Genomic DNA, 57,671 nt, shown 5'->3' with positions numbered 1-57,671 from the left:
AGAAGGTGCCAGCGTGCTCTGCGGAGGACAGCAGCTAAAGACTGAGGGATTGGAAAACGGCTGCTTCCTCAAACCAACCCTTCTTGGAAATGTCACAAACCATATGAGGGTGGCTCAGGAAGAAATCTTCGGACCTGTTGCCTGCATCCTGAAATTCCGGACAGAGGATGAAGTGGTCCAAATGGCCAATGACAGTGAATACGGCCTTGGAGGGGCTGTATGGACCAGGGATATCAACAGGGCCCTGCGGGTATCCAGGGCAATCGAGACAGGGCGTATGTGGGTAAATACCTATAATGCCATCCCGGAGGGGGCGCCCTTTGGAGGATATAAGGCATCAGGCATTGGACGCGAAACCCACAAGGTGATGCTGGAGCACTATACCCAGATGAAAAATATTATGATCAACCTCAGTGAGGCGCCCACAGGATTTTATCCTGTAAAATAAAATGCAATAGAAGTATTTTTTATGTGGATTCTTTATATAGAAGGGGAACAGTTTTGGATCGGGAAGATCCGGGGCTGTTTCTCTTTTTTCTTGCCGTTTTTTTGATTTAATTTTAACGATACATAGAGTGATATATAGGATGATCCGGTGTGAAATGATTAAAAGTCAAAAATATTTAAAATATATATTGACATAATTTTAACGAAGGTTTATAATGCAAACAGTGAGATTGTTAATTAATTATCAATAGTGAAAATTACCTAGACCTAACAGGCAGGTACAGCCTAAGTGTACCACAAACACAAGGAAAAATGGAGGAAAAGGAAATGGCAAAAAAAATCGATCAGGTTGTTCCGGAAATCATCGACAGCGTGGACGGACTGAACGCAAAAATGAACGCTATGCGTGAAGCGCAGAAAGTTTTTTCTACCTATACACAGGAGCAGGTAGATAAGATCTTCTTTGCAGCAGCAAGCGCGGCAGACAAGATGCGTCTTCCTCTGGCCAAGATGGCAGTTGCAGAGACTGGCATGGGCATTGTGGAAGACAAGGTTATTAAGAACAACTACGCGGCAGAGTACATTTACAACGCTTATAAGGATACCAAGACAGTTGGTGTGATCGAGGAAGATAAGGAGTACGGGATCAAGAAGATCGCTGAGCCGATCGGTCTGATTGCAGCAGTTATCCCCACGACCAACCCCACATCCACCGCTATTTTTAAAACCCTGATCGCTCTTAAGACACGTAACGCGATCATTATTTCCCCACATCCACGCGCAAAGGGATGCACCATTGCGGCAGCTAAGGTGGTTCTGGACGCAGCAGTCAAGGCCGGTGCGCCGGAGGGTATTATTGGATGGATCGATGTGCCTTCACTGGAACTGACCAACGAGGTTATGAGGGATGCTGACCTGATCCTGGCAACAGGAGGACCTGGAATGGTTAAGGCCGCTTACTCCTCAGGAAAACCTGCATTGGGCGTTGGCGCAGGCAATACACCAGTTATCATTGATGACACGGCTGATATCAGGATGGCGGTTAACTCCATTATCCACTCCAAGACATTTGACAATGGTATGATCTGTGCTTCCGAGCAGTCTGTAACTGTTCTGGAGTCCATCTATAATGATGTAAGAAACGAATTTGAATACAGAGGCTGCTATTTCTTAAAGCCGGGTGAGATCGAGAAGGTCCGCAAGACCATTCTTGTAAACGGCGCCCTCAATGCCAAGATCGTTGGACAGAAGGCAGCAACCATTGCCAAGCTGGCAGGAGTGGAGGTACCGGAAGATACCAAGATCCTCATCGGTGAGGTTGAGTCCGTGGATATCAGCGAGGAGTTTGCTCATGAGAAGCTGTCTCCTGTACTGGCTATGTACAAGGCAAAGACATTTGACGAGGCGCTGGATAAGGCAGAGCGTCTGGTAGCAGACGGCGGATACGGTCATACCGCTTCCCTGTACGTGAATGTGAACGAGGAAGAGAAGATCATGAAGCATGCTTCAAGGATGAAGACCTGCCGTATTGTCATCAACACTCCATCTTCCCACGGCGGCATCGGTGACCTGTACAACTTTAAGCTGGCTCCTTCCTTAACACTGGGCTGCGGCTCCTGGGGCGGAAACTCCGTATCTGAGAACGTTGGGGTAAAGCATTTACTGAATATAAAGACCGTTGCTGAAAGGAGAGAGAACATGCTGTGGTTCCGTGCGCCTGAGAAGGTATACTTTAAGAAGGGCTGTCTGCCTGTGGCATTAAATGAGCTTAAGGATGTAATGGGCAAGAAGAGGGCATTTATCGTAACAGACTCCTTCCTGTATAAGAATGGATATACGCATGTGATTACAGACCGTCTTAATGAGATGGGACTTACCTATACTGTATTCTCCGATGTACAGCCGGATCCGACCCTGGCCAATGCACAGGCCGGCGCAAAGCTTATGAGAGACTTTGAGCCTGATGTGATCATCGCAATGGGCGGCGGTTCCGCAATGGATGCTGCCAAGATCATGTGGGTTCTGTATGAGCATCCGGAAGTGGACTTCATGGACATGGCAATGCGTTTCATCGATATCAGGAAACGTGTATATACATTCCCGAAAATGGGCGAGAAAGCATATTTTATCGCTGTTCCGACTTCCTCCGGTACTGGTTCCGAGGTTACACCATTTGCCGTTATCACAGATCAGGAGACAGGTATCAAGTATCCGCTGGCAGACTATGCACTTCTGCCAAACATGGCAATTGTGGATACGGATAATATGATGAGCCAGCCAAGAGGACTGACAAGCGCATCCGGCGTGGACGTTCTGGTGCACTCACTGGAGGCATACGCTTCCGTTATGGCTACTGATTACACGGACGGCCTTGCCCTGAAAGCAATGAAGAACGTGTTTGATTACCTGCCCACTGCTTACAATGAACCAACTAATGTAGAGGCCCGTCAGAAGATGGCCGATGCCTCCTGTATGGCTGGTATGGCATTTGCCAACGCGTTCCTGGGCGTATGCCACTCCATGGCACATAAGCTGGGCGCATTCCACCACCTGCCACACGGCGTTGCAAACGCACTGCTCCTTTCCCTGGTAGTGGATTTTAACGCTGCTGAGAATCCACGCAAGATGGGTACTTTCTCACAGTACCAGTATCCACATACCCAGGCAAGATATGCAGAGTGTGCAAGATTCTGCGGAATCCAGGCCAAGGATGATGCGGAAGCAGTTAAGAAGCTGATCCTTAAGATTGAGGAACTTAAGAAGACGGTCGGGATCAAGGCCTGCATCAAAGATTACGGCATTGACGAGAAGGACTTCTTAGACAGGCTGGATGACATGGTAGAACAGGCATTTGATGACCAGTGTACCGGCGCCAACCCAAGATATCCTCTGATGAGCGAGATCAAAGAAATGTATCTGAAAGCATACTACGGTAAATAATTCGTACCCATTGTGGGTAATACCTTTATCCTTTGTGTTTGGAGCAGGCCGCCTGTCATTTGACAGGCGGCCTGTTCGCACGCATCTTGGCTCTATTTCTCTTTGGTGTTCAGGGTGATCCCCTCAAAGAATGAATCATAATTTACTTTAAATATTTCCTTCATTGCGGCAAGCTCGGATACACGGATATTATAAGTCCCACCTTCGATCTGTGAGTATATGCTGCGTGAAATGTTGATGCCCATGAGCTGCATTTTTGCAGTTACCTGCTCCTGGGTCATGTGAGATTGCAGGCGGTATTTACGGATGTTGGGTCCCAATCTTAGATCCTGCTTTAGTTTTTGTTCCATGTCACCCTCCATAGTGCAATAAATAGGTTGCATTTCCTTGATTTTACGATAAATGTCGTATATAATTGCAATGTATAGGTTGCACCGGGGAATTTGAAAATATAGATGCTGAAAAGCAGAATAGGAGTTTTTATGGAGTCAAATAAAAACCAGGGGGGGCTGTTGCCCAGACTGCAATATTTATCTGGCTGCCAGTATTTATCAGACCTGCATAATAGCTTTTACACAGAAGATATTTTATATGCACTTCGCAAAATAAATATAGCTTCCTATTCCATGGAAGAATGGGTGGAAGCATATCGATATATTACTGGAGATAAACCTGAAAGTACTTCAAAGGAAATGTTGGCGGATGAAATGGTCCGCTGGCTGAAGGCCGGGAATGAATAGGGAACGTATCATTGATCTGGACATAAAAAGCGGCAGCTGCCTGATCCGTAAGCAGCTGCCTGTTTTATCAATATTTCAGAAGCCGCATTTGTATATGGAAGCTTCTGCATGACTCTCGTCACCCAATGTATCATAAAATAGTTCATGTTGTCTTTTCACACGTCTTTGTATCTGCTGTACAAATGATCCGGGTCCCAGAACACGGACCACGGGTCCAAAGGACAGAATCTCTATGAGCAGCTCGGTTTCATCCGCCATGTCGTAATAGATGGAGCAGAGCCAGCATTTTTGTTCCTCATCATATTCCGTGTGTTTTTCATAGTTGGCAAAGTGGAGCATACACCGGTCCAAAGAGTTGCGCTCACCGCTGATCTCCAGCAGGACGGGCTCGGCAGCCTTTTGTACGGGCTTAAACCGCAGGTCCCTGGAATGATCCGGTATGGAAGATGGGGACAAGCGGCAGTCTTTTATACGACCCAGGTTTAAGAGGGTTCCTTTACAGAAATGTCCCCGGTAATGCATAAGGCAGCACAGACGGAACTTGTCGTCCTTTGAGGAGTACTGGAGCTGGTAAGGGGCCACTTCATAGGTGTGGGTGCGCATTTTTTTGCCCTCATAGGCAACCAGCAGGACCCTGTTTTCCCTGATGGCCGTGAGTATGGTATGGAAATGTTCCCTGTACTCAGGCGTGTGGTAAGGGTCCCCGTCTTTATATTGGTCGAAATAATAGAAGTCACTGTTGTCATATAAGGGAGGGACATGCTCCAGGCAGCGCTCCAGTTCCCGCTGCTGTTTGTCATCCAGAAAAAGGGAGAGACGGGGATCTGAGATCAGCGATTTCAGCCAGGATTTCTGCAGTGTTGTCAGGGGCAGGGAAGGAGGCGCTCCGTGCAGCCGGGAGGTGAAGATACCGGGGGTTTCCTCCTGGAACAGAGGCCAGGTATGATCCTCGATCCTTGGCAGAATGGCCAGGGAACTCTCCTGAAAACCGTAGGTTTTGCAGATATCCTCCATCTCCCTGCGGGTAATGGGGCGGGATGCCGCTTCCGTGAGCATATGCCTTAAAATGTTGTAGTAGCAGCCGTATACTTTATCAAACAGTTCCATGTTCTTCACCTGCCTTTGTCTCTTCTGTGCAGTACATCTCATACATCTTTTCCCAGTCATGGGTAATCTTTGCAATGGCAAACTGGCTGGTTCCCTGTATGTCCAGAATCCTTCCCGTAAATGTCTTGACCCAGGACAGCATTTCATTGGTATCAAAAAAGACGCCGGTGTAAAGGTACTGGTTTTCACGGATCCGCATGACTTCTCCCCCGCGTCCCTCCCTGTAAAGGCGGTTCAGGATGTAAGGTTCCTTTTCCTCATCAATATAAAGCTTGATGCAGATCTCTTCCAGGCGGCTTCTGCCGCTTCCAAAGGACACTCCCCAGCATTTCCCCATGTTCTGGTTCAGATCAGCCAGAACCTTATCATAAGCTTCATATGGCTCCAGGACATTTACCTTCTGGATGGAATCCAGGCGGGCACAGCTGAACCTGCGGTTTTCCGGTAAATACATGCACAGATACCTGCGGCCGGTCTGGGTGCTGACAAAGATTTTAAGGGGTATTCCGCTGTGGGTGCTGATCCCGTTGCTGCGGCTGCTTTTATTTTCATATGTAATGGAGCACTGCCTATGGATGGCATCCAGGAGCTGGGCCAGTATGCCGTCCTCCAGTGTATGGACAATAAACTGATGTTTAAATTGGAACATGCTGTTGCCCATGTCCTCCCGGTCCAGCACCGTACTGCCGATAAAGCCAAAGGGGGCAGCGCCCTGGAAAAATTCCACGGCGGTTATGAGATCGGGCCACAGCCCAGATGTAAAGCCGGGGGGCAGATCATGTGGCAGGCCATGCGGCGGATCAGCTGCCAGATTATGTGGCAGCGGCACCAGCCGGTAGACCAGGTTCCGGCCGGATTTCTCAGAGCAGAGGATGCCGAGGCTTTCGTATTCCTTCAGCTTAAGTCTCAGGGTCTGGATGTCAAAGACAACGCCGTAGTCCCGGGATATCTCATCACAGAGGGCGGAGGCAGTCATGCCCTGAGGAGCGTCAACAAGCTGGTCCAGGATAAAAAAGTGGAGCATCAGGTCATTATCCGTAAAGCTTTTGGACTTCCAGGCGGCATACAGGGGATTCTGGGAAATGGACTTGCTGTCCACATTGATATATACATGCTTTCCCTTGGATGTGTAATCGGACCGGGTATAGTCGGAGAGCCAGCTCTCAATTCGTCTGCGTTCATTGTCATAGGTCCTGGGGCTTTTGTCCTGGAAATCATTTCTCACCTTAAAGCCATAGATGTAAAATTGGCGCATATAGTCCCGGATTCTGTCAAAATTCTTTATTAGTTCCTGAAATTCAGCCATGGCACCCACCTCATAAGCAATATTAATATGATTATATATGGAAGAAATGGAAGTTCGCAACTTTTTTTAAATGATTTGCCATATAAAATACGTTATGATATGGCTGTGATCAGGAACAAACATAAAAAGTAATGGCGCTGGTCCGCCAAAGCAAAACAAATACATGGAAGGATGTGAGATATATGTTTGTGATGTATGAAAAAGAAGAGATGAGATTCCCGGTCAGGGTATGGCTGGAGGAACGCAAGGACTTGGAAAAAAGCTGTCAGGAGCAGGCATATCATCTGTCACAGCTGCCGTTTCTTCATAAATGGGTCTGCCTCATGCCGGATACACATGCGGGAATGGGAATGCCCATCGGAGGGGTCATAGCCACAGACTGCGTGATCATACCTAATGCAGTGGGAGTGGATATTGGCTGCGGCATGGCTTACACTGAGACCAATATCAAGGTGGATGATATCAGGGAGATCATGACAGGGAACGGATCCCTTATCCAGGCCATGGTAGGGGATATTATGAGGAATGTACCGGTGGGATTTGCCCATCACAAAACGGAGATGCCCTGTTATACCATGGAAAATGCCTTTAATGAACTGGAAAAATACGAGGAGGACGCAGAGCTGTTAGGGCAGCTGGAAGCAGGATTTTACCAGATCGGAACCCTGGGCGGAGGCAATCATTTTATTGAGCTTCAGGCAGATGACGAGGGATATCTGTGCGTGATGATCCACTCCGGAAGCCGCCATATCGGAAAGTCGGTGTGCGATTACTTCCATTTTAAGGCAAGGGAGTTAAACAGGAGATGGTACAGCGATGTGCCGGATGAATACCGGCTGGCATTCCTGCCCGTGGATACCGGGGAGGGAAGACAGTACCTAAACTGGATGCAGCTATCCATGGATTTTGCAAAGGAAAACAGGGAAAAGATGATGCTTGCCACAAAATCCGTGTTGGAAAAATATATAGGAAAATATACGGATCTTGAGCTTAAGTTTTCCCATGATATCAACTGCCACCACAATTATGCGGCTTTGGAGCACCACTATGACAAGGACGTATGGGTGCACAGAAAAGGCGCTGTGAGGGCCGGAAACGGGGAACTTGCAGTGATTCCCGGGGCAATGGGCTCATACAGCTACGTGGTCATGGGAAAGGGAAATCCGGAGAGCTTTTGCTCCTCCTCCCACGGAGCAGGACGCCGCTATTCCAGAAAAGGCGCCATGGCGGCATTTTCCTGTGAGGAAGTGATGGTGGATCTTCAGAAACAGGGTGTAATCCTGGGAAAGAAGGGAAAGGCGGATGTTGCGGAGGAGAGCCGGTTTGCCTATAAGGATATCCAGGAAGTAATGAATAACCAGCTGGACCTTGTTGTGCCCGTCAAACGGCTCAGGACCATCGGGGTTGTAAAAGGATAGGGATGGATGTAAGTTAACAGGCAGTCTGACTGATGGCGGAGTTTTCCTCCTGGGACTCCCCGGTGCCCCGGCCTATGGCAGGGGGTATACCGTTGTCTGCCGTGATCGATAGATAGGATGATGTGTCGTGGGTTCAAATCCCACCTGGCCAGTGCCTGCAGGCATTTGCCATGTAGCTAAGTGGTATAGCAATCATTAGAAAAACACAACCAAAGTGTTTCTTCACCAGGATGGAAAAGTAATGTCCGTGCTTTGGCCTGATCAGGACGCCATGTGCATTTTACATGGAAAGGCCTGAAAAAGGCAGTCCGTATCCGGTCAGCGCCGTACCGGATACCGCAGGGAATCTCGGGAAAACCGGGCTTATATATATATGAAAGATTTACAAGGAAGATTTACTAGAAAGATATATATATAGCTGCCAGACGTTTTGCCTGACTGCACCTGCTAAAGGGATGGCCCCCAGGATACGGATAAAGCCGGACATGGTACTTTTCCTGGCAAATGAAAGTGCATTAAGAGTATAACTCAATGTGGAATTGAGATCGTAAGAATGGAGGATTCAGGAAATGAAAAACAACTGCCTTGTTGAACAATATATTATCAAAGACCAGGAATGTGGTTACCTGTCAAAGGGCGGAAGGTTCATAAGGCTTTTGACAGCAGGGAAATACACATTTCTCAAAATGCAGGGATACCAGGTGGATGTAGTACCCATGACAGGGGAGGTAAAGACCTGCGGGATTCCGGAGGAGATCCTGATGAGGGATCAGGAATTTGCATCCAGGGTAATAAAAAACGTGCTGCCGGACGAGTGTATTGCCATCCGGTTTGTCAATAAAGCATACAGGGAGGTCATAACCAGGCCGGAGGTGCTGTTCTGGAACGTGTTTGAGAAAAATGAATTCCAGGCCATTGATATCACAAAGCCCTGGATGGAGGACAGCCTGCCAAGGCACTATATGGACCTGATGCCCGCGAAGTATTATAAGAAGATCACAATTAAAGACGGGGAGACCGGACTTTTGTATTTTGACAACCGGTATGAGAAGCGGCTGGACACAGGAACCTATTATTTCTGGAACTATGGCAGGGAGGTATCCTGCAAGATATTTAATATGAAGATCCAGCAGCTGGATATTTCGGGCCAGGAAATATTGACCGCGGACAAGGTGGCCGTGCGGCTGAACGTGATCTGTAATTACAGGATCGTGAACCCCGAACGTCTGGTGCAGCAGGTGGAGGGGGTGGCTTCCCAGCTCTATACCTATGCCCAGCTGAAGCTCAGGGAGTACGTGGGGAAATACCGGCTGGATGAATTGCTGGCCCAAAAGGAGGAGATCAGCTCCTATGTGCTGGAGAAACTGAAGGAACGCCAGGAGGAGTACTGCGTGGAGATGACCGGTGCCGGCATCAAGGACATTATCCTGCCGGGAGAGATCAGGGAGATCATGAACACGGTGCTCATTGCTGAAAAAAAGGCCCAGGCCAATGTGATCATGCGAAGGGAGGAAGTGGCGTCCACCAGGAGCCTGTTAAACACAGCCAGACTGATGGATGAGAACCAGACCCTGTTTAAACTGAAGGAAATGGAATATCTGGAGCGGATCTGCGACAAGGTAGGATCCATATCATTAAACGGAGGCAGGGGAGTTTTGGCCCAGCTGGCAGAGCTGGCGGGCATTAACGAATAAAATATGGGAATTCCTGTAAAAAAATTGAAATACAACGTTCTTGACTTTAACAAATTAACTTGTTATACTTTTTCTAAAGTGTGTGTCTTGGAGGGTGTTTGAGTAATTTTCAGACACCCTGCGGAAATGACGGCATCCCTACACTTCATACATAAACCTAGGAGGGCGAAAGAAATGTCATATGTTGATGAGATTTACGAGAGAGTGGTATCGCAGAATCCGGGAGAACCAGAATTCCATCAGGCAGTAAAGGAAGTTCTGGATTCCCTGAGACTGGTAATTGATGCCAACGAGGAAAAGTATCGCAAGGCAGGAATCCTGGAACGTTTTACAGAACCGGAACGCATTGTTTCATTCAGAGTACCGTGGGTGGATGACAGCGGCAAGGTTCAGGTAAACAAGGGATACAGAGTGCAGTTTAACAGCGCGATCGGCTCCTACAAAGGCGGCCTTCGTTTCCACCCATCTGTAAACCAGAGCATTCTTAAATTCCTTGGATTTGAGCAGACCTTAAAGAATTCCTTAACCGGCCTCCCCATGGGCGGTGGAAAAGGCGGCTCCAATTTTGATCCCAAGGGCAAGTCCGACAGGGAAGTTATGGCGTTCTGCCAGAGCTTTATGACAGAGTTGTACCGTCATATTGGAAAGGATACGGATATCCCCGCAGGCGACATCGGTGTGGGCGGCAGAGAGGTAGGATACCTGTTCGGCCAGTACAAGAGAATCACCGGTTTATACGAGGGCGTTCTCACCGGCAAGGGCCTGACCTTTGGCGGCTCTCTGGCAAGGACACAGGCAACCGGCTACGGCCTGGTGTATATACTGGATGAGATGTTAAAGCACAACGGCAAGGAACTGGCGGGAAAGACCGTACTTGTGTCCGGTTCAGGAAATGTTGCCATCTACGCAACCGAGAAGGCACAGCAGCTGGGTGCCAAGGTAGTTGCCTTAAGCGACTCCAATGGCTATATCTATGACGAGGACGGCATTAAGCTGGATATTGTTAAGGAGATCAAGGAAGTCCGCAGGGCACGCATCAAGGAGTATGTGGATGCTGTTCCAACCGCTGTTTACACAGAGGGCAAGGGAATCTGGACCATTCCATGCGATATCGCTCTTCCATGCGCTACCCAGAACGAGCTGAACCTGGAGGATGCCAGGACACTTCTGGCAAACGGCTGCTTTGCAGTGGCAGAGGGCGCTAACATGCCGTCCACCCTGGAGGCAACAGAGCTGTTTGTTGAAAAGAAGATCCTTTTCATGCCTGGAAAGGCAGCAAACGCAGGCGGCGTGGCAACCTCCGGTCTGGAGCAGAGCCAGAACGCGCTGAGAATGTCCTGGTCCTTTGAGGAAGTGGATGAGAAGCTTCATACGATCATGGTCAATATCTTTGCAAAGGCTGCTGATGCGGCTGAGAGATACGGCGTGGCCGGCAACTATGTGGCAGGCGCTAATATCGCGGGATTTGAGAAGGTAGTAGAAGCCATGCTGGGCCAGGGGATCGTGTAATATAAGGCGGTCCGGCGGATAAGAATGTAAGTATTATGGATCAGAAGGGGCAAGACCGAAATTTGGTGTTCGGTCTTGCCCCTTTTTTCTGGTTATTTCGGGGAGTATTTGGATGTTGAAAGCGCCTCCCGGATTTTTGGATTCCACAAACCTCAATTACATATTATGTCAAATATTCATGCCAAATGAGTAGAATTTTCCTGTAAATATCCCCCTCTCCTTGCTTATAGTCAAAACTACTTCTAAGTTGTCATTGAATCCCAAACTTTATCATGCTAAAATAGCGGTAGAAAATATGGTTTTCTAAGTGATTTTTCCAAATCATTTCCACAAGACAGAAAAATCTGTGTTTTTTGATTTAGAAAACAAAGTAAACATGGGTAATATACAGGAAATTTCAGCCATAAGACTTAATAAAAAAAGTTTTAAAAACCCTTTTTCGGTGAAATCATGTGGAATAAATGTGGAATTTGGGGGAAAACAAAACGTGGGAGGGCGTGGGTCATGCAGAATAAGAGACAGGGTGAGATCGTACGGTATTTGTCTGAGGTAAAGTTTTCTAAGATTGAGCAGCTGGCAGAGGTGTTCCAGGTTTCCATAGAAACCATCCGCCGGGATCTGTTGGAGCTGGAAAAGGAATCTTCCATCAAGCGGGTCAGGGGAGGCGCTGTGTACAATAACCTGAGGGCCCAGGAGATGGAGTTTGAGCGGAAGATGGAAAAGCACCAGATGGAAAAACAGGCCATAGCCAGGCTGGCTTCCGAATACATCAATGACGGGGATGCCATTGCCATGAGCAATGGGACCACCTCCCTGGCGCTGGCCAGATGTTTGGCAGAACGCAAGAACCAGCTCACTGTTATCACCAATTCACCTGATGTGGCCATTGTCTTAAATGAAAATAAGAGCAGCAGCGTATATCTGACATCAGGATACCTGCGCAAGCACAACCGGAGCCTGGTAGGCAGTATGAGCAGTGACACGCTGGGCAACTTTAGGGTGGATAAGGCCATTGTGAGCATTGACGGGATCTCCATTCAGGACGGGGTTACGGAATATAACACAGAGGAGGCGGCCGTGTTAAAGAAGATGCTGGAAATCGGACATACCCGTATGGTCCTGTGCGAGTTCAGCAAATTCAGCGAGGTGGCCTTCAATAAAGTTTGTTCCGCGGAACAGATCGATTATGTGTTTACAGACTGGAATATTTCTTCAAAGGAGGTAAAGGCCTGGGCTGACATTAATGTAAAGGTGGTGGCCGCATCCCAGGGAAGTGTGGAGAAGTCTTGGAATTGTCAGTAAAACAACAAATTTATGTTGCAAAATATGAATAATATCCACAGAAAGCTGTCGATTGGTTGAATTGACAGCTTTTGTTCATTTTGTTAAGATAATATTATCGAAAATTCAAAAAAATGTGGAGATTGCACAATGAAACATGAAAAAAAGTTGATAGTAAATGGGAACGTGGTACTCCCCGGCCATGTATCCCAGGTCTCACTGTTAGTGGAAAACGGGAAGATCAAGGCGCTGCTGGACGAGGGAATGGATGTTCCGGCAGACTGTGAGGTGATTGATGCACTGGGAAAGACCGTGATGCCGGGTATGATTGACAGCCACAATCACATGGCGGATCCGGGGCCCTATAATTTCAGGGAGGACTGGTACTGCGGATCCTGCAGCGCTGCCTCGGGCGGTATCACTACCATATGTGACATGCCCCTTCCCTCAGAACCGGCCACCATTGACCGGCCGGGGTTTGAACTGAAAAAGGGCATTGCAGAGCAGCGCTCCGTTGTGGATTTTGCCCTGTGGGGAGGATTGATCCCCTCCAGCATCAAGGATATGAAGGAAATGCATGATCTTGGCTGTATTGGATTTAAGGGGTTTATGTGCTTTGCAACAGACGCCTATCCACGTATTACGGATGGTTATCTGGTGGACGGGATGCGGACGGCTGCTTCCTTTGATGGTCTGATCGCACTTCATGCTGAGAATGCGGAGGCAGCGGATTTTGGATGCCAGCATTATTCCCGGATCCGGTGTGAGGACGAAGCCTGCTTTGATGATGCCCGCCCGTGGTGGACAGAGTATGATGCGATCCAGAGGGCGGTTCTGTTTGCAAAAATGACAGGTGCCAGATTGGAGATCTGCCATACCACCATCAGCCAGGGAGCGGAATTCCTTCGCAATGCCAAAAAGGAAGGGACGCGCGTATATGTGGAGACATGTCCCCATTATCTCATTTTTGACAGGGATGTGCTGAGAGAAAAAAAATCATTTGCTAAATGTACGCCTCCGTTCCGCAGCAGGGAGAATGTTGAGAAGATGTGGGAGTATGTGATGGACGGGACCATTGATGTAATCGGTTCGGACCATGGGCCATACACGGATGAAGAAAAGGTGAGAGCCAATGATTTCTGGAAGGAGTTCTGTGGATTCGGATGCAATGACGTGATGCTGGCAGCCATGATATCCGAGGGTGTGAACCGCAGAGGCCTGTCATGGGAAAAGCTTGCGGACCTTACATCTGCAAATGCAGCCAGGATGCTGGGACTGTATCCCAGGAAGGGAAACCTGCTGCCAGGAGCTGATGCGGACTTTATTTTTATTGATCCCAATGAGAACTGGGTTTATGACGGAAGCAAATCCTTCTCAAAGACAAAGAGTGTTAAGGGACCGTATCAGGGAATGGAGCTTAAGGGCCGGGTAACGGACACCTATGTGCGCGGCGAGCGTGTTTACGGGGATGGAAAGATCCTATGTCAGGCAGGATATGGAGCCTTTGTTAAATGCGAGGCATAAACATAAAGAATTCAAAGCGGAGGGAGGAAAAGATGAAGCTGATCGAAGGGTTTGAGGAGAGGGACCGCTGTGGGCGTTCGGTTTTCAGTCATAACGGCCTGTCATATGAGCTGATTCCGGAATACGGGAATTTCCCGGATGAATTTGAGTTTTCCATGTATTCCGGCGGCTGCTGTGACAAAGAGGACAACCTGTTTATGATGTGCCGCGACACGGAACATCCGGTGGTAATGCTGGACGCCAGGGGAAACTATGTGAAGAGCTTTGGAAAGGGGCTGTTCCAGGAGGTGCACAGCCTGTGTGTAACAGAGGAGGACACGCTTTTGTGCGTGGATACAGGACTCCATGTGGTGCGGGAACTGACAAAGGACGGTGAGTGGATCAGGGACCTGGGCAATCTGGGAGTTCCCAGTGACAGTGGTTTTGAAAAAGATGTGTGGCGCAGGATGCAGCGAAGGGGGAAGATCGTACCCACGGACGTGGCCTTTGACAAGGGATGGTCCTTTTGGGCCGGGGTGCAGACCATCAGAAGGGCGGCGCCTCCATTTAACAGGCCCACAGGCGTATGTATGGGGCCAAAGGGAGATATCTTTGTCAGTGACGGTTACGGCAATGCTGCGGTCCACCGTTTTTCCAAGGACGGTACCCTGCTAAGGACATGGGGCGGCCCGGGGGATGAGCCCGGCAGGTTCTACATACCCCACAGCCTGTGGGTAGACAGGTTCAACCGGGTCTGGGTAGGGGACCGGGAAGCCAACAGCGTACATGTATTTGATGAAAACGGCGAAGTACTGGCATATATGAGTGAAAACCTGTACCAGCCAACTGGAATCTGGGCAGATGATACCTATGTCTATATTGCTGAGCGGGGAGGCGGCCTTACCATTGCTGATATGGATATGGAGATTGTGGCCCAGCTGGGCTTTTATAATTCCCCGATCCGCGCCCATGGCATGTGCGGCAACTCAAAGGGAGAGCTGTTCCTGATGCCCCTGTCCACCTATGACCGTCACTTTTTGATGAAACTTGTGCCAGTAAAGTAAGAGTTGGTACTTAAAATATTAAAATTCATGTTTAGAAAGGAAGAGTAGAATGAAAAAAGTCGTATCCTTAGTTTTAGTATGTGCATTAACACTTGGTTTAACTGCATGTTCCGGAGGCAAGTCCCCTGCACCGTCATCCAGTGGGGACACTGCCGCCCAGACACAGGCAAGTGCAGATAAGTCCCAGGATGGAGCGGCAGCAGCACCTGCTAATACCGATGAACCGATCGTAATTGGTTTTCTGGGGTGGTCATCAGGCCCCGATTCCCTGTATGGCCTTGTCCCGCAGTACCTGTTAACTGACTATTTTAAGGAGGTTAATCTAAATGGAGGCTGGCTGGGCCGGGAGATTGATTTCCGGACCTATGATGTTTCCGGCTTAGGCGGTGATTTCTCTGAGGCTGTTAATGCCACCAATAAGCTGATACAGGCCGGCGTGGACGTCATTATTGGGCCTTCCAACTCTACGCAGAGTACGGCTGTTGCTGAAATATGCAACCGTGAAGGCGTTCTGCACATTCCGTCAGGTTCCTCAGCGATCGTAACAGTGGATGAGAAGGGAGAGACCCGTCCATGGACCTTCCGCGCAGGTCCCGAGAACAGCGATTTTCTGATCAACATTGCCAATTATACATACCATGAGCTGAATAATCCAAAGGTTGCCGTACTCTATGAGACCACTCAGATTGACTGTGTTAATATGCGTGACACATATGTAGATACCCTGGAAGGACTTGGAGGCACCTTTGTGGGAGAGGCAACTTATCAGATTGACGACCAGGAGTTCCGCGCGCAGCTGAGAAATCTGGCTGAGAAGGATCCTGACTATATCTTTATGCCTGCCATGGGTTACAAGGAAATCGGGTATGTGGCCAACCAGCTTAAGGAACTGGGATATGCGGATGAGATCAAGCTTATGACCATTTCAACAGCAGACAATGCCGATCTATTGACACTGGCCGGTCCTGCCCTGGAGGGATGCATATTTAATACCACAGCAGACATGAGCAGCGACCGCTTTACAGAGATCACCGAGCAGTATTATGAAAACCATGGCGCCAGCGGAATGTCCCTGCATGTGGACGGACTGGTTTCCTTTAATGAGGCCAAGCTGGTGGAATACGCCATTAATACGGCAGGCTCTACGGATCCTGAAGCCATGCGTAAGGCCCTTGAGGAGGCGGATTACATTGATCTGATCACATGCCCGGTACAGGGATATGATGAACACCATAATCTGGTAGGGTTTGAGTATAATGTTGTTACGGTCCAGAACGGGGAGTTCGTCAGTCTGGGCGCTTATGCCACTCCTGTAAAGTAACAAAAGATTCTTATATCTGGTGCAAACGTAGGCCGTCTGTTGTCATGGAATGGATCATGTGGCACAGGCGGCTGTGCTTATTACAAAGTGAGCGAGGTAGATGACTTATGAATATGTTTTTACAGCAGCTGGTCACTGGCATCTCGATCGGCAGTGTTTATGCGTTGTTGGCTGTAGGTTATGCGCTGGTATTCAGCGTATTTAACTTTTCCAACTTTGGTTTCGGACCTGTTATGATGTTGGGGGCCTTTGCAGCCTTTTATGCCATTCCGGCACTGAATCTTCCATTATTTCCATCCATCCTGCTGGCCATGGTGGTGGCAGGCATTGTGTCTTTTATCATGGAACTTACGGTATACCGCCCCATGCGCCAGAAAAAGACGCTGAAGCTGTATCTGATGATTGCCGGACTTGGGATCAATACGTTTGTGCCTAATGCTGCGATCCAGATTTTTGGCGGCGGGGTACACGCCTTTCCATCGGATTGGGCGCGTGTTACCATTCAGATGGGCGGTGTTGCGGTTCCAAGATCCGATATCCTTGCGGCAGTACTGTCCATACTGATGCTGGCAGGACTCTGGATGTTCCTTTACAATACCCGCATGGGGCTGGGAATCAGGGCCAGTTCCTTTGACACCAATACAGCCAGTCTGATGGGCATTAATGTTAACTTTGTGGCAATGATCGTATTCCTTTTGTCCGGTGCTGCCGCTGGCCTTGCCGGCTGTTTCTACGGCATGAAGTACTCCGTATTTCCCAGCATGGGAGCCATTGCAAATAAGGGATTTGTGGCAGCCACCATCGGTGGCCTGGGAAGTCTTACAGGCGCGGTGATCTCCGGCCTGCTGCTGGGATTTTTGGAAACCATGATAGCCGGCTATGTGTCATCCACGTACCGCGATCTGATTGCTTATGCAATGCTGGTCATTGTTTTGATCTTTATGCCCAATGGAATTCTCGGCAAGGGCATGCATGATAAAATTTAGGGGGTGAAGATGTGGGATATATAGAAGGCATTACCATTAGTACATGTATTAACATTGTGTGTGTCTGCGGTCTGGTCATCCTGACCGGCTATACCGGTCTGTTTTCCATGGGACACGCCTGTTTTATGTGCCTGGGAGCATATGCTTCCGCAATTTTGACCAAATATTACAGTGTACCATTTTTAATCGCCCTGCTTGCAGGAGGGGGTGTGGCTGCCCTGTTGAGCCTGGTAATCGGCATACCGACCCTGCGGGGAAAGATGAGTGCGGATTGCTTTGCTATAGCCACCCTGGGATTTGGGGAAGCGGTGAGAATTATTATGAGCAACATATCTCACCCCTATTTTGGCGGAGCCAGGGGAATGTCCGGCATCATGCCTTATACAACCCTGCCATGGGCGGTGGGCCTTGCATTGGTGTCCATTGTGCTGACCATTAATTATGCCCGGTCCCAGCATGGCAGGATCGCGCTGGCCATCAGGGATCATCAGGACGCATCAGAGCTGATCGGCGTTAATATTTTCCATGAAAAGATCAAATCTTTGATGTACAGTGCCTTTTTCTGCGGTGTGGGAGGCGGTATGATGGCCCACTATTATACATACATGGTGCCCAATGTATTTAATGCAACCGTGTCCAATAACCTGCTTACATCCGTTGTCCTGGGAGGAGTCAGCTCAGTTACCGGTCCGTCCCTGGGAACCGCGATCCTGACCTTCACCCCAGAGGTGCTGCGGTTTTTATCCAACTGGCGTCTGGCAATTTATGGCCTGGTGCTGGTTATTATTATGCGCGTGCGCCCTGAGGGCTTGTTGGGGTATAAGGAAATATATCAGCCGCTGGTCCGTCTCATTAAGAAGGCCGTTGGTAAAATGAAGGGAAGCCGGGCTTCCGGTTCAAAGGAGGGGTAAGTTATGGCGCAGTTGGAATTATTAAACCTGTCTGTCCACTTTGGCGGAGTCAAGGCGGTCCAGAATGTATCTATCCGGGTGGAACAGGGAGAGTTCAGGGGCCTGATCGGTCCCAATGGTGCCGGTAAGACAACGGTATTTAACGCTATCACCGGAGTGGTTCAGCCCACGGCAGGGGATGTGTATTTTGAGGGACAGAGGCTGAACGGGATCCGTGCGGATAAGATCGCCCATATGGGGATTGCACGTACATTTCAGAATATACGGATCTATCCAAAGATGACAGCGGCTGAAAATGTAGCCATAGGGCTGGACAGCTATCCATCTTACAATGCGCTTTCAGCCATGCTCCGTCTTCCCCATGTGGTAAAAAGGGACCGTGAGATTAAACGGCTCAGTCTGGAATATCTGGATAAAGTGGGAATCCTGGAATACAAAGACTATGAGGCGGGAGCTCTGCCCTACGGATTGCAGCGAAAACTGGAAATTGCCCGCGCACTGGCCACAAAGCCAAAGCTTCTGTTTTTAGACGAGCCGGCCGCTGGGATGAACACCAATGAGAGCATAGAACTGGTCTCTTTTCTAAAGGACCTGCATCAGAACAATGATGGATTGACCATTGTGCTGATTGAGCATCATCTGGAGGTGGTAATGGAGGTATGCCAGAACATCAATGTGCTTAACTTGGGCACCATGCTTGCATCCGGCACTCCTGATGAGATCCAGAAGAACCCGGATGTGATCAAGGCTTATCTGGGAGAAAGGAGGAAGAGAAATGGAAAATAAGCAGAGTATGGTAAAGGTAGAAAATCTGGAAGTTTTCTATGGAGGCATACAGGCGATCCATGGTATTTCACTGGAGATATTCCAGGGGGAGATGGTTGCCATTATTGGAGCAAATGGAGCGGGAAAGTCCACCCTGCTTAAGACCCTGGCCGGTGATAAGGATTACCGTTCAGGATCCATTGCCTTCCAAGGACAGCCGCTTCCATCCAAGTCCCATCAGTTTGTGGAAAAGGGGATCAGCCTGGTTCCGGAGGGAAGAAAGATATTTGTGAATCTGACAGTGCGTGACAATCTAATGGTAGGAGCATATGCAGTCAGGCAGCGTTCCGTGATTCCTGAGCGTCTGGAGGAGGTCTACAGTCTTTTTCCAAGACTTAAGGAAAGGGAAAAACAGATGGGAGGAACCCTATCAGGGGGAGAGCAGCAAATGCTGGCAGTGGGGCGGGCTATGATGGCGTCCCCTAAACTGATGATGCTGGACGAGCCGTCCCTTGGGCTGGCACCCATTATCATTGATGAGATGTTTGAAAAATTTATACAGATCAACAAGAAATATGGAACCACCATGATCATAGTGGAACAGAACGCCCAGTTAGCCTTGGAGACAGCCCATCGGGGTTATGTCCTGAATGTGGGAAAGATTCAAATGGAAGGGGAAGGGCAGGCGCTGTTGGATGATCCGAGAATCCAGGAAGCATATTTAGGTTTTAAGTAAACTAAGGGTACTATAATAATATAATAGGGAAAGAGGTGTGAAAATGACACTGGACTATCTGATCCACAGCGCGTATGTGGTGACCATGGAAGGTCCTGGAACAGGTGTGATTAATCACGGTGCAGTGGGGATCAAAGACAATAAGATTGCCGCAGTGGGAGAAAGCAGCGTGATACGCAGGCAGTACAGCGCCCACAGGGAGATTGATGCTTCCGGTAAAGCCGTTCTCCCGGGATTTGTAGATGTACATATGCATACGGGAGATACTATTTTCCGCGGCTGTGCACAGGACCTGCCGGGGAAAGACTGGATGTTTAAGGGAATACTGCCGCTTCTTGGTCAGGCAGGAACCGAAGATATCCGCAGAGGTTCCATGGTTAATATCGTAGAGGCTCTTAAAACAGGAACCACTACCTTTGGAGACTTTTATTACCCCATGACAGAGTTGGTGAAGAACCATATTAAACTTGGAACAAGGGCAGTGGTCAGCAGTATGATCAACCAATTGCCCCCGGATACTTCCCAGATCGATGTGACGGTTCCTTATCCTCTGGATCCGTCCATTGGGGAAAAGAAGCTGAGGGATAATATTCAGCTTATAGAGCAATATCATGAGAGCCAGAATGGACGGATCCAATGCCGGTTCGGCCCTCATGCTCCGGATATGTGCACCACGGAGATGCTGGAGGAGATCAAGGCGCTGGGCGATAAGTACGGGGTGAATTTTTTTACCCACCTTTCCCAGAGCCCCAAGGAAAACAACCAGGTTCTGATGCGATCGGGAATGAGGCCCACTGATCTGCTGGAAAAACTGGGATATTTAGATGACCGTCTCCTGGTTGCCCATATGACCTATGCCACGGACGAGGAAGTGGAGCGCGTGGCAAAGTCAGGCGCTGCCTTTGCGTTCTGCTGCAACAGCCTGTGTATTATTGACGGAGAACTGCCTAAGGGACAGAGATTTTCAGCATGTGGAGGACGCGTGGGATTTGGAACGGACCAGGCACCGGGCAATAACTGTAATATTATGTTAAATGAGATGAAGGTGGCATCTCTATTACATAAATTTAAAAATGAAGACCCAACCGTAATGCCGGCCTGGAAGGTGCTGCGCATGGCTACCATTGAAGCTGCCCAGGCGCTTTGCCTTGGAGATCAGGTAGGATCATTAAAGGAAGGAAAGCTGGCGGATCTTATAGTCATTGATTTGAGCGCACCTCAGTTAAATCCAATTATGGAAGCCCCGGTCCGAAATCTCATACCCAACCTGGTTTATGCAGCGCGGGGAAGTGAAGTGGAATCAGTTATGGTTGACGGCAGGTTAGTAGTGGAGGATCATGAACTAAAAACAGCGGATGAAAGGGAGATCATCCGTCAGGCGGCAGAATCAGCTGTGCGGATCCAAACAGAATTGGGAAAAAACACATGGGCCAATGACCTTCCACTTGCCAGATGGACACAGGAAGGCTACTATTAAGCAAAAAAACAGAACCAGGAAAGAGAGGAACAAACATGGCATTTGTAATACCGGAATACCATCATCCGGACTTCAGCCTTCCAAAGTTTATGCAGGCGCCGGATGCGGCATACCAAGCGGTGGATCAGGATGGAGTTGCGCCGGATTATTTCCACAGCACATCTATGTACCCGGAGTATTTTAAGATAAATGGAACGTGGGTGTTGGCAGAGGAGAGCCGTATGGATTCCAGCGTGGTGATCTGTGATGACGGACATCTGGAAGTGGTGGAGAACAGAAACCTGAAAAGGGGTGACAAGGTTATCCTGGGGCGCAGTGAAAATTGTGAGGAAGGAATCTACATGCACTGCAACGGCTTTGCGGCGGAAGGGGAAAAGACAAATGACCAGTTTGTATTCCGCCAGGGGAGAAGCAGGGAGACATCCTATGCAAGGGATTACGACAATTTATTTGAGCTGCTTAAGTATGAGAGGGAACACGGCAATATCCTTTGGGTTATGGGGCCGGCATTTTCCTTTGACCATGATGCACGGGCTGCCATGCAGGCATTGGTGGAACATGGTTATGCCCATGGCCTGATGGCAGGCAATGCCCTGGCTACCCATGATCTGGAAGGGGCACTGCTCCACACGGCACTTGGGCAGGATATTTATACCCAGGTATCACAGCCCAACGGACATTATAACCATCTGGATGTGATCAACAAGGTAAGGCGCAGCGGTTCCATACCGAAATTTATTGAAGACTACCACATTGACAACGGAATTATATTCAGTTGTGTAAAAAATAATGTACCTATTGTACTCACTGGATCCATCAGGGATGACGGTCCCCTTCCGGAGGTCATAGGGGACGCATATGAGGGGCAGGGAGCCATGCGGGGCCTGGTGCGCAGATCCACCTGTGTGGTATGTCTGGCTACCATGCTCCATACCATTGCCACAGGCAATATGACCCCGTCCTTCAGGGTCATGCCGGATGGGACAATACGTCCTGTTTACCTGTATACGGTGGACGCGGATGAATTCGTGGTAAATAAGCTGCTGGACAGGGGAAGTCTGTCTGCAACCACAATCGTCACCAATGTTCAGGATTTTATTTCGATTGTAGCCAAGGGTCTGGGAGTGGTATAATAGGGATAGCATCCTGAAATCATTTCATACAGGAAAAACGCATGCAGGAGGTATAAGATATGGGCAGCAGTAATGGTGACAGACTGGAGATCAGCGAGCTGTTAAAGCTGAAACGATGGAATACGCCAACGATCTACAATGGATGGGAGCAGATTACAAACCATGATATTACCAGACATTTTAACAAAGAAGCGGTGACGGACTTCATGCCTTATATGGGGCCTATGGTAGGATATGCGGTCACTCTGCAGTTTGAGCCTTCCAACAAGGACCATAAGAAGAATGAGACTGCATGGAAAGAATACAGGGAATATGTGGCCGGCATACCGGGTCCCAAGATCGTGGTGCTTCAGGACCTGGATAAGCCTGAGACTTACGGCTCCTTTTGGGGAGAAGTCAGCAGCAATGCCCACCGTGCCCTTGGATGCGTGGGAACCATTACGGACGGTGCGGTCCGGGATGTGGATGAGATGATGAACGCGGGGTTTAAGGCCATTGCCCGGCGCATGTGTGTGGGCCATGCCCACAGTATACCGGTGAGATGGAACTGTGAAGTGGAAGTATTTGGCTGCCCTGTGCTTCCGGGACAATTGATCCATGCAGATAAGCATGGATTCCTGGCCATCCCCAGGGAGGATGAAAGGCGCCTTCTGGAAGCCGCCCGTTTTATGGATGACAATGAATGCAACTATGTCATACCTGCGGGCAGGGACACCGCAGGCAGGACAAAGGAAGAGATCCTGGAAAACATGCTGGAGGCCGGCGGCAGATCCCAGCAGGAGATTGAGGGCAGGTATGGGCGGAAGGGCGAGATGCATTAACATCCCATAAAAGCCCAAGGGACGCGCCTATGCACGTCCCTTGAATTTACTCAGGAAGATGTTTCATATGCCTCAGTTCCCGCACCACGAATGTAACCGCTAATACAGCGGCCATCAGATCCGCCACAGGGGCAGAGAACATGACGCCCTCGATCCCGAAGATCATGGGAAGGGTGACGATCAGGGGCAGAAGGAAGATGATCTGTCTGGTCAGGGAGATGAAGATGCCTTTGGCCGCCTTGCCGATGGATGTAAAAAAGTTGGCTGTAATGGGCTGAAGCCCGTTTATAAATGTAAAAAACAGGAAGATACGGAAGTACTCCTCCGCAAAGTAAAAGTATTCCTCGCTTCCCGAACCAAATATGCTTATGATCTGGCGGGGGATCAGCTGGAAGCACAAAAATGCAAATACGGATATGGCTGTGGCGATGCAGACTGCCTTTAGGTAGGCTTCACGCACACGGCTGTATTTTTTTGCCCCGTAGTTAAAGCTGACAATGGGCTGAAGACCCTGGGACAGACCGATGACCAGGGAAAAGAAGATCATGTTTACTTTGGTAATAATGCCTGCACAGGCCAGGGGGATCTCGCTGCCATAATGAGACTGTGCTCCGTAATGGCGCAGGACATTGTTCATCACGATTTGTACCACCATCATGGCCATCTGGTTAAAGAAGGGGGCCATGCCCAAGGCGGCAATGGCTTTTAAATGGGATGGTATGGGCTTAAGGGAGTGCAGGGACAGGTGCACTGTCTTAAACCGGGTCAGGTAACCGATCACCATGAGACCGGATACAAACTGGCCTATGATGGTTGCCAAAGCGGCTCCGGCCATTCCCATGTTGAATCCAAATATAAACAGGGGATCCAGTATGGTGTTGATCACAGCGCCGGTCAGGGTACACATCATAGAGTACCTGGGGCTTCCGTCCGCCCGGATGAGATTGGAGCCGCCTGTGGACAGGATCAGGAAGGGAAAACCAAGGGATGTGATCCCTGTATAGGTAAGGGAATAGTCCAGCACGTCCGGTGTGGCGCCGAACAGGACCATCATGGGGCTCAGGAACAATCGGACGGCCAGACACAGGATGATACCGATGGCAAAAAGCATGAAGACCGCGTTGCCAGCATACCGCTCAGCCTCCTCCCGGTCCCCCCGCCCCATGGACAGGTTAAAATTGGCGGAGCCGCCGATCCCGCACATCAGTGATACGGCCGTGCAGGTGATGGTAAGGGGAAATGCCACATTGGTGGCTGCATTGCCCAGCATGCCCACACTGCGGCCAATAAAAAACTGGTCCACTATGTTGTAAAGCGCGCTGACCAGCATGGCTATGATGCTTGGAATGGCAAAGCGGGCTAAAAGCGGGTTAATGGGAGTGGAAGCAAGGGGATTCTCCCGGGGCGGCTGGCCGGAATCCCCCCGGAGCAGTTGGCGCGTTGATTCAGAAGCCATTTTGTTACCTCATCTTTCGTGGAAATGAAACAAAGGACTCCCTGTCAGATATCAGGTGACAGGGAGTCACTCGTATAGATAGAAGTATACTACGATTCATGAGAAGGCGTCAAGATGTTATGTTCACCCAATACCGCCAAACACGATTCCCAGAATGAACACAAGCAGGGTCAATCCGCAGAACACATACCTGGCCATAAAGCAAAACCATTTCCCCGGTTCCCGCCTGCGCCCCTTCCTTACCTCACTCTGCACAAAATCCCATCCATATACCCAGAAGAACATAATGCCTGCAAGACCGGCGCCCAGGGGGCAGATATAGATGAACACAAAATCCATCCGGTCAGCCACGATCCCCTGGATACAGATGCCAATGAGAAAAGCCAGGGCCACTATAAGGGATACGGAGATCCGGCGGCTTAAGCCAAACTGCTGTTCCATGGCGGCGATGGGCGCCTCAAACAGGTTAATCATGGAAGAGATCCCGGCAAAAAGCACGGCCACAAAAAATACTATGATCAGGATATTGCTTCCCGGCATGGCCTGGAACAGATTGGGCAGGAAAATGAAAATAAGCCCCGGTCCGCCCTGATTGGCCAGCCCCAAAAGACATTTCACCGATCACCCCGGAAAGCCCGATTACAATAACAAAAAGAAAATATGGAAAAAGAAAGGTTCCTCCTCCAGATAACGCACTGTCTGTCAATGATTTGCCAATATTTTTTATGTTATAAAATCGTAATTTTTTATCCATGTAAAAAATTCTGGGATATCTTACAGAAATTTGGCAAGGTAAAAACCCGCGGTCCAGAGATAATAATAAGGACACGTGTTGTTACGTTCATTATGAAAGGAGTGTTATTATGAATTTATGCGATTGCAGCAAACCTGCACCTGCATCCTGCGGATGCGGGGATAAGCTTCCCGCGCCGGGACCAGGGCTTCAGCTGGGTATAGCTACGGTTCCCATGCAGCCATGGGAGACACCATATGAACCAGCCAAGGCCCTGAAACAGGGAACCATATTCCCAGGCCTGGATCTTCCATTTTTTATAACAGGAGGTGGGACAAATGCCTGACCGCTGCCAGCTTCTCAAACAGATCAATGAAGTAAGTTTTGTGGTAAATGACCTGAACCTGTATCTGGATACCCATCCTCTGGATCCGGAAGCCCTGGATGCATTCAGCCAGGCCATGGCTCAGAGGAGGCAGCTTCTGGATACCTTTGCCAAGGAGTACGAGCCTCTGACATTAAACTGTGTGTGCCCTGAAACAAATAACAAAACGGAAAGCAAGACAAAATACCCAGGCCAGAAACATTTTACCTGGTCCGATGGACCACTTCCCTGGGATAATCAAGGAGGTGCCGTATAATGTGGACTTATGAAAAAAGACTTCAATTTCCTGTTAACATCACTCAGACCTGTCCCAAAACCGCTTCTTTGATCATCAGCCAGTTTGGCGGACCTGACGGAGAACTTGCAGCTTCCATGCGTTATCTTTCCCAGCGATACACCATGCCATGCAAGGAAGTGGGAGGACTTCTCACCGATATCGGAACAGAGGAGCTGGCCCACCTTGAGATGATATGCGCCATCATCTATCAGCTGACCAAGAACCTGACCGCAGAGCAGGCCAAGACAGCGGGATTTGACGCTTACTATATAGACCATACAACTGCCCTTTGGCCCACTGCAGCGGCAGGGGTACCTTTTAATGCCTGCGAATTCCAGTCCAAGGGTGATGCCATCACGGACCTCCATGAAGATTTGGCGGCTGAGCAGAAGGCCAGGACCACTTATGACAACCTGATCCGTGTGATCGAAAATCCGGAAGTACGTGAACCCCTTAAGTTTTTAAGGGCACGTGAGGTGGTCCATTTCCAGCGGTTTGGGGAGGCCCTGGAAAAGATAAAATCCAAACTGGATGAGAAGAACTTCTATTATTTTAATGCGGAGTTTGATAAACAGTTTGTAAAAGAGCAGTAGATTTCCTAAAGTCCAATGATAGGGTATTGATAGGGCATTGACAGGACATCAATAGGGCATCGGGGCAGGTATCGGGGTCTGGCATTATGATCATTGTCTGCCCTATGCTGCCCTGTCCTGATAACCCTGATACCTGTACATATTGAAGATACTTAATTTAATTAGGAGAAATGAATAAAAATATTGTTAAAATAAGGTTTTAACTTAATATAGTTAATAAAACAAATAATTCTCCAAAGTATTTCCTTTTGATGCAGAAAGTGATATGCTCCAATTATATAAATTGCCGGACCGGGGGTTCGGACGCCGGCACACAAGATAACAGGAGGAAGGTAAAGTTATGGCTACCAGGGAGGAATCGGATTCCATAGGATTGATGGAGGTGCCTCAGAAAGCATATTACGGGGTCCAGTCATTGCGGGCAAAGAATAATTTCCACATTACAGGAAGGCCGCTTCATTCGGAGTTTATTAAGAATCTGGCAAGGATCAAGAAGGCGGCTGCATTTACCAATATGACAGCCCATGTGCTGGATGAGCGCACGGGCAATGCCATTGTCCAGGCATGTGACGAGATCATAGGAGGTAAACTCCACCCGCAGTTTATCGTGGATGCCATACAGGGCGGGGCAGGTACATCCGCCAATATGAATGCCAACGAGGTGATCGCCAACCGTGCGATCGAGATCCTTGGCGGCGAGAAAGGAGATTACTCCATCGTGCATCCCAATGACCATGTGAATATGGCGCAATCCACCAATGATGTAATACCCTGTGCGGGCAAGCTCACCATCCTTGGCCTGCTGCCCGGCCTGACCGATGAACTGGATCGGCTTCAGAAAGCCCTTCACCAGAAATCCATTGAATTTGATGATGTGGTAAAGATGGGCAGGACCCAGCTTCAGGACGCGGTGCCCATCCGCCTGGGCCAGTCCTTTGAGGCGTATGCGGCTGTGATCGGAAGGGATATCAGGCGCATACGGGAGCAGATGGACGAACTGAAGTATTTAAACATTGGCGCAACCGCGGTGGGAACAGCCATCAATGTGAATCCCGTGTACCTGTTCCATATCATCCGCAACATCAACCTGGTGTGCGGTACGGACTGCGTCCAGGCGGACGACCTGTTTGACGCGACCCAGAACCTGGACTGTTTTGTACATACCTCATCTGTTCTGCGCATCTGCGCGGTGAACCTGTCCAAGATATGTAATGACCTCAGGCTGTTATCCAGCGGTCCAAGGGCGGGACTTGGGGAGATCAACCTGCCGCCCAAGCAGAACGGTTCTTCCATCATGCCCGGTAAGATCAATCCTGTTATCCCTGAGGTGGTTTCCCAGGTGGCGTTTAATGTAATTGGAAATGATGTTACGGTTACCATGGCGGCAGAGGCCGGACAGATGGAGCTGAATGCATTTGAGCCCGTGATTTTCTATAAGATATTTGAATCCATTGATACCATGAAGGGCGCGGTGGAGACACTGATCGATAACTGTATTCTTGGGATCACTGCCAATAGGGAACACTGCCGTAAGCTGGTGGAGTCCAGCGCAGCCCTTGCAACAGCGCTGTGCCCTGCGCTGGGGTATAAAAAATCAGCGGAAATAGCCAAGCGCTCCATGGAAACGGGGATTCCCGTAAGGAGACTGGTGCTGGAAGAGGGGCTGATGACAGAGGCCCAGCTGGACCAATGTCTGAACCTGAAGGACATGACCCAGCCGGGACATCAGGTGGAGTACCACAAAATGGGCGGGGCGCCCATTCAAAATCATAAAGAATCATAGAAAACAAAACAGAACGGCCAGGCACTGGGGATGCCTGGCCGTTCTTATATTGTATTGTGTATAAAGGGGGATAAAATGTGTGAAAGGGGGAGGGCCCTTTCGGTTTTTGCAACAATTTATTTGCTGTATTTCTCTTGCTTACAGGTGATATTATATGATATTTATATTGCAAAAACCATTGCCATAAGCCAAAGAAATATTGCAAATCGCGCAAAAGCTGATACAATGGAAATATGGATGCCGGAAACACAGGCAGAAACACAGATAGAAACACAGTCAGAAGCACAGGGAGGCCGAATTGTACCAGGAGGAAAGTTTTAAGACAAGCAAGGTGATCTATGCCCATACCCGCAGCAACGAGGCGGATATGGAGTATAAGATGCACTGCCACGGCAGCTATGAGATCTATTATATGATAACGGGAAATGTGGAATACATGGTGGAGGGAAGAACCTATATACCCAGGCCGGGAAGCCTTGTCATAATACCTCCGGGCTGTTTTCACGGGCTGAGGATACTGGATTGTGAGGAGTACCACCGCATACGCCTGCATTTTATGGAGGATCTTCTGGGGGACAGGGAGCGCGGGCTTTTATTAAAGCCGTTTTCCTCAGAATGGCGCTGTTATGAGGAGCAGTTTCAGATGGAGTGGTATTTTCATGCGCTGGAGGAGTGCGGGACCTATGGAAAAGAATTACAGGACATTGCAATCAGCGCACGGGTCCTGTCTGTTTTAACCAGGATTTTTGCAATATATCAGGAAGGGGAGGGAACGGCTGCGGGCCAGGAAGGGCAGGCCAGGGAGATTATACGTTATATCAATGAGCACCTGAGCGGGCCGCTGACCCTGGAAGGGCTGGCCGGAACATTTTTTATGAGTAAAAACCATCTGACGGCCGTGTTTAAGAGGGCCACAGGGACTACGGTGGCCAAATACATCCAATATAAGCGGATGGCGATGGTGCAGGGCTGGCTGGCGGCCGGGGTCCCGGCAGCTGAAGCGGCAGCCAAAGCGGGATTTGGGGATTATTCCAGCTTTTTTAGGGCTTATAAGAAGATGTTCGGATGCGCGCCATCGGACAGAGGCAAGGCTGTGCTGCCTGACATGGATAAAAGCGGGATGTTCTGACCGGGAAATTAAGAAAAAAGTTTGTGGTAACCCCAGGAAGTGATGATATAATAAAAAGCAGGAATACAGTATGGATACAAGGACAATCAATACGATTTGAGGAAAAGTGTATGAGCGACAGAGACTTCAGCAAAAGCTTTGTATTTCACAATATGGAGTGGGTGGATGATATCCTGCATATGTCGGACCTGGGACTGTGGAACATGGTAACGGACCGGGATATGCGGGACGTAAAATTTTATATTGACCAAACCATGGCAAGGCTGCTGGGGTTAAAGGAAAACCTATCCCCGGAAGCCTGTTTTGAGTTCTGGTACAAACGGATCAACAGGGGGAACCATTCCTATGTGAATGAGGCCATGGACCGGATTGCCCGCTCCGGCAAGCTTTGTGAAGTCCAGTACACCTGGAACCACCCTGAATGGGGGGATATCCCGGTACGGTGCGGGGGCAGGACCAGACAGCTTCAGGATGGACGGCTTCTGATCACAGGATATCACCAGAATATGACCAACCTGGACCAGATGAAGAGGTGGTCCCTGAATGTGAGCTGGGAAGAGGTATTTGAATATAACATGACCAGCGGCACGGCATTGACATATACAGACCATAAGATTACATATGGAACAGAAAAACAGATCCAGGATTTTCCCCAGTCCTGGGTGGATACACAGATCGTGCATCCGCAGTTTGGCAAGACATTTTTGCAGGCATTCCATGTCCTGCGAAATGGGGGGGATCATGCCCGCTGTGAGGTAAAGATCAAGAACCGGAAAGGGGAATACAGCTGGTTTGCGGTGGAAATGGAGGTCCTGGCCTACGAGGAGGGAAAACCTGAGATCGTTCTGGGGCGGTTTGAGGATATAACCAGACGTAAGGAACTGGAGAACGCCTATATCAGGCAGGCCAGGGTCAATCAGCTGATCCTTGAAGATGCTTTGGCATACGGCGAGGTGGATCTGACGGATGACAGGGTGAAGCGGCTTCACGGAATCTGGAAGTGCTTATCCGGCTGCGGGGAAGAGTGCCGCTACACCCTCCTGACGGAGCAGTTGACGAAGAAGGCTGTAAAGCCTGAGGAAAGGGAAGCTTTGCAAAGGGCCTTTTGCAGGGAGACGCTGGTGGAAGGGTTTGAAACCGGCAGGGACCGGATTTCCCTGCCTTATATGCGCATGTCTGATGGCGGCAGGATGGGGCTTGTCCGAATGGAAGGGTATTTGTACCTGAGCCCGGATAATGGGCATGTGGGCGGCCTGTTCTGCCTGTGGGATATGGATGGGGCGGGGAGTGAAGCAGCGGGGGAACCTGGGGACGCCGGGGAGAAAAGGGCGGAATCGTCCGGTGAATTTGAGCGTCTGCTGTCGTCTGAGGGAGATCCTGCCTGTCTCATTGATCCGGATACGTATGAGCTTCTTGCGGCAAACCAGGCATACTACACCATGGTCGGCAGGAACGGGGAGGAGTGCAGGAACCGCAAATGTTATGAACTGTTCTGTGGCAGCAGCAGCCCCTGCGCGTTCTGCAACGGCTTTAACTGGGCTTGGGATCACTTTTCCCTTTGGGAGAATCCGGATTCGGTGCGCGGTGTAAAGCGGCTGGTGAAGACACGCTTGGCGGAATGGAAAGGAAAGCCTGCCGTCCTGTCCATTGGGATGGAGCGGTCAGATAAGGCGGATGGCTATTTCCGGGGAATGAGTGACGGAAGCGGCGGTTCAGGGGTGGATGTGGCCAATACGGTGATCAGCTGTATTTACGCCATGGTGGAAGCCAAAACCATGGAAGAATCCCTGCGCCGCCTTATGGATGTGCTGGCGGACCACTATGAAGCAGGCCATATCCAGATATTCCTTCAAAAGGACAATGGCTTTGGCTATGAGTGTGCCTGCAGGAGAGATGAACCTGATCTGCCGCCGGCCAGCCGGGATCTGGAATGCCATCTGGAAGGATGGCTGGACCAGCACCATCAGGGCGGGGTCAGAAGCATAGAAGAGTCCCATGATATCCTGCCGGAATCCTTTGAACTTTATCAGGACATGGAGAGGGAGCAGATCGACAATATGACGGTATTCCCCGTTGTGAGCAAAAAGGGTGAGCTGGGATACATCGTGATGATGGGGTGCAGAAGCCGGCATTCCCTGGAACTGATCAATATGCTGATCTATTTTATTGCCCAGGAGATCAGCCGGAGGCAGGATGCCAGGCAGCTGGAGCACAGCATTTACTATGATTCCCTGACCGGACTTCTTAACAGGAGCAGCTATGACGGGTACCGAAGGACGTATAAGGCGGATGAGGTGGTTTCCATAGGCGTCATCATGGTGGATATCAATGACCTTAAATCCGTCAACGACACCATGGGGACCGAGGCGGGAGATGAACTGATACGGCTGACGGCCCAAATCATTGAGAAGAGATTCAAAGATTGTATCGTATTCCGGCTGAACAGCAATGAGTTTGATATTATCATGGAAAATGTATCCAGGGCCGAGTTTGAGCACAGGTTCGGGGGTCTGATAGGTGAGCTGAATGCAAGGCCGAATTTGTCTATATCCGCGGGAAGGGTGTGGGATGACAGGCAGAAGAATCTGGACTGGGCGGTTAAACAGGCAGGGGAACTGATGCGTATTGACAAGCAGCGGTATTATGAGACAAAGCCTGATCTTTCAGGAAATGGGCGGCTGGAGCTGATCAAGAAGCTGCTGCACAGCATTGACCGAGGAGAGTTTAAGGTAGTTCTTCAGCCGAAACTCTACCTTAAGACCGGCACCTGTGCAGGGGCGGAGGCCCTGGTGCGTTACTTCCACCCGGACAGGGGCATGATCATGCCATCCAGGTTTATCCAGATCCTTGAACGGCAGAATCTGATCAGCTACGTGGACCTGTTTGTGTTTGAGGAATGTTGCCGTCTGTTGGAAAACTGGAAATCTTTGGGGTACAGGGAACAGATCCTCTCCTTTAATTTTTCGCGCATGACCCTTCTCAATGCGGATATTGTATCAAGTGTAAGCTCCATTGCAAAAAAATATGATGTGGAACCGGGAATGCTGGAAGTGGAAGTGACGGAGAGCATCGGGGAGCTTGGGCGCGATATGGTTTACAGGGCCCTGGCGGAGTTAAAGAAAAGAGGATACCGTATTTCCCTGGATGATTTCGGCACTAAATACAGCAATATGGATATCCTGTCGGATGTGGAATTTGATGTCCTGAAGCTGGATAAAAGCCTGGTGGACAAGATCGACAGGGACCGGGTGAGCGGACAGATCGTAAAGCATATCATCTCCATGTGTCATGACATGAAGATACAGACCATTGCAGAGGGCATAGAGGAGGAACTGCAGGCAGCATACCTGAAGAAGTGCAAGTGTATGATCGGTCAGGGATACCTGTATGGGAAACCCATGTCGGTGGAGGAATATGAGAGACAGTTTTTAAGCAAAGGATCTGTGGATCACACAAGCGTGTAAAAGGAAATGAAAAACCGGAAACCTGGAGAAATTCAGGGGTCCGGTTTTTGCATATAGGAAAGACCGGTCCCATCCCATGTCTTCTTGTTATACCTGTTCGTTATGGCCCTTTGCCACACTTGATTGTAATCGATAACATGACCGATGCATTTGAAAAGTTAAATATTGGAAGTAATGAGCCGGTTATTTAAGAAACTGCCTGAATTTAGAGGATAAAAATCTGATATCGGCCAGATATACCAGATCCTGGCCTGGATTTTTGATTTTCTTGTTGTTATCGGTTACATAAAAAACAGGAGGGGGAGGGATTGGCTGATAAAAAAGACAAAATGACGAATAAAATGCACAAAAATAAAAAGATATATGTGTATATAGTGACAAAAATGCGAAAATACTATTGTGTTTTTGGCGAATATGTAATACAATCGCTTTATGAAATTGATTACATAAGGAGAAGGAATGAAAGAAAAGCAGAGTGTAAATGAACGGTTAAATATCCAAGAGATATCCAGATTGGCGAATGTGTCCACGGCAACGGTCTCAAGGGTTTTAAATGGAAGCTCTCATGTATCGGATCATACCAGGGAAAAGGTACTTGATGTGATGCGGAGGACAAATTATACGCCGAATGTATTTGCCCAGAGTTTGAAACGGGACTCCACAAAGACGGTTGGTATCATGTGCCCGGATACCATGGACGTCTACATAACCAGGGCAATCTTTAATGTACAAAGGGAATTGAGCCGGTATAACTATTCATCCCTGTTAAACTGTACAGGATACGAGCTGGAGGATAAGAAAAAGGGAATGAGCCTTCTGCTTCAGAAACGGGTGGACGGGATCGTGCTCATAGGTTCCAGTTTCAATGAGGTGGATGCAGATGATAACAAGTACATCATTGAAGCCGCCGGGCAGGTCCCCATTATCTGGATCAATGGAACACTGGACGCGCCCAATATATACAGTGCTTACTGTGATGACCAGGAAGCGGCTTACCGGGCGGCTAAGCGGCTGTTTAGCACCGGAATGAACGGAAAGCGCACCATTTATCTCTACAACCGGGAATCCTACAGCAACAAGTGTAAGATCAACGGATTCCTGACAGCCATGATCGAGAGCGATCAGCCTGTTTTTGAAAATTCCATTACGCTCTGTCCGCTGGACCGTGTGGACCAGGTTTTGGACAAGCTGATGAAGAATCCGGAGGATCTGTCAAAGATCGGAGCGGTCATGACCTCGGGTGACAGCCTTGCCGTCAGGGTGCTGAGGTATCTGCGGAGGCGCGGGCTCCGGGTTCCGGATCAGATTCAGGTGATTGGATACAGTAATTCGGAGTTAGGCAATTACTGTGTGCCGGAGCTGACCTCCATTGACAGCTGTGTCAACGAACTATCAGGGGAGGCGGTGAAGATGCTTCTAAAGGTGCTGGGGGGAGAGACAGTGGAGGAAAATAAAGTGCTGAAGGCCAGGATCATCCCCAGGGAATCCACCAAAGAATTATACAATGGGATCCAGGATGATACGGTCCAGTAAAGAAGAAGCATAATATGAAGATGAAAGTACAGGGAGGATGGTAATGGGCGGTCTGTGGATCATTGCCGGTTTTGTGGCAGGATTTGTGATGATTATAAAGGGCGGGGATGTCTTTGTGGATGCGGCGCTCTACATTGCACGGAAGATGAAGATACCCACGGCGATCATGGGGGCAACCATCGTCAGCCTGACCACCACATTGCCGGAACTGCTGGTATCCAGCATGGCGGCAGCCACCGGGCACAGTGAAATGGCCATTGGAAATGCCATCGGCTCCATTATCTGCAACACCGGACTGATCCTGGGCTTGTGTCTGATCCTGACAAAGACCGTACATTCGGACCTGTTTGCATTAAAAAAGAGCCTTTTGCTGCTGACCACCATTGTAGTCTACGGACTGTTGGTATGGCTGAACCATGGACTGGGAAAGGTGAGCGCCCTGGTCCTGTACGCGCTGCTGGGCGGTTTTGTGTGGCTGAACCTCATGGAACTGAACGGCGGCCAGGAGGAAGACACAGGCGGGGAGGAACCATTCCAGCTGATGCAGGTGCCAAAATTCATACTGGGAGCGGCATTGATCGTAATAGGAGCCAGGCTGCTGGTGGACAACGGCAGCGCTCTGGCGGTGCTCATGGGAGTACCGGAAAAGGTAATCTCCCTGACACTGATCGCCTTTGGGACATCCCTTCCGGAGCTGGTTACCTCCATTACGGCCATTATTAAGAAGGAGAATGCCCTTTCCCTGGGAAATATCATTGGCGCCAATGTCCTCAATATTACGCTGGTGCTGTCCACGGCCACCATGGTTTCCAGCACAGGCATGCTTCCTCTTATCAGAACGGAAACAGGGCGTTTGGCAGGACAATACCAATTATTTCTTTTGGATATACCGGTGGCCATGGCGGTTTGCATAATCCTGGCGGCCGGGGTGTGGAGGAGGAAGCTGACCAGGGTCCACGGGGTGGTCCTTATGGGAACCTACATCATATACCTGTTAATTCTTTTGTTTACTATGGGGTAATCATATGAAGAGAGAACTGTTTTCTTTGCAGGATAAGGTTGCGCTTATTGCCGGAGGGGCCGGCGATATCGGGGCGGCTTGCGCCAGGGCATATGCGCATTACGGGGCCAGGATCATTATCTTTGACCGGGATCCCGGAAAAATACGGGAACGGCTGGGCGAATGGAAAAAAGAGGGGATCCAGGCGGACAGTTACTGTGGAGACATCACAGACGAAGGGTTTCTGGAATCCATGGTAAAGGAGATTGCCGCAATCTATGGGCGGATCGATATTGCACTGAATAACATTGCGGTGACAAACCGAAAACCAATGTTGGAGTTTACCACCGCGCAGTGGCGGGATGTAATTGATATCAATCTCAATGGCGCTTATTATTTCCTACGGGAGGTGGGGCGCGTGATGTGCGGCCAGGACCATGGGAAGATCATACAGATCCTGTCAACAGGAGCATACCGGTTTGGGGCGAATTTTTCAGCCTATGGAGCCAGTAAGGCAGGGGTATCGGCCCTGGTCAAATGCCTGGCAGTGGAATGGGCTCCACATAACATCCAGGTCAACGGGATCGCTCCCACTGCCACGGAGACGGGCTTTACCAGAGACTACTACAGGGAGTATCCGGAACGGATGGAAGCCACCATTCAGAACCACCCGTACAAACGGCTGGGACAGCCTGAGGATTATGTGGGGGCCGCGGTATATCTGGCTTCGGAAGCCGCGGATTTTGTAAACGGCGAGGTTATCATCATAGATTCCGGTAAGACGGTAAAGTGAGGGGATGTACATTGGGGATGAAAAAACAAATTAAACTTGGTTTCCAAATGGACGGGAGGGATATCCGGCTGGTAAATGGTCTGCTTGGAAAGATCCTGAATCTGGGACAAATCAGCCTCAGCCTGATCTTCTCCCTGGCAATGACAGTAATCCTGGCAATCTCCATGAAGGGCAGTGAAGCAGCAGCTCCGCTTATGATATTCAGCGGACTCATATCGGTCCTGTTTTTAACATTACTGGTATACGCGGCAGCCATCAGGCCCCAATTAATACAGGGGCTTCAGTCACTGGAAGGGCAGAGGGGGTGGGTAACGTTTAGGAACAGGGATATACTGGTGAAGGTGGGGAATTGTCCTGAAGTAACGGTGGGATATAAAGCCCTGCGCGGTCAGTATTGGTGCGGGGAAGACTACATCCTGTATTTTGATGATAAAGTCTTTAAAAACCTGCTGGCCATCCGCATTGACAAGGAAAGCTTTGACGATGTCTATCTGCTGGCAAACGTTCTGCAAGAGCATAAAAAACGGTTCATACAACTGAAAGTAAAGCACAAAAGGGGGAAGGAAGATGAAGGAAAAAATATTGTCCAGAATGAATAAGATTGTGGCCCTGGCGCTCCTGCTGTTTGGAATTGCGGCTTTTTTCACATCGCGTCATGATCTGAAATTTGGTTCATTTGCAAGGCCTCAGGGCGGGTTCGCACCCACCATATTCTCGGTGGGCCTGATCATCTTCTCTGTGATCAATCTGGTGATTGAGCTGTTTAAGGAGAACAAGACGCCTGAGAAGCTGGCGGAGGTGGACTGGAAGAAGTGGCTGTACTACACCCTTCTCTGCGGTGCTTACGTATTCCTGATCAAGAAGATCGGATTTGCGGTGGACACATTCATCTGTCTGGTGATCATGCTGAAGCTGACAGGACAGAAGGGATATGTCAAACCAGTGGTGATTTCGGGAATTTTCAGTGTACTGGTGTGGGCTCTGTTTACATATGCCATGAATGTCCCGCTGCCTGGCGCAGCGTGGTTCTAAAGGGGGGACGGGTATGATTGAGACATTGGGTTTGCTGGGACATGGTTTTTTGGACTGTCTGACACTTATGAATATTTTTTGCGCGGTGATCGGCTGTCTCCTGGGATCGCTGATCGGGGTATTGCCCGGGCTTGGGATTTCCGGAACAGTGGCCATCCTCTTGCCTGTAACCTTTGGTATGCAGCCGCTCAGCGCACTGATCATGATCTCGGGAATCTATTTTGGTTCCCAGTATGGCGGCGCCATCACCTCCATACTGGTCAATATTCCCGGCGAGGCCACCAGCATTGTGACCTGCTTTGACGGGCACCCTCTGGCCAAACAGGGAAAAGGAGGGAAAGCCCTGAGCGTGGCGGCTATCAGTTCCTTTTGCGGCGGAACCATTGGCCTCATCGGCCTGACCTTTGCGGCATCGGCCCTGGCCAGGGTTGCCCTGAGTTTTGGAAAGGTAGAGTTTTTTGCGATTGTGGTGTTCGGACTGGTCCTTCTCACCACCATATCCGGGAAAAACCAGCTGAAAGGCCTGATCGTGGTCTGCCTTGGCGTGATCCTGGGCTGTGTGGGACTGGATGACCTGTATGGGACCCTGCGGTTCACATACGGTGTGGTGGATCTGTACAAGGGTATCAGCTTTGTTACATTTATCATGGGTGTGTATGGGATCACGGAACTGATGAGTGCCATCTGCATACCTGAGAATCAGGGTGAAGTAGCGGATTTTAACCTCAGGGAACAATTTCCCAATAAGAAGGATTTCGGACAGATCTATAAGACCATTGGCAGATGCGGCATCATGGGATTCGGAGTGGGTCTGGTGCCCGGAGCAGGCTCCACCCTTGCCACCTTTTTCGCCTATGGAATGGAGCGCTCCTTGAGCAAGCATCCGGATGCCTTTGGAACCGGACTTTTGGAAGGAGTGGCAGCGCCGGAAGCAGCCAATAACGCTGCAATGTATGCGGGCATGGTTCCCCTTCTGAGTTTAGGCATTCCATTCACCAGTTCCATGGCGCTTTTAATGAGTGCTTTTATCGTACATGGGATCACACCAGGCCCCATGTTTATCTCAGAACATCCGGATCTGTTCTGGGGGCTGATCGCCAGTATGTTCATCGGCAATATCGTGCTGCTGATTATCAACCTGCCGTTGGTAGGGATCTGGGCAAGCCTGCTGAAGGTGGACTTTACCATTTTAATGCCGCTGATCACATTTATCACGTTTGCCGGCGGTTACGCCATTAACAACAGCGTGTTTGATATGGGGGTTATGGTGATCTGCGGTATCTTCGGATTTTTCTTAAGCGCCTGCGGGTATAATATGGCGGCGCTGGCCGTAGGGCTGTTCCTGAGTCCCACGCTGGAAAATTCATTTTTAGGCACCATGACGCTGTATAAAGGCAATTTGCTGGCAGCGCTGATGGACCGTCCTATCGCGGCGGCGATCCTTTCCATTGCCATGATCGCGCTGGTCTACTCAACTGCAAAAAGCCTGATACAGTTTTTCGGGAAACAAAAGGCAGCAAATCAGGGGGAAGCTTAAAACTTGTAAACTATTAGGAGGAGGTAATATTCAATGAAAAAGAACTTAAGAAAAGCAATGGTAACGGTTCTCGCGGCGGCAATGACCATGACCATGGGTGCCTGCGGCAGCTCATCCAAAACCGAGACAGCAGCGGCCACTACAGAGGCGCCCGGTGGTGCACAGGCAACAGAGGCGGCAGGAGGAGGACAGACGGAGAAGGCCCCGGAAGCGGAGGGGTGGAAACCGAATAAGGACGTATCGGTCATAGTAGCTTATGGACCGGGCGGAAGCTCGGACCTGCTGGCCAGGACCTTTGCCAATGAAGGGGGTTCCTGCTTTGCCACACCTCTGGTGATCAACAATATCAGCGGCGGCGGCTGTGCTATTGGTTTTACGGAGCTGATCAATGCAAAACCGGACGGGCTGACCATCGGCAACACCAACTCAGCGGTTGTGGTAAACTGCCTTACCGCGGAGACCCCGTACCAGTATTATGAGGAGCTGCAGCCTCTGTGCCAGATCGGCTATGCTCCCTACGTGGTCTATGTGGCCAAGGACAGCGATATCCAGAACCTGGACGATCTAAAAGATGCCATCCTCAGCCGGGACGTGGTAATGGCCTGCAATAACAGGGGCGGACAGACCCACTGGGAACTGGAATATTTTGCATTTAAGAATGGCGGCGACATCTCGGCAGTCATTTATGACGGTGGGGCCTCCTCCATTGCAGCCCTGCTTGGCGGACATGCGGAAGTAACCGTACAGGCTCCCTCCGATGGTCAGGAATATGTAAAATCCGGCGATTTAAGGCCCATCGCTGTTTTGGATCCAAACCGCCTTACAAGTGACATCTACAAAGATGTGCCCACATCCAAGGAGCAGGGGTATGAGTGGCTGACCAACGGCTTCTTCCATGGCTATGCGGCTCCCAAGGGCGTGTCCGATGAAGTGATCAAATATTATGAGGATTGCTACCGCGCCTGTCTCGAAGTGCCGGAAGTAAAAGCAGCCATTGAGAGCTATGGATTTACCGTGGCTTTCCAGGATCATGAGGAGTTTGGAAAGACATGGACAGATTCAGTTGACATGTATAAGAGCGCATTTGAGGAGCTGGGAGACCGTTTGACCGAATAACAGGGCAGGAAAACAACTACTGACTGATTCTGAATATAGCCGGATTTTAAGGTATAAATTGAAGTCCGGCTATTTTTATAGGCTTTTTTAACAGAGCAGAAAGGATGAAAATGAGACAACCAGACTATAAGGACAGGCTGTTGGAGATCCACGGAACTAATATGTGGAACGGATACCATGTGGAGAGGGCCATTGAGTTTGCCAAGAAGTTTAATCTGACCGGTATTATTTTCCACTGCAATGACATAATCGACCATGCCATTAAGCCTGATAAATATTTTCCGCCCAATGTGTCCCTGCTTTCCTACAATAACAGGGATGGAGACACAAAGAACCACAAGTATTACCTGGGAAATGTAATTGACAAGATCACGGCTGCCGGGCTTGAGTTTTATGTGGAGGTAAAGGAAATCTATTATCCCCATGAGATCCTTCAGGAATTTCCTTATCTGAGAAAGGAAAACGGGGCGGTCTGCCCAACGGAACCATTTTGGTGGGAATTTTTGGAAGAAAAAATCCGTGAATTTGTCCAAAGGTTTCCAAAGGTGTCGGGGATCATTGTCAGCGCAGGAACCAGGGAGAGCATGGTATCCCTGGCTGCCAACAAGTGCGAGTGTGAGCGCTGCCGGTGCTGCGACATGAATCTGTGGTACAGGAAACTGATCACAGCCATGTTTAAGCCCCTGGATGCTGCCGGTAAAAAGCTGATCGTCAGGGACTTCTCCTACACGGCAGACCACCAGTATGCAATGGTGGACGCGGCCAGGGATGTATCTGAAAAGATCATTATGGCGTTAAAGAAAACGCCTCACGACTACTATCCCACATTCCCGGACAACCCCTCTGTGGGCAACTGCGGGAACCTGGAGCAGTGGATCGAATTTGATACCTGGGGACAGTACTTTGGTCTGGGGATCATTCCGTGCAGCGTGGCGGAAGATATGCAGGGACGGCTGCAGCGTTACCTGGAAAAGGGGGCCAGCGGGATCATGCTCCGGACGGATTGGGAGCGTCTGCTTCAGGGAAGCACCTTTAATTCCTTTAATATCTTTAATCTCATTGCCGGAGCAATGCTGGGGGCTGACGTAAATATGGATCTGGATGACGCCTACAGGGAATGGCTGCGGTTTGGCCTGGTCAGCCCCCTGGAATACGATTCCTGTCCCCAGGAGCCCTGTGTGCCCAAAGCACCCCAGGCATTTGACGTTTTTAAGAGGCTGATGAAGGATTCATGGAAGATCCTGGAGAAAACCTTGTATGTGCGTGGCCATGTGTTTAACCGGAATGCCCAGATGTTTGACCGGTATTTCCTCACCTATTTTATTATGACCGTGCAGCATACGCGGGATCACTGGGATGCTGGGGCTTCAGAAAAGGTGCAGCCCGTGGGGGATCATATGGAGATCATGTTCCGGGAAAAGCAAGAGGCGCGTCAGATGGCCGCGGACTTAAGGAACTGGCTGAAACCGGAAGCCCTGGGGGTCAGCGCAGACATTGAAAAGTACCTGAACTTTGTATTGGATGTATATGAGGTCTATGTGGAGATCTTCGATGCCCAGATCCGTACCGCTGCCTGGATCAGGAAGGCGGAGCAAAGCTGCAGCGCGGAGGATCGAAGGAGCGCAGGAGAGACCCTGGCAGAATATGACGGGCTGGCGGACCGCCTGGCCGCAGTGGTGTCCGGCAGGGGTTACTCCAACAATGTGGAATATGTGATGGATCCGGAGCGGATAAGGCGGTTCAAAGAGGACTGCTCCAGGACACTGGATGAGTTGGGAGGCTGAAGGAAATGAGTGTACCAAGTTACAAAGACAGGCTGTTGGAGATCCATGGGATCAATATGTGGAACACCTTTCATGTGGACCGGGCGATCCGGTTTGCAAAGAGCTGCAATCTTACGGGAATTATCTTCCACTGCAATGAGCTTATTGACAAGGTGGTGTTTCCGGATAAATATTTTGATAAGGACGAGCTGCTGAGTTTTAATCCGGTCAGGAACAGCGTCACTAAGAATTACCGCTATTATCTGCGTTCGGTCTTGGACAAGTGCCGGGAAAATGGGCTGGAATTTTACGGGGAAGTAAAGGAAATCTATTTTCACAATGACCTGATCACAAAATATCCCCAGCTGCGGGGAGAGAACGGCGCACTGTGCGCCACGGATCCGTTTTGGTGGGAGTTCCTGGAGGAAAAATACCGGGAGTTCTTTGCAATGTTTCCGGATGTGGCAGGCATCATTGTCAGCCCCGGAACAAGGGAGAGCATGGTGTCCTTTGCAGCCAACCGCTGTACCTGCCAGCGCTGCAGGGACTATGATGTGGATGAATGGTACCGCAGTCTGCTGGCAGCCATGCACCGGGCCGTTGACGGGGCCGGAAAGAAGCTGATTGTCAGGGATTTTTCTTATACCAAGGCCCACCAGTACGCCATGGTGGATGCGGCGGGCAGCGTGTCCGACAACATCACCATGTCCATGAAAAAGGTTCCCCATGATTATTATCCGGTGTTCCCGGACAATCCTGCCATTGGAAACTGCGGAAAGCTGAACCAGTGGGTGGAGTTTGATACCTGGGGACAGTTCTTTGGCCTGGGAGTATTTCCCTGCAGCGTATCGGAGGATATGAGAGGAAGGATGCAGCGGTACCTGGATAAGGGGGCAACCGGAATCATGCTCAGGACTGACTGGGAAAATATGACCCAGTCCAGTGTGTTCTGCGGTTTTAATATGTTAAACCTGATTGCAGGCGCCATGATTTCCTTTGATGTGAACACGGACATGGATGCGGTCTATGATGCATGGTTTGATCATGGGCTGGTGTCCCCGTTGATCCCGGACAGCTACAGCCAAATCCCCTGTAAGATAACGGAAGGTAAGGACCGGGAACTGTTCCGGGAAATGATGCAGCTGTGCTGGAAGATCCTTGAAAAGGGGATCCATGTGCGGGGCCATGTGTTTAACAGGAACTGCCAGATCTTTGACCGGTACGACCTGACCTACAATATTATGACCGTGTTCCACAGCCGGGACCAGTGGGAACCTAATGCATCCAAGCGGGTGGAACCAACCGGGGAGAATATTCCGGTCATGATAGCGGAAAAGGATGAGGCTTTGGCCATGGCCCGGAAGCTGAGGGACATGATCGCCGCCGCAAGCCCGGATGTCAACCACAATGTAAAGACATATCTTGAATTTGTGGCAGAGGGATTTCCGGCTTATATTGAGGGCTTTCGCCTGGAACTCATTTCCACGGTCTATACAAAGAAAGCGGAGATCTCACAGGATCCCGGGGATGTACAGAAGGCGAGGGAGACACTGGCGGGGTATGAAGAACTGGCGTCCCGCTATGACAGCCTGGTGAGAAACAAGGGATATTCCCATGTGGTGGAATATATGCTGGACGGAGACCGGCTGATCCGCTTTAAAGCAGATGTCAGCAGGGTATTGGACGCAATCTGACAAAGACAGACGGCAGGGAAGGGAGGAAAATCATGGACCAAGCAAAAGCGGACTTTGAAGTGCGGGGGCTGGAACTGCACAGCCTGTATGCCTGGGACTATCCGTGGGTGGTCAAGGCCCTGGATTTTATTGAAAAGCACGGTATGAACACGCTGGTACTCCACCGGAATGATTTTGTGGACCTGATCGTATACCCGGGAGCCTATTTCGGGTATAAGGAACAGGAGGGTGATTCTTCCATATTTGATATCTACAGCCAGATCTTCAGGAAGCTGTACCAGTATACACCTACGCGGCGCTCCTGCCCCTACCAGAGAAGGTCCTTTTTAAAAAGAGTACTGGAAGAGGCGGGCAGAAGGGGAATCCAGGTCTATATTGAGAACAAGGAATTGTATTTCCCTGATATTATCCTGGAATTTTACCCGCACCTGGTCCATGACGGTCATGTGTGTGCCACGGACCCCTTCTGGCAGGAGTTCTTAGGAGTCAAATACAGGGAGTTTTTCCGGGAGTTTCCCCAGGTGGCGGGGGTCATCACCTCACCGGCCACAGGGGAGAGCCGTGTTTCCATCAAGTCCAACCGCTGTACCTGCGGCAGGTGTAAGTCCGCCGCCAGGGAGGACTGGTACCGGATGGTACTGACATCCATGTATGAACCCATCCGCCAGGCTGGCAGAAAACTGATCGTGCGTGACTTTGTGTTTGATTCCGCTTCCCAGAAGGAGATATCCGCAGTGATGGAGGAATTGCCGCCGGATGTGATCATTTCCCTGAAGAATACGCCCCATGATTACTATCCCACATTTCCGGCAAATCCCAGGATCGGTCATGTGGGAGACCATGAGCAGTGGATTGAGTTTGATACCATGGGACAGTATTTCGGATGGGGCGTGGGGATCGCGGACCTGACAGAGGACTACCGGCGCAGACTGTCAGACGCCAGGCAGAAGGGAGCATCAGGGGCAGTTTTCCGCCTGGACTGGGAAAGCCTGGACGGACATTCCTCCTTTTTTACACCCAACAAGATCAATGTTTATGCGGGGGCTGCCCTTACCAGGGATCTGGATACCCCGGACCAGGAAATATACCGCAGATTCCTTCTGGAGGAAGGATGGTCAGAGGATACTGGATGTATCAGCCGTCAGGCAAAATGGTTCGGCAATATCATGAAGAAAACATGGGAGATTACAGCCGGGACCGTGTTTGTAAATGACTGTGTATTCTCGGATTCCAGCGTGCTTCCCATTTCTTTGGAGCACGCGGTATGGCTCTCGGAGGAAAAGAACTCTTTAAAGGACTGGGACCCCCAAAAACAGGATTGTGTTTCTCCCAGAAGGTCATCCCTGGAGCCTGCGATCCGGGAAAAGGAGGAGGCATTTAAAAAGATCAGCGCCCTCTGCGAGGAGGCGGGGGAATACCCGGAGGGGCTGAGTCAGGATAAGGTGAAATGGTTTCAGGAGCGTCTGGCGCTTAATGCCCGGTATGTGGACATGTACCGTTGCGGGACGGAGGCGATCCTGCTGACCCGCTATGTGACGGAGACAGAAGAACAGGATAAAGAGTTTTGGCAGAGCGCCCTGGAAGGGGCCAGGCAGGCTCTTTTGGCCGTAAGCCGGATGAAAGGGGAATTTACACAGCTTTTCCGGGAAACGGATTATGAACCCCATGTGATCTACACCCTGCTGGACCCGGACCGTCTGGACTGCCTGTACCGGAAACTGAACGCCCGGCTGCCGGGAGACTGAAGTGCCGGGAGACTGAGCTGCCGGTTACCTGGCAGCTGTCTTTGGAAAGAAACGTTTTAGAGGAAATATTTGGGAAAAAACAGGAAGCGCTGGATCCATTACACGATCCGGCGCTTCCTGTTTTCCATTTGTCCATGACAATTTGCCAGTCAGTGACCGGCATTTCTGATAGGCCAGATAAAAAGAACGCATATTTTGCAGATTAGACCGCGAATCCAAAAGCTATTTTAGATTCTTCTTGGTATGAACGGATCAGATCGGTGAGCTGAGCGATATCACTGATAGTATGGGAAAAGTCATGTGGCTTTGATAGAACAGTCCTATCAGATCGGATAATTGCAACGGTGCTTTTGGATTTAGATACATCGATACCTACAGCTAACATATAGGGGGGATCCTCCTTTGCGAATTAATATGATTGGGTCCAGCACTCGGTTATCTATTCATTTTCGTTAGTTACCCGGGAGCGAATCCCAACTTGCTTAATCGAATAAAAGATAATGAGTGATGGTTAACACTTTCAGTTTCGGGAACTATGTCCCATATTTGTGCCGTTAACCAATCAAACTCATCATAACAAAAAATAAGAATAGGGGATAATTTCCCTACTCTTATATAGTACGAAATTTGGGAAAATATGAATATGATTATTTATCTTCCAGAAATGGGATTATAGTCAGCAGTAAATTTCTAAACGCTCTGTCAGAAGTTTCAGCTACAGGCAATATGGTAAAGGAGATCGAATTATCAGGATGGTACAACGGCAATGGCAAAATACGTTTAGACAAAAATATCGATGATTATAAAGAACTCGTGATAACGGGGCGTTGCGGATATATGAGAAACAAAAGGCAGGAATTAATAAAAAGCTGTGATCTGTGTAAGACTGTGGCGCAGCGAAGAACGGGATGGATATGGCGTGGATTTAAATGAATGGGATGGCTCTGATATCTGCTTTTATACGAATTTAGTATGGGGGCATGTCATAGTCACAGAAAAAGTTAAAAACATATTAGAAAAGAAGAAAATGAAAAGCATATACTTCCAAAAAATCGAAGACTATGTATAGGTTGGGTGCGAAGCAAACTAACAGTGACACTTTATTAAGCATTACAATATAGAGAGAATAAAATGTGGAAAAAGAGTGGATTAATCATACTTCTTCTGGCATTAACCGGATGTGCAAATACGGCAGGGGACAGCGTTAAAGATACGGCCGGTATCACACAGAGCTTGCCAAACGGTACAGAGGATGGGGAGAACAGCGTGGGAAAACAAATGGATACTTATGAAGAGGACGGTCTGAGGCTGGAACTTGTATCAGAACTGGATGGCGCAGGCAACATAGTACCGGAAAGCGTGAGACTGAAAATCGAGAACAGTATGGACGATGAATGCATGATAGGGTCAATCGGCACTGCCGTAAACAACGTGACAATCGGCAATTCCCTGACATATGCTGAAATAGAAGGAAATGACAGTACCGAAGAGGATATCATGCTGTCGAATCTAGAAATGGGATCTTTACACAGGGATCTGTTGGAATTTGAAAAAGAATTCTGCAATATAAAAGAGTGCGAGTCGGAGGATGTCTACAATAACCTGCGCGCCAAAAAGATTGAATGTGAAGGGCCATCGAAAAACCGTGACTGTTAAAAGAGGCGGTTTCAACCTTTAAGTTTAGCCCCCGCTGTGGAGGTGGGAACAGCCGGACCGGATTGCTGTTTCTGCCGTATAAAATGCAGAAACTGATCGGGGCATCCTTCAGTGAAACTGTTTTTCCAGATGATCAATGCCTGTTTTGACGTTGTGATTACAAAAAAATACATTGGAAATTCCTCTATACTGCGGATCTGGGAGTATTCCATATATCCGCTGACGCAGCTGGTTTCCCAACGGATGTTATCTTTCAGAAATTGATACACTGCCTTTTCGCAGGGAATACCAAGGCTGGCCTGCTGTTTCAGTTTTTCCGCCTGTTTCTGGCATTGTTTGTGTTTCACGCTTACCCGTCTGATGCTAAAATAAGGCCATATAAATATGAAAAGAAGCAGACATCCTATGATTAGCGTGCGGAACAGCTGCCTGTACATAAAATAGTGCAGCGCCATGACAACCAGCAGTACAGCTATATCCAGACTCAGCCGTTTTCCACTGTATCTGCGTTCTAACTGATACTTTGCCAGTTCATAAAGGGATTGGGCATCCCTGGCTATTGTAACTTGGAATAACGGTGTCATATCCCGGTTCCCCCCCTTAAACTGCTGATGTTTACTTCATTAGCGACATATCTTTTCCTGTCTTTTGCATAATGAATTCTTTAAAATTCAGGGAATCACCGACTGTAAAGCAGTGTTTGGCAAAATACATCCCTTGATCTTTTGCAAAGAATATGTAATAGGCCTGCGGGTCCTCTGCCAGCTTATCTACAGCCGGATATTTCCAGACCAGTGATTCTTTACTGGGATAATATGTAAAATCATTCTCAAAAAAATCGATCTGGCTGCGAACCAGCTCCGTCTTTCTCAATTTCCGGAAAATCCTTCCAATAATCAAACCGGTGTTCAGCAACACCTTGCGGCGAAGGCGCGCAGACAAGGCAAGAAACCATACTGCTACCATCAGAAAGAGAATGGCTCCCAACTCGCCAGGCATGAGAATAGAGCTTATCACAACGATACCCCACCAGACCAGAAACACCCAGTTTCCGATGGAACGCCGTTGCTTCTGGTAATACAGCATATCAGATATACGCATAAATTGCTCTTTTTGTTTTGAATTATCCTCATTGATAACGATTCTAAAAATCGGTTCCATATCCACGCGTACCTCCAACAGTTTATCCGTAATTTCTTCCGTAATTCCGATAAGCCGTGTTACCTGCGGAGTTAATATGATTACAGCATCTCATGCGACTGGATTCAAGCGCTTTCTCCGTTATAATTTGCTAATCAAAAACAACTCTTTTTGTTGTGAATTCGGCTTCTCTATAGATATAGGAACAGCCCGAAAGCCTTGATTCTGTCAGACTTTCGAGCTGTAAGTTCTAATGTTCCTGAGCGGATTCGAACCGCTGGCCTTCCGCTTAGGAGATGGACCCAGTGCATATATTCCCTATCAACAGGGATAAAGAAAATGCAGTTATATCAAGGCTTTTCTCCATGTTCTCTATAAACCTTGTACAAGCAAAATCAAGCAAAAACAAAGGATTTTAGCCCCCTATTGTTTGCACTCTGTTTGCAAAGGCGCGAAATTTGGCGTTAGCCAAAAGTTCAATTCCCGTCGAGACTTAATTATATTCATGGTATCGTGGACATAGTTTACCATACATAGAGGTTCATTACAAGAGGTATTGAGCCAGTGAAAGTGCCTGTTTTATCTTTCTCAGGAAAGGTAAAGCAGGCACTTTTTTTCATATCTAAACTTAGAAAGAAATGAGGTGAAATCATGAATACACAGATTATTGCCATAGCCAACCAAAAAGGTGGTGTCGGCAAAACAACCACTTGTGCCAATCTTGGAATTGGTCTGGCGCAGTCCGGGAAGAAAGTCCTTCTGATTGACGGAGACCCACAGGGAAGCCTGACCATCAGCTTGGGCAATCCTCAGCCTGATAAGCTGCCCTTTACACTGTCAGACGCTATGGGCCGTATTTTGATGGATGAACCAATTCGTCCCGGCGAGGGTATCCTGCACCACCCTGAGGGCGTAGACCTGATGCCTGCGGACATCCAGCTATCTGGTATGGAGGTATCTCTGGTAAACGCTATGAGCCGAGAAACCATTCTGCGACAATATCTGGACACGCTGAAGGGGCAATACTCCCATATCCTTATTGATTGCCAGCCCTCCCTGGGTATGCTTACGGTCAATGCACTGGCTGCCGCTAATAGGGTTATAATCCCCGTCCAGGCAGAGTATCTTCCAGCTAAAGGTTTGGAGCAGCTTTTGCAAACTATCAATAAGGTTCGCAGACAAATCAATCCCAAGCTGCAAATTGATGGGATTCTGCTGACGATGGTAGACAGCCGAACCAATTTTGCCAAAGAAATCTCCGCTCTTCTGCGCGAAACCTATGGCAGTAAGATCAAGGTGTTTACATCAGAAATTCCTCATTCTGTCAGGGCTAAAGAAATCAGTGCTGAAGGAAAAAGCATTTATGCCCATGATCCTAATGGCAAAGTGGCTGAGGGCTACAAAAATCTGACGAAGGAGGTATTGAAACTTGAAAAGCAGCGCGAAAAAAATAGAGCTGGCCTCAGTAGATGACCTGTTTTCTACAGAAGAAAGTCGGCAAGACGAGCAACTGGAAAAAATTCAGGAAATTCCCCTATCTGAACTGCATCCGTTCAAGGATCACCCCTTCAAGGTCAAGGATGATGATGCAATGATAGAAACCGCAGACAGCATCAAAAAGTATGGTGTGTTGGTTCCTGCGATTGCCAGACCACTGCCTGATGGCGGTTATGAGCTGGTAGCCGGTCACAGACGCCGCAGAGCCAGCGAATTGGCCGGAAAAGAAACCATGCCTGTCATTGTGCGCGACTTGGATGACGATGCTGCCACAATTATTATGGTTGACAGCAATTTGCAGCGAGAAAATCTGCTCCCCAGTGAAAGGGCTTTTGCCTACAAAATGAAGCTGGAAGCCATTAAACATCAAGGAGCAAGAACAGACCTGACTTCTGTTCAAGTTGAACAGAAGTTGAGCGCCAGAGACCAGGTGGCAAAAGAAGCCGGTGAACGAAGCGGTATCCAGGTAATGCGATATGTTCGTTTGACTGAACTGATTCCAGAGCTTTTGGATATGGTGGATGAAAAGAAAATCGCATTTAACCCAGCCTATGAACTCTCTTTTTTGAAACCGGACGAACAGCAAATGCTGGTGGAAACAATGGACTATGAGCAGGCTACCCCTTCTCTCTCTCAGGCTCAGCGAATGAAAAAGTTCAGCCAGGAAGGGAAATTGTCAGAAGATGTGATGCTTGCCATCATGTCAGAGGAAAAAAAGGGTGATCTGGATAAAGTGACCTTGAGCAGCGATACCTTGCGAAAGTATTTCCCCAAAAGCTATACACCGGCCAAAATGCAGGAAACCATTATTAAACTGCTGGAACAATGGCAGAAAAAACGCCAACGAGATCAGGAACGATGAAGGGAGAGCCTATGAAAGATATTGCAGCAAGGGAACTGAAAGGCCACAACATTCTTGCAGTGGAGCGATTTTGGGACAGCACTTTCTGGATGATTGAGTTTACTGTCTTGCGCCCTACTGCTTATGGAGAACCTGGTGACGAAATGAGGCTTTTTCTCACAGAGGACGGGTATCAGTCAGCTCTGCAAAGCCAGCAGCGTCGAGAAATCAAAATTAAGAGATATGCCCATGTTATTGAGGGGCATATCCTCGACTTCAAGCCTAAAAAACACCGTCGTTCATAACCGATACAACGAAAGGAAAGGAATGAATATGTGTACTGTAAGAGAAATCCGAGAAGCTATTCAAGAAGATTGCCGCTCACAGCGTGATATGGAATCCACCGAGATTGATCGTGTTTTTCAAACCTTACCATTTTCTCAGGAAAGGGATCTGTTTGATAAACCACCAATGCCAAAACGCCCCTACCGACGCAAGAAAAAAAGATACAGACAGACCCTAACCGCTGCCACAATTCTTTTATGAATTGCGGCTTTTTTCATACCTGAGAAATGAAAGGAGTGAAGTAAATGGCTGTTTTTCGTGTAGAACGCACTGGCGATTACACGGTTATGAGCAATTTTCATCTAAAAGACAAACGACTTTCTTTGAAGGCAAAGGGTCTCTTGTCGCAGATGTTATCTCTGCCTGATGACTGGGATTATACGCTGTCAGGACTCAGCTATATCAATCGAGAAAGCAAAGATGCAATCCGCTCTGCTGTCAATGAGCTTGAAACAGCCGGATACATTCGGCGCAGACAGACAACTGATGCTTCTGGTAAATTCGCAGCCAATGAGTATACCATTTTTGAGCGTCCCATCGAGGGAGAACCGATGTTGGATAAGCCGTTGTCGGAAAACCCGATAACGGTAAACCCGTCAGCGGTAAATCCGTTACCGGAAAATCCAACACAATTAAATACTAAGAAATCAAATACCCAAAAACAAAATACTCATGGATCAAATACCGATTCCATTCCCTTCCGGGAAACAGCGGCGGTAATACCGCCGGAACGGAAAGGAAGGGATGCGATGTCTGTCACAGAGATAGAAAATTATCGGGAATTGATTTTGGAGAATATCGAGTATGATTGTCTGAAGCAGCGTTATCCTCTCTACCTGGATGACCTGAATGAGATCGTAGAGCTGTTGGTAGAAACGGTCTGTGCCAAACGAAAGACCACCCGGATCTCTGGTGCGGACTTTCCTCATGAAATTGTACGCTCCCGCTTTTTGAAGCTGGACAGCTCTCACATCGAGTTTGTCATGGACTGTCTGCAAAAGAACACCACCCAGGTACACAACATCAAGCAGTACCTGCTTGCAGTGCTGTTCAACGCTCCTACCACCATGAATAACCACTACACTTCACTGGTAAATCACGATATGCACGCAGGCGGCTGGTAATCAGCCGCTTTTGTATTACACCAAAGGAGGCACAGCATGAATCAGATTGAAATTTTCAATAGTCCAGAGTTCGGAAGCATTCGCACTTTGGAACAGAATGGCAAAGTATTATTTTGCGGTACAGATGTGGCAACAGCGCTGGGATATACCAATCCACGCAAAGCCGTCCGCGACCATACCAGGGGTGGAACGAAATGTTCCATAGGGGTCCAGACTGGGAAAAAGGCAGATGGAAGCCCCGCGGTACAAATGGTCGAAATGCTCTTTATCCCCGAAGGTGATCTATATCGTCTGATCGCCCATAGTAAACTGCCGTCAGCGGAACGGTTTGAACAATGGGTGTTTGATGAAGTTCTACCTGTCATTCGCAAGCACGGAGCCTATCTCACAAAAGAGAAGTTGTGGGAGATAGCCACTTCTCCGGAAGCTCTGATAAAGCTCTGCTCCGAGCTGCTTGCTGAGCGGGAAGAAAATGCGTCGCTACGAGAGGAAAATGCCCTGCTGGAGAGTAAGGCAGCCTTTTATGATTTGTTCATCGACCTCAATCACAGTACCAACCTCCGCACCACCGCCAAAGAGTTGCTTGTCCCGGAGCGTCGGTTTGTCCGTTTCCTTCTGGAAAAGCGTTTTGTGTACCGCACCGCATCCGGTAATGTACTGCCCTATGCAAAGCCAGCCAATGAAGGACTGTTTTGTGTCAAAGACTACTGCAATCACGGGCATATCGGCTCCTATACGCTGATAACCCCGCAAGGCAAACTCTACTTTGCTCAGCTGAGAGACATGATTTTGATGGTTGTATGAGAGTGGGAAAGGAAGTGAGTTTTATGCCAGAAGGCAAAACAATCGGTCAGCTGATGGAAGAAATGCGCCAGAAAGCTGGAGCGCAGAACTATCACGGCCATGACTACATGGATCTCCAGCGATTTGCTGAGAACACCCGGCACATGATTATTTTTGATGTGCTGACGCATGACTCCCCGGTGGGCTGGAAAGGTGAACGAACCCGCCTGTTTTTGTCAGATAAGGGCTATGAAAAAGCTCTGGACAGTCAGGCAAAGGGACAGATCAAGATTCTCAGTCATGCAAAGGTCAGAAATGGAGATTTGCTCTATGACCGTTCTGAGCAAATTCGTTGAGGGCGGTTCGATGAAGAAATACCTTCTCCGGCGGCTGGTGGTCCCGCCTTAGAAATAAATGCACCACCCCTGCACATTTTGTGGAAAGACCTGCTAACAAAAGTCAAGTAGAAATTTCAGGTTTTGGGAGCAGCGAAAAAGGCAACACAAAATCAAGCCGCTGAGCAACTCAAAATCGAAACGGCGGCCAGCCAGATGGTATAGCGCAGGGAAATCAGTCGTGTTCCAGGGAATCCAAATAGGCTTTCACAGAAGCGTAGTAGATACGCAAGAACTTGTTGGCGGATGCCATCATGTAGACACGGTATGGCTTGCCCTCAGAGCGTTTCTTGTTCATGAACTGGTAGACCGGCTCATCCATTGGGGCACATTGCAGGAGGACGCCCATCACCAGGAAAAGTGTCCTGCGCAGTGAGGCAGATCCCCTCTTGGAAATGCTGCGGCTGCGGACATCTATTTGGCCAGATTGGTAGGGCGGGGCGTCAATGCCTGCAAAGGCCACCAGCGCTTTCTTGGAATGAAAACGGCGCACATCGCCAATTTCAGCTATGAGTTGGGGGCCGAGTGTAGGGCCAACACCAAACATTTCCATCACTACAGGATACTCCGGCAGAGAAGCTGCCAGAGACTGCATCTCCTGCTTGAGAGCAGCTAATGCGGCGGAAGTTGTCTGGAGTTGGGAAATGGCCTGTTCTACCAAAAGTTTTGCCGTATTTGTTTTCGGCATGACACCGAAGCGTCCACAGGCAGAGGCATAAATATCCAACGCCTTATCTTGGCTGAAATTGTAGCCGTGCTTTCTGCACCACTTCTGGTACTTGGCGGTAAAGGCTTTCTTAGACAGACCACAGACACACTCGCAATGCCAAAAAGTGGCGACAAAGTCCACCCACTTCTCACTGCCATCGGCGCGGGGCGGACTGGTAAACAGGCGGTTTGCGTCTGGGAAAGCGGTGTCCAGCAGGGAGATCAGGTTGTTTTTCAGCATGGTCTGTACTTTGGAATACTGCTGGTACTGCCGGTAGCAGGTCTTCAGCATGAGCCGGGTGTCCTCTTCCGGAACATATCTCGGAAGTGTGAGCCAGTGGTCAAGGCCGTAGTTGGCCAGCTTCACGGCATCCTTCTTGTCGGTCTTGCCCCGTCTTAAACTGTTGTTCCCGTAGTCGTGCACCAGCATTGCATTGACTACGGAGACATAAAACCCCGCGCCGTGGAGCAGCCAGGCCACCGGCGCATGGTAATTGCCCGTGGATTCCATCACCACGCGGGTCTCACCGTCCAGGTTTTTGAGCAGCCTTGCCAGCTCGCTCAGTTCGCTGGCGGTGTGGCGCACTTCAAAGGGTGAAACCACTACCTCTCCGAAGGGCCGCATGACTGCAATCATGCTCTTACCTTTGGAAACATCGATGCCAACGCAGTTCATTCACATTCCTCCAACACAAAGAATCTGCAACCGGAAATCCATCTTTTCTCGCTGCCGATTCAATCTATTGGGTGACACGAACTCTCCGGCATCCGGTGGCTCAACCTGCTCAAATCGAACGCTGCAACAAGAGGATGGCTAACAGTCTTTCCAACGGACATAAAAGCCCAAGGAGGCAAGGGTCAGCCAGTTGCTCCTCTTATTGTAGCTTAGGCACGAGATGGAAAGAAAGCCGGACTGGCTGCCCGGCTTTCCTGTCCAAATTTATTGTAATAGGAGGCGATGAAAATGCAGGAAGAAGTGGAAAACAGGACTTTAACGCTGGTTGTCAGCGGAACAAAGTTCACCGGCAGGCTGCTCAAAGCCGCCATCAGCAAGTACATGGCCCACTGCAAGGAAAAGAAGCTGCAAAAGCAGAGAAGCCGTGATGCCCCTGTGACACCCCACGGCAAACAGACCGTCAAGCAGCTCATTGGTCAGAATCAGGGGATCTCCAATATCGAGATCACAGACCCCTCCATCAAGGAATTTGAGAAGATCGCCCGGAAATATGGTGTGGACTATGCGGTGAAGAAAGACCGCAGCAGCTCCCCGCCCAAATACCTGATCTTTTTCAAAGGCCGTGACGCCGATGCGCTGACCGCTGCATTTACCGAGTACACCAGCAAAAAGGTCAAGAAGGCCGAGAAAACGGAACGCCCGTCTGTGCTGGCAAAACTCAGTCAGTTCAAAGAGATGGTCAAAAATGCCGTGGTGGACCGCACCAAGCGAAAGGAGCAGGAACGATGAAAAAGCAGTTTGACATCAAAAAGCTCGTTTTGCTGAACCTGCCCTATCTCCTGATGGGGCTGTTTGCTACTAACTTCGGGGAGGCATGGCGACTGGCTCAGGGGGCAAATGCTTCAGAGAAATTCCTTTCCCTGTTTGCTGTCCTGCCTGGGGCGCTGCAAAGTTTCTGGCCCAGCCTGCACCCGTTGGATCTGCTGGTAGGGCTGTGCTGCGGTGCTGGCCTGCGTCTGGCGGTGTACCTCAAAAGTAAAAACGCCAAGAAGTACCGTCACGGTATGGAGTATGGCTCTGCCCGTTGGGGAACCCGTGAGGATATTGCACCCTACATCGACCCGGTGTTCCAGAACAATGTGATTCTGACCAAAACCGAGAGCCTGACCATGAACAGCCGCCCCAAGGGCCCCAAGACCGCCAGAAACAAAAATGTGCTGGTGATCGGCGGCTCCGGTTCCGGTAAGACCCGCTTCTGGCTCAAACCGAATCTGATGCAGATGCACAGTTCTTATGTGGTCACAGACCCGAAGGGAACCATTTTGGTGGAGTGCGGAAAAATGCTCCAAAGGGGCGCACCCAAGCTGGGGAAGGACGGAAAGCCAATGAAGGATAAACACGGCAAGGTCATTTATGAGCCTTACCGCATCAAGGTCCTCAATACCATCAACTTCAAGAAGTCCATGCACTATAACCCTTTCGCCTATATCCATAGCGAAAAGGACATCTTGAAGCTGGTCACGACGCTGATCGCCAATACCAAAGGCGAAGGCAAGGCCGGAGACGATTTCTGGGTCAAGGCAGAAACGCTTCTCTATTGTGCGCTCATTGGCTATATCCACTATGAGGCTCCGGTGGAGGAACAGAATTTCTCCACCCTTATTGAGTTCATCAACGCTATGGAAGTCCGGGAGGATGACGAGGAGTTCAAAAATCCCGTGGATCTGATGTTTGACGCATTGGAAGCCGAGAAGCCGAACCACTTTGCGGTGCGCCAGTATAAGAAATATAAGCTGGCGGCAGGAAAAACAGCCAAGTCGATCCTAATTTCCTGTGGTGCGCGTCTTGCCGTGTTCGACATTGCAGAGCTGCGTGAGGTCACGGCTTATGATGAGCTGGAGCTAGACACTCTGGGAGATAGGAAAACTGCCCTATTCCTCATCATGAGTGATACTGACGACAGCTTCAACTTCCTTATTTCCATGTGTTATACCCAGCTTTTTAACCTGCTCTGCGAAAAAGCCGACGATGTGTATGGCGGCAGGCTCCCGGTCCATGTGCGCTGTCTCATTGACGAGTGCGCCAACATCGGCCAGATCCCCAAGCTGGAAAAGCTGGTTGCCACCATCCGAAGCCGTGAGATTTCCGCCTGTCTGGTGTTGCAGGCACAGAGTCAGCTGAAGGCGATCTATAAGGATAACGCAGATACCATCATCGGCAACATGGATACTTCCATCTTCCTGGGCGGTAAGGAGCCAACCACCCTCAAAGAGCTGGCTGCCGTGCTGGGCAAGGAAACCATCGACACCTACAACACCGGAGAGAGCCGTGGGCGTGAAACTTCCCACTCTCTCAACTATCAAAAGTTGGGGAAAGAGCTGATGAGCCAGGATGAGCTTGCTGTTATGGATGGCGGCAAGTGTATTCTCCAGCTGCGCGGTGTGCGTCCTTTTCTTTCGGACAAGTACGACATTACCAAGCACCCCAATTTCCAGTACACTGCCGACGCGGATGATAAGAACGCTTTTGACATTGAAGCATTCCTGTCCGCAAGGCTGAAACTCAAGCCCAATGAGGTCTGCGATGTATATGAAGTAGACACAGAGGGCGCTTAACTTCGTTCCGCTTTTGAAGGGAGTGATCTTATCTATTCGCCGCACCTGCCCTCTAATGGGCCATTGGCGTACAAAGCGGACAATCCCAAGAAAAAAATAATGAAAAAGGAGGACAGCCGGAATCATGCCCCCGGAAACCGGGCGGCAGATTGTTCCGGCTTTTGTATGCCTATGAAACATGACAAACCTATTTTTTAATCAGATTCCGGCTAACAAACTATATGGCATTTTTTGAACAGGCAATCACCGTTCTTCAGACCCTCGTTATCGCGCTCGGTGCCGGTCTCGGTATCTGGGGCGTTATCAACCTGCTCGAAGGTTACGGCAACGACAACCCTGGTGCAAATGCTCATGTACGGTAAGGAAGCAAGCAACCGAAAACAAGAGATAGACCGCCAGCACTACACTATTCCGAACCAAAGACCAAAAGATAAGCATTGTGGGAAAATCTAAACTTTTGGATTTTCCTACAATGCCAACTACGGCGGAATCCCTCCCACTCCTTATATCTTTCTGTATACATTGAATTTGTATTTAGTAAAATGCAGACAACACCACGGATCGGCTTTTGGTTGGACAATTCCAACCAAACACCACAGCAGACAGCAGAAAACATTCTGAACGCTAGGAAGCCGGTATGATTGTTACATATAAGGGGAAGAAAAATTTCTTTTAGGTACTTGCTTTCCTAAAACTGAT

Annotated in this window: 52 protein-coding genes and 1 pseudogene (1 of these 53 running past the window's edge); 45 read left to right on the top strand and 8 right to left on the bottom strand. The window is 49.3% G+C overall.

The annotated features are described in order from the left end of the window. Both HMPREF9469_RS12850 and adhE read left to right on the top strand, forming a co-directional pair. A protein-coding gene (locus HMPREF9469_RS12850) for an aldehyde dehydrogenase family protein (RefSeq protein ID WP_007862542.1) crosses the window boundary here: on the top strand, positions 1-448 show its 3' portion. The gene continues 1,040 nt to the left of window position 1, outside the view; 448 of the gene's 1,488 nt are visible here — the last part of the coding sequence; the start codon falls outside the window, past its left edge; it ends in the stop codon at positions 446-448. Positions 449-774: 326 nt separating this feature from the next. Beyond that, entirely contained in the window at positions 775-3,387 is a 2,613-nt protein-coding gene (adhE, locus tag HMPREF9469_RS12845) for a bifunctional acetaldehyde-CoA/alcohol dehydrogenase (protein WP_007862540.1), read from the top strand. Between the two features lie 92 nt (positions 3,388-3,479). On the opposite strand, the gene HMPREF9469_RS12840 is transcribed toward adhE, so the two are convergent. After that, positions 3,480-3,737: a helix-turn-helix domain-containing protein gene (locus tag HMPREF9469_RS12840; protein ID WP_007862538.1), complete on the bottom strand. Its 258-nt coding sequence runs from the start codon at positions 3,735-3,737 to the stop codon at positions 3,480-3,482. Positions 3,738-3,869: 132 nt separating this feature from the next. Here HMPREF9469_RS12840 and HMPREF9469_RS12835 point away from each other — a divergent pair, with 132 nt between their 5' ends. After that, on the top strand, positions 3,870-4,127 hold the full coding sequence (locus tag HMPREF9469_RS12835; RefSeq protein ID WP_007862537.1) for a hypothetical protein: 258 nt from the start codon (positions 3,870-3,872) through the stop codon (positions 4,125-4,127). Positions 4,128-4,202: 75 nt separating this feature from the next. On the opposite strand, the gene HMPREF9469_RS12830 is transcribed toward HMPREF9469_RS12835, so the two are convergent. Continuing rightward, positions 4,203-5,234 carry a WYL domain-containing protein gene (locus HMPREF9469_RS12830; RefSeq protein ID WP_007862536.1) on the bottom strand — a complete coding sequence of 344 codons (1,032 nt, stop codon included), beginning with the start codon at positions 5,232-5,234 and terminating at the stop codon, positions 4,203-4,205. After that, the gene (locus HMPREF9469_RS12825) at positions 5,221-6,540 is read right to left on the bottom strand and encodes a WYL domain-containing protein (RefSeq protein WP_007862535.1); all 1,320 of its coding nucleotides are present in this window, start codon (positions 6,538-6,540) and stop codon (positions 5,221-5,223) included. The genes HMPREF9469_RS12830 and HMPREF9469_RS12825 overlap by 14 nt, the downstream gene beginning before the upstream one ends. A 182-nt stretch (positions 6,541-6,722) precedes the next feature. Here HMPREF9469_RS12825 and HMPREF9469_RS12820 point away from each other — a divergent pair, with 182 nt between their 5' ends. The 14 genes from HMPREF9469_RS12820 (at position 6,723) to HMPREF9469_RS12755 (ending at position 23,159) form a co-directional block, all read left to right on the top strand. Further along, positions 6,723-7,958: an RtcB family protein gene (locus HMPREF9469_RS12820; RefSeq protein ID WP_007862534.1), complete on the top strand. Its 1,236-nt coding sequence runs from the start codon at positions 6,723-6,725 to the stop codon at positions 7,956-7,958. 569 nt (positions 7,959-8,527) lie between these two features. Beyond that, on the top strand, positions 8,528-9,652 hold the full coding sequence (locus HMPREF9469_RS12815; RefSeq protein WP_007862533.1) for a slipin family protein: 1,125 nt from the start codon (positions 8,528-8,530) through the stop codon (positions 9,650-9,652). 174 nt (positions 9,653-9,826) lie between these two features. Beyond that, positions 9,827-11,161 carry an NADP-specific glutamate dehydrogenase gene (gene gdhA, locus HMPREF9469_RS12810; RefSeq protein ID WP_007862532.1) on the top strand — a complete coding sequence of 445 codons (1,335 nt, stop codon included), beginning with the start codon at positions 9,827-9,829 and terminating at the stop codon, positions 11,159-11,161. A 504-nt stretch (positions 11,162-11,665) separates the two neighbouring features. Beyond that, on the top strand, positions 11,666-12,463 hold the full coding sequence (locus HMPREF9469_RS12805) for a DeoR/GlpR family DNA-binding transcription regulator (RefSeq protein WP_007862531.1): 798 nt from the start codon (positions 11,666-11,668) through the stop codon (positions 12,461-12,463). Between the two features lie 129 nt (positions 12,464-12,592). Beyond that, positions 12,593-13,966, top strand: a complete 1,374-nt coding sequence (gene allB / locus HMPREF9469_RS12800) for an allantoinase AllB (RefSeq protein WP_007862530.1) — start codon at positions 12,593-12,595, stop codon at positions 13,964-13,966. A 32-nt stretch (positions 13,967-13,998) separates the two neighbouring features. Then, positions 13,999-15,009, top strand: coding sequence for an NHL repeat-containing protein (locus HMPREF9469_RS12795; RefSeq protein ID WP_007862528.1), 1,011 nt, complete (start codon positions 13,999-14,001; stop codon positions 15,007-15,009). A 49-nt stretch (positions 15,010-15,058) separates the two neighbouring features. Next, positions 15,059-16,330: an ABC transporter substrate-binding protein gene (locus HMPREF9469_RS12790; protein WP_007862527.1), complete on the top strand. Its 1,272-nt coding sequence runs from the start codon at positions 15,059-15,061 to the stop codon at positions 16,328-16,330. Between the two features lie 107 nt (positions 16,331-16,437). Continuing rightward, a complete protein-coding gene (locus HMPREF9469_RS12785; RefSeq protein WP_007862526.1) occupies positions 16,438-17,316 on the top strand; it encodes a branched-chain amino acid ABC transporter permease in 879 nt (292 codons plus the stop codon). An 11-nt stretch (positions 17,317-17,327) separates the two neighbouring features. Further along, a complete protein-coding gene (locus HMPREF9469_RS12780) occupies positions 17,328-18,227 on the top strand; it encodes a branched-chain amino acid ABC transporter permease (protein ID WP_007862525.1) in 900 nt (299 codons plus the stop codon). A gap of 3 nt (positions 18,228-18,230) precedes the next feature. Beyond that, on the top strand, positions 18,231-19,013 hold the full coding sequence (locus tag HMPREF9469_RS12775; RefSeq protein ID WP_007862523.1) for an ABC transporter ATP-binding protein: 783 nt from the start codon (positions 18,231-18,233) through the stop codon (positions 19,011-19,013). Beyond that, positions 19,003-19,728 (top strand): ABC transporter ATP-binding protein, encoded by a 726-nt coding sequence (locus HMPREF9469_RS12770; protein ID WP_007862521.1) that lies wholly within the window; start codon positions 19,003-19,005, stop codon positions 19,726-19,728. The genes HMPREF9469_RS12775 and HMPREF9469_RS12770 overlap by 11 nt, the downstream gene beginning before the upstream one ends. A gap of 43 nt (positions 19,729-19,771) precedes the next feature. Then, positions 19,772-21,205: an amidohydrolase family protein gene (locus tag HMPREF9469_RS12765; RefSeq protein WP_007862519.1), complete on the top strand. Its 1,434-nt coding sequence runs from the start codon at positions 19,772-19,774 to the stop codon at positions 21,203-21,205. Positions 21,206-21,240: 35 nt separating this feature from the next. Next, positions 21,241-22,338, top strand: a complete 1,098-nt coding sequence (locus HMPREF9469_RS12760; protein WP_007862517.1) for a putative NPN-dependent ornithine cyclodeaminase — start codon at positions 21,241-21,243, stop codon at positions 22,336-22,338. 59 nt (positions 22,339-22,397) lie between these two features. Beyond that, complete coding sequence (locus tag HMPREF9469_RS12755; RefSeq protein WP_007862515.1) at positions 22,398-23,159, top strand: RraA family protein; 762 nt, start codon at positions 22,398-22,400, stop codon at positions 23,157-23,159. A 46-nt stretch (positions 23,160-23,205) separates the two neighbouring features. Here HMPREF9469_RS12755 and HMPREF9469_RS12750 read toward each other — a convergent pair whose 3' ends face one another. After that, a complete protein-coding gene (locus HMPREF9469_RS12750; RefSeq protein ID WP_007862512.1) occupies positions 23,206-24,615 on the bottom strand; it encodes an MATE family efflux transporter in 1,410 nt (469 codons plus the stop codon). Positions 24,616-24,738: 123 nt separating this feature from the next. After that, positions 24,739-25,209: pseudogene (locus HMPREF9469_RS12745) on the bottom strand (hypothetical protein); the annotation flags it as partial. Between the two features lie 269 nt (positions 25,210-25,478). On the opposite strand from HMPREF9469_RS12745, the gene HMPREF9469_RS12740 reads away from it, so the two are divergent. The 19 genes from HMPREF9469_RS12740 (at position 25,479) to HMPREF9469_RS12645 (ending at position 46,848) form a co-directional block, all read left to right on the top strand. Next, a complete protein-coding gene (locus HMPREF9469_RS12740; protein WP_007862498.1) occupies positions 25,479-25,694 on the top strand; it encodes a spore coat associated protein CotJA in 216 nt (71 codons plus the stop codon). Next, positions 25,687-25,989, top strand: a complete 303-nt coding sequence (locus tag HMPREF9469_RS12735; RefSeq protein WP_007862494.1) for a spore coat protein CotJB — start codon at positions 25,687-25,689, stop codon at positions 25,987-25,989. Before HMPREF9469_RS12740 ends, HMPREF9469_RS12735 begins: the two co-directional genes overlap by 8 nt. After that, positions 25,989-26,603, top strand: a complete 615-nt coding sequence (locus HMPREF9469_RS12730) for a manganese catalase family protein (protein WP_007862493.1) — start codon at positions 25,989-25,991, stop codon at positions 26,601-26,603. Before HMPREF9469_RS12735 ends, HMPREF9469_RS12730 begins: the two co-directional genes overlap by 1 nt. 340 nt (positions 26,604-26,943) lie before the next feature. Then, complete coding sequence (locus HMPREF9469_RS12725) at positions 26,944-28,386, top strand: aspartate ammonia-lyase (RefSeq protein ID WP_007862492.1); 1,443 nt, start codon at positions 26,944-26,946, stop codon at positions 28,384-28,386. 75 nt (positions 28,387-28,461) lie between these two features. Next, a complete protein-coding gene (locus tag HMPREF9469_RS12720) occupies positions 28,462-28,707 on the top strand; it encodes a hypothetical protein (protein ID WP_007862491.1) in 246 nt (81 codons plus the stop codon). Further along, positions 28,685-29,515: a helix-turn-helix transcriptional regulator gene (locus HMPREF9469_RS12715; RefSeq protein WP_007862490.1), complete on the top strand. Its 831-nt coding sequence runs from the start codon at positions 28,685-28,687 to the stop codon at positions 29,513-29,515. The genes HMPREF9469_RS12720 and HMPREF9469_RS12715 overlap by 23 nt, the downstream gene beginning before the upstream one ends. Positions 29,516-29,625: 110 nt before the next feature. Next, on the top strand, positions 29,626-32,979 hold the full coding sequence (locus HMPREF9469_RS12710) for an EAL domain-containing protein (RefSeq protein ID WP_007862489.1): 3,354 nt from the start codon (positions 29,626-29,628) through the stop codon (positions 32,977-32,979). A gap of 308 nt (positions 32,980-33,287) precedes the next feature. After that, positions 33,288-33,464: a hypothetical protein gene (locus tag HMPREF9469_RS32015; RefSeq protein WP_007862488.1), complete on the top strand. Its 177-nt coding sequence runs from the start codon at positions 33,288-33,290 to the stop codon at positions 33,462-33,464. After that, positions 33,439-34,512 carry a LacI family DNA-binding transcriptional regulator gene (locus HMPREF9469_RS12705; RefSeq protein WP_007862481.1) on the top strand — a complete coding sequence of 358 codons (1,074 nt, stop codon included), beginning with the start codon at positions 33,439-33,441 and terminating at the stop codon, positions 34,510-34,512. The genes HMPREF9469_RS32015 and HMPREF9469_RS12705 overlap by 26 nt, the downstream gene beginning before the upstream one ends. 43 nt (positions 34,513-34,555) lie before the next feature. Then, positions 34,556-35,533: a calcium/sodium antiporter gene (locus HMPREF9469_RS12700; RefSeq protein WP_007862478.1), complete on the top strand. Its 978-nt coding sequence runs from the start codon at positions 34,556-34,558 to the stop codon at positions 35,531-35,533. A 4-nt stretch (positions 35,534-35,537) separates the two neighbouring features. Then, positions 35,538-36,305, top strand: a complete 768-nt coding sequence (locus HMPREF9469_RS12695; RefSeq protein ID WP_007862477.1) for an SDR family NAD(P)-dependent oxidoreductase — start codon at positions 35,538-35,540, stop codon at positions 36,303-36,305. A 17-nt stretch (positions 36,306-36,322) separates the two neighbouring features. Next, positions 36,323-36,904: a hypothetical protein gene (locus HMPREF9469_RS12690; RefSeq protein ID WP_040416070.1), complete on the top strand. Its 582-nt coding sequence runs from the start codon at positions 36,323-36,325 to the stop codon at positions 36,902-36,904. Then, the gene (locus HMPREF9469_RS12685; protein WP_007862475.1) at positions 36,873-37,337 is read left to right on the top strand and encodes a tripartite tricarboxylate transporter TctB family protein; all 465 of its coding nucleotides are present in this window, start codon (positions 36,873-36,875) and stop codon (positions 37,335-37,337) included. The genes HMPREF9469_RS12690 and HMPREF9469_RS12685 overlap by 32 nt, the downstream gene beginning before the upstream one ends. A gap of 13 nt (positions 37,338-37,350) precedes the next feature. After that, positions 37,351-38,874 carry a tripartite tricarboxylate transporter permease gene (locus HMPREF9469_RS12680; RefSeq protein ID WP_007862474.1) on the top strand — a complete coding sequence of 508 codons (1,524 nt, stop codon included), beginning with the start codon at positions 37,351-37,353 and terminating at the stop codon, positions 38,872-38,874. Positions 38,875-38,907: 33 nt separating this feature from the next. Then, entirely contained in the window at positions 38,908-39,990 is a 1,083-nt protein-coding gene (locus tag HMPREF9469_RS12675; RefSeq protein ID WP_007862468.1) for a tripartite tricarboxylate transporter substrate binding protein, read from the top strand. 110 nt (positions 39,991-40,100) lie between these two features. Next, complete coding sequence (locus HMPREF9469_RS12670) at positions 40,101-41,774, top strand: hypothetical protein (protein ID WP_007862466.1); 1,674 nt, start codon at positions 40,101-40,103, stop codon at positions 41,772-41,774. 5 nt (positions 41,775-41,779) lie between these two features. Beyond that, positions 41,780-43,447: a hypothetical protein gene (locus HMPREF9469_RS12665; RefSeq protein WP_007862465.1), complete on the top strand. Its 1,668-nt coding sequence runs from the start codon at positions 41,780-41,782 to the stop codon at positions 43,445-43,447. A gap of 32 nt (positions 43,448-43,479) precedes the next feature. Continuing rightward, complete coding sequence (locus HMPREF9469_RS12660; RefSeq protein ID WP_007862463.1) at positions 43,480-45,192, top strand: hypothetical protein; 1,713 nt, start codon at positions 43,480-43,482, stop codon at positions 45,190-45,192. 1,131 nt (positions 45,193-46,323) lie between these two features. After that, a complete protein-coding gene (locus HMPREF9469_RS12645; RefSeq protein ID WP_007862459.1) occupies positions 46,324-46,848 on the top strand; it encodes a hypothetical protein in 525 nt (174 codons plus the stop codon). An 11-nt stretch (positions 46,849-46,859) separates the two neighbouring features. Here HMPREF9469_RS12645 and HMPREF9469_RS12640 read toward each other — a convergent pair whose 3' ends face one another. Together HMPREF9469_RS12640 and HMPREF9469_RS12635 are read right to left on the bottom strand one after the other, a co-directional pair. Then, positions 46,860-47,432, bottom strand: a complete 573-nt coding sequence (locus HMPREF9469_RS12640) for a YcxB family protein (RefSeq protein ID WP_007862457.1) — start codon at positions 47,430-47,432, stop codon at positions 46,860-46,862. A gap of 31 nt (positions 47,433-47,463) precedes the next feature. Next, positions 47,464-48,009 (bottom strand): YcxB family protein, encoded by a 546-nt coding sequence (locus tag HMPREF9469_RS12635; RefSeq protein ID WP_007862456.1) that lies wholly within the window; start codon positions 48,007-48,009, stop codon positions 47,464-47,466. Between the two features lie 630 nt (positions 48,010-48,639). Here HMPREF9469_RS12635 and HMPREF9469_RS12630 point away from each other — a divergent pair. The 6 genes from HMPREF9469_RS12630 to HMPREF9469_RS12605 all read left to right on the top strand — a co-directional run bounded on the left by HMPREF9469_RS12630 (position 48,640) and on the right by HMPREF9469_RS12605 (position 52,934). Beyond that, positions 48,640-49,461: a ParA family protein gene (locus HMPREF9469_RS12630; protein ID WP_002569249.1), complete on the top strand. Its 822-nt coding sequence runs from the start codon at positions 48,640-48,642 to the stop codon at positions 49,459-49,461. Next, positions 49,418-50,347, top strand: coding sequence for a ParB/RepB/Spo0J family partition protein (locus HMPREF9469_RS12625; RefSeq protein WP_006059569.1), 930 nt, complete (start codon positions 49,418-49,420; stop codon positions 50,345-50,347). Before HMPREF9469_RS12630 ends, HMPREF9469_RS12625 begins: the two co-directional genes overlap by 44 nt. A gap of 11 nt (positions 50,348-50,358) precedes the next feature. Beyond that, complete coding sequence (locus tag HMPREF9469_RS12620) at positions 50,359-50,631, top strand: DUF5720 family protein (protein ID WP_007862445.1); 273 nt, start codon at positions 50,359-50,361, stop codon at positions 50,629-50,631. A 285-nt stretch (positions 50,632-50,916) separates the two neighbouring features. Further along, positions 50,917-51,795 carry a DUF6017 domain-containing protein gene (locus HMPREF9469_RS12615; RefSeq protein WP_006059572.1) on the top strand — a complete coding sequence of 293 codons (879 nt, stop codon included), beginning with the start codon at positions 50,917-50,919 and terminating at the stop codon, positions 51,793-51,795. Positions 51,796-51,831: 36 nt separating this feature from the next. Next, complete coding sequence (locus HMPREF9469_RS12610) at positions 51,832-52,599, top strand: BRO family protein (RefSeq protein WP_007862442.1); 768 nt, start codon at positions 51,832-51,834, stop codon at positions 52,597-52,599. 23 nt (positions 52,600-52,622) lie between these two features. After that, a complete protein-coding gene (locus HMPREF9469_RS12605) occupies positions 52,623-52,934 on the top strand; it encodes a DUF5720 family protein (protein ID WP_008723307.1) in 312 nt (103 codons plus the stop codon). 214 nt (positions 52,935-53,148) lie between these two features. On the opposite strand, the gene HMPREF9469_RS12600 is transcribed toward HMPREF9469_RS12605, so the two are convergent. Beyond that, positions 53,149-54,357, bottom strand: a complete 1,209-nt coding sequence (locus tag HMPREF9469_RS12600; protein ID WP_007862439.1) for an IS110 family RNA-guided transposase — start codon at positions 54,355-54,357, stop codon at positions 53,149-53,151. Positions 54,358-54,645: 288 nt separating this feature from the next. On the opposite strand from HMPREF9469_RS12600, the gene HMPREF9469_RS12595 reads away from it, so the two are divergent. The 3 genes from HMPREF9469_RS12595 (at position 54,646) to HMPREF9469_RS31290 (ending at position 57,334) form a co-directional block, all read left to right on the top strand. After that, positions 54,646-55,146, top strand: coding sequence for a PcfB family protein (locus HMPREF9469_RS12595; RefSeq protein WP_007862436.1), 501 nt, complete (start codon positions 54,646-54,648; stop codon positions 55,144-55,146). Next, positions 55,143-56,972, top strand: coding sequence for a VirD4-like conjugal transfer protein, CD1115 family (locus HMPREF9469_RS12590; RefSeq protein ID WP_007862434.1), 1,830 nt, complete (start codon positions 55,143-55,145; stop codon positions 56,970-56,972). The genes HMPREF9469_RS12595 and HMPREF9469_RS12590 overlap by 4 nt, the downstream gene beginning before the upstream one ends. A gap of 221 nt (positions 56,973-57,193) precedes the next feature. Further along, positions 57,194-57,334, top strand: a complete 141-nt coding sequence (locus tag HMPREF9469_RS31290) for a Maff2 family mobile element protein (RefSeq protein ID WP_007037419.1) — start codon at positions 57,194-57,196, stop codon at positions 57,332-57,334. Positions 57,335-57,671 lie beyond the last annotated feature (337 nt).

The sequence above is a fragment of the [Clostridium] citroniae WAL-17108 genome, from assembly GCF_000233455.1.
Classification (GTDB): Bacteria; Bacillota; Clostridia; order Lachnospirales; family Lachnospiraceae; genus Enterocloster; species Enterocloster citroniae.
The sequence above is the reverse complement of the archived record's forward strand: the minus strand, read 5'-3'. Positions and strand labels throughout refer to the sequence as shown.

Excerpts from the sequence above, each read along its gene's own strand:
- HMPREF9469_RS12705 (WP_007862481.1), top strand. The coding sequence starts at position 33,439 with ATGAAAGAAAAGCAGAGTGTAAATGAACGGTTAAATATCCAAGAGATA.
- HMPREF9469_RS12830 (WP_007862536.1), bottom strand. The coding sequence starts at position 5,234 with ATGGAACTGTTTGATAAAGTATACGGCTGCTACTACAACATTTTAAGG.
- HMPREF9469_RS12675 (WP_007862468.1), top strand. The coding sequence starts at position 38,908 with ATGAAAAAGAACTTAAGAAAAGCAATGGTAACGGTTCTCGCGGCGGCA.
- HMPREF9469_RS12630 (WP_002569249.1), top strand. The coding sequence starts at position 48,640 with ATGAATACACAGATTATTGCCATAGCCAACCAAAAAGGTGGTGTCGGC.
- HMPREF9469_RS12765 (WP_007862519.1), top strand. The coding sequence starts at position 19,772 with ATGACACTGGACTATCTGATCCACAGCGCGTATGTGGTGACCATGGAA.
- HMPREF9469_RS12805 (WP_007862531.1), top strand. The coding sequence starts at position 11,666 with ATGCAGAATAAGAGACAGGGTGAGATCGTACGGTATTTGTCTGAGGTA.
- HMPREF9469_RS12605 (WP_008723307.1), top strand. The coding sequence starts at position 52,623 with ATGCCAGAAGGCAAAACAATCGGTCAGCTGATGGAAGAAATGCGCCAG.
- HMPREF9469_RS12665 (WP_007862465.1), top strand. The coding sequence starts at position 41,780 with ATGAGTGTACCAAGTTACAAAGACAGGCTGTTGGAGATCCATGGGATC.
- HMPREF9469_RS12595 (WP_007862436.1), top strand. The coding sequence starts at position 54,646 with ATGCAGGAAGAAGTGGAAAACAGGACTTTAACGCTGGTTGTCAGCGGA.
- HMPREF9469_RS12695 (WP_007862477.1), top strand. The coding sequence starts at position 35,538 with ATGAAGAGAGAACTGTTTTCTTTGCAGGATAAGGTTGCGCTTATTGCC.
- allB (WP_007862530.1), top strand. The coding sequence starts at position 12,593 with ATGAAACATGAAAAAAAGTTGATAGTAAATGGGAACGTGGTACTCCCC.
- HMPREF9469_RS12720 (WP_007862491.1), top strand. The coding sequence starts at position 28,462 with ATGTGTGAAAGGGGGAGGGCCCTTTCGGTTTTTGCAACAATTTATTTG.
- HMPREF9469_RS12640 (WP_007862457.1), bottom strand. The coding sequence starts at position 47,432 with ATGACACCGTTATTCCAAGTTACAATAGCCAGGGATGCCCAATCCCTT.
- HMPREF9469_RS12790 (WP_007862527.1), top strand. The coding sequence starts at position 15,059 with ATGAAAAAAGTCGTATCCTTAGTTTTAGTATGTGCATTAACACTTGGT.
- HMPREF9469_RS12795 (WP_007862528.1), top strand. The coding sequence starts at position 13,999 with ATGAAGCTGATCGAAGGGTTTGAGGAGAGGGACCGCTGTGGGCGTTCG.
- HMPREF9469_RS12660 (WP_007862463.1), top strand. The coding sequence starts at position 43,480 with ATGGACCAAGCAAAAGCGGACTTTGAAGTGCGGGGGCTGGAACTGCAC.
- HMPREF9469_RS12835 (WP_007862537.1), top strand. The coding sequence starts at position 3,870 with ATGGAGTCAAATAAAAACCAGGGGGGGCTGTTGCCCAGACTGCAATAT.
- HMPREF9469_RS12685 (WP_007862475.1), top strand. The coding sequence starts at position 36,873 with ATGAAGGAAAAAATATTGTCCAGAATGAATAAGATTGTGGCCCTGGCG.
- HMPREF9469_RS12710 (WP_007862489.1), top strand. The coding sequence starts at position 29,626 with ATGAGCGACAGAGACTTCAGCAAAAGCTTTGTATTTCACAATATGGAG.
- HMPREF9469_RS12825 (WP_007862535.1), bottom strand. The coding sequence starts at position 6,540 with ATGGCTGAATTTCAGGAACTAATAAAGAATTTTGACAGAATCCGGGAC.
- HMPREF9469_RS12760 (WP_007862517.1), top strand. The coding sequence starts at position 21,241 with ATGGCATTTGTAATACCGGAATACCATCATCCGGACTTCAGCCTTCCA.
- adhE (WP_007862540.1), top strand. The coding sequence starts at position 775 with ATGGCAAAAAAAATCGATCAGGTTGTTCCGGAAATCATCGACAGCGTG.
- HMPREF9469_RS12730 (WP_007862493.1), top strand. The coding sequence starts at position 25,989 with ATGTGGACTTATGAAAAAAGACTTCAATTTCCTGTTAACATCACTCAG.
- HMPREF9469_RS12700 (WP_007862478.1), top strand. The coding sequence starts at position 34,556 with ATGGGCGGTCTGTGGATCATTGCCGGTTTTGTGGCAGGATTTGTGATG.
- HMPREF9469_RS12725 (WP_007862492.1), top strand. The coding sequence starts at position 26,944 with ATGGCTACCAGGGAGGAATCGGATTCCATAGGATTGATGGAGGTGCCT.
- HMPREF9469_RS31290 (WP_007037419.1), top strand. The coding sequence starts at position 57,194 with ATGGCATTTTTTGAACAGGCAATCACCGTTCTTCAGACCCTCGTTATC.
- HMPREF9469_RS12750 (WP_007862512.1), bottom strand. The coding sequence starts at position 24,615 with ATGGCTTCTGAATCAACGCGCCAACTGCTCCGGGGGGATTCCGGCCAG.
- HMPREF9469_RS12820 (WP_007862534.1), top strand. The coding sequence starts at position 6,723 with ATGTTTGTGATGTATGAAAAAGAAGAGATGAGATTCCCGGTCAGGGTA.
- HMPREF9469_RS12690 (WP_040416070.1), top strand. The coding sequence starts at position 36,323 with ATGAAAAAACAAATTAAACTTGGTTTCCAAATGGACGGGAGGGATATC.
- HMPREF9469_RS12785 (WP_007862526.1), top strand. The coding sequence starts at position 16,438 with ATGAATATGTTTTTACAGCAGCTGGTCACTGGCATCTCGATCGGCAGT.
- HMPREF9469_RS12840 (WP_007862538.1), bottom strand. The coding sequence starts at position 3,737 with ATGGAACAAAAACTAAAGCAGGATCTAAGATTGGGACCCAACATCCGT.
- HMPREF9469_RS12670 (WP_007862466.1), top strand. The coding sequence starts at position 40,101 with ATGAGACAACCAGACTATAAGGACAGGCTGTTGGAGATCCACGGAACT.
- HMPREF9469_RS12755 (WP_007862515.1), top strand. The coding sequence starts at position 22,398 with ATGGGCAGCAGTAATGGTGACAGACTGGAGATCAGCGAGCTGTTAAAG.
- HMPREF9469_RS12615 (WP_006059572.1), top strand. The coding sequence starts at position 50,917 with ATGGCTGTTTTTCGTGTAGAACGCACTGGCGATTACACGGTTATGAGC.
- HMPREF9469_RS12815 (WP_007862533.1), top strand. The coding sequence starts at position 8,528 with ATGAAAAACAACTGCCTTGTTGAACAATATATTATCAAAGACCAGGAA.
- HMPREF9469_RS12735 (WP_007862494.1), top strand. The coding sequence starts at position 25,687 with ATGCCTGACCGCTGCCAGCTTCTCAAACAGATCAATGAAGTAAGTTTT.
- HMPREF9469_RS12600 (WP_007862439.1), bottom strand. The coding sequence starts at position 54,357 with ATGAACTGCGTTGGCATCGATGTTTCCAAAGGTAAGAGCATGATTGCA.
- HMPREF9469_RS12770 (WP_007862521.1), top strand. The coding sequence starts at position 19,003 with ATGGAAAATAAGCAGAGTATGGTAAAGGTAGAAAATCTGGAAGTTTTC.
- HMPREF9469_RS12635 (WP_007862456.1), bottom strand. The coding sequence starts at position 48,009 with ATGGAACCGATTTTTAGAATCGTTATCAATGAGGATAATTCAAAACAA.
- HMPREF9469_RS12775 (WP_007862523.1), top strand. The coding sequence starts at position 18,231 with ATGGCGCAGTTGGAATTATTAAACCTGTCTGTCCACTTTGGCGGAGTC.
- HMPREF9469_RS12590 (WP_007862434.1), top strand. The coding sequence starts at position 55,143 with ATGAAAAAGCAGTTTGACATCAAAAAGCTCGTTTTGCTGAACCTGCCC.
- HMPREF9469_RS12680 (WP_007862474.1), top strand. The coding sequence starts at position 37,351 with ATGATTGAGACATTGGGTTTGCTGGGACATGGTTTTTTGGACTGTCTG.
- HMPREF9469_RS12620 (WP_007862445.1), top strand. The coding sequence starts at position 50,359 with ATGAAAGATATTGCAGCAAGGGAACTGAAAGGCCACAACATTCTTGCA.
- HMPREF9469_RS12645 (WP_007862459.1), top strand. The coding sequence starts at position 46,324 with ATGTGGAAAAAGAGTGGATTAATCATACTTCTTCTGGCATTAACCGGA.
- HMPREF9469_RS12610 (WP_007862442.1), top strand. The coding sequence starts at position 51,832 with ATGAATCAGATTGAAATTTTCAATAGTCCAGAGTTCGGAAGCATTCGC.
- gdhA (WP_007862532.1), top strand. The coding sequence starts at position 9,827 with ATGTCATATGTTGATGAGATTTACGAGAGAGTGGTATCGCAGAATCCG.
- HMPREF9469_RS12740 (WP_007862498.1), top strand. The coding sequence starts at position 25,479 with ATGAATTTATGCGATTGCAGCAAACCTGCACCTGCATCCTGCGGATGC.